The organism is Caballeronia sp. LjRoot29 (assembly GCF_964252755.1).
Taxonomy (GTDB): Bacteria; Pseudomonadota; Gammaproteobacteria; order Burkholderiales; family Burkholderiaceae; genus Caballeronia.
In genome coordinates this window covers 1-57,671 of the sequence record NZ_CAXUPU020000041.1, presented here as the reverse complement: position 1 = coordinate 57,671, position 57,671 = coordinate 1, and the positions used below count along the sequence as shown (strand labels likewise).

51 protein-coding genes and 2 pseudogenes (1 of these 53 running past the window's edge) are annotated in these 57,671 nt (G+C 56.6%); 33 read left to right on the top strand and 20 right to left on the bottom strand.

The window, feature by feature from the left end; all coding sequences use genetic code 11:
* Both ACSQ83_RS30965 and ACSQ83_RS30960 read left to right on the top strand, forming a co-directional pair.
* Positions 1–207, top strand: partial view of a ParB/RepB/Spo0J family partition protein gene (locus ACSQ83_RS30965; protein WP_436230750.1) — the final stretch only. 786 nt of this gene lie to the left of the window's left edge; only the last 207 of its 993 coding nucleotides appear in the window; its start codon lies beyond the left edge, outside the window; the stop codon is at positions 205–207.
* 252 nt (positions 208–459) lie between these two features.
* Complete coding sequence (locus ACSQ83_RS30960; protein ID WP_436230749.1) at positions 460–1,734, top strand: replication protein O; 1,275 nt, start codon at positions 460–462, stop codon at positions 1,732–1,734.
* 1,035 nt (positions 1,735–2,769) lie between these two features.
* Here the strand turns inward: ACSQ83_RS30960 and ACSQ83_RS30955 are convergent.
* The gene (locus tag ACSQ83_RS30955) at positions 2,770–3,543 is read right to left on the bottom strand and encodes an alpha/beta fold hydrolase (protein WP_436230748.1); all 774 of its coding nucleotides are present in this window, start codon (positions 3,541–3,543) and stop codon (positions 2,770–2,772) included.
* A gap of 73 nt (positions 3,544–3,616) precedes the next feature.
* Between ACSQ83_RS30955 and ACSQ83_RS30950 the strand changes: the two are divergent.
* The 16 genes and pseudogenes from ACSQ83_RS30950 to brxL form a co-directional block, all read left to right on the top strand.
* A pseudogene (locus ACSQ83_RS30950) lies at positions 3,617–3,848 on the top strand (transposase domain-containing protein); the annotation flags it as partial.
* Between the two features lie 174 nt (positions 3,849–4,022).
* Positions 4,023–5,150, top strand: a complete 1,128-nt coding sequence (locus ACSQ83_RS30945; RefSeq protein ID WP_436230747.1) for a molecular chaperone DnaJ — start codon at positions 4,023–4,025, stop codon at positions 5,148–5,150.
* Positions 5,151–5,564: 414 nt separating this feature from the next.
* Positions 5,565–6,296, top strand: coding sequence for a DUF3800 domain-containing protein (locus tag ACSQ83_RS30940; protein WP_436230746.1), 732 nt, complete (start codon positions 5,565–5,567; stop codon positions 6,294–6,296).
* Positions 6,297–6,753: 457 nt separating this feature from the next.
* Entirely contained in the window at positions 6,754–8,685 is a 1,932-nt protein-coding gene (locus ACSQ83_RS30935) for a phage integrase family protein (protein ID WP_436230745.1), read from the top strand.
* Positions 8,686–8,795: 110 nt separating this feature from the next.
* A complete protein-coding gene (locus ACSQ83_RS30930) occupies positions 8,796–9,107 on the top strand; it encodes an HU family DNA-binding protein (protein ID WP_436230744.1) in 312 nt (103 codons plus the stop codon).
* A 1,080-nt stretch (positions 9,108–10,187) separates the two neighbouring features.
* Positions 10,188–10,382, top strand: coding sequence for a helix-turn-helix domain-containing protein (locus ACSQ83_RS30925; protein ID WP_436230761.1), 195 nt, complete (start codon positions 10,188–10,190; stop codon positions 10,380–10,382).
* Between the two features lie 6 nt (positions 10,383–10,388).
* A complete protein-coding gene (locus tag ACSQ83_RS30920; RefSeq protein WP_436230743.1) occupies positions 10,389–11,003 on the top strand; it encodes a DUF1819 family protein in 615 nt (204 codons plus the stop codon).
* Entirely contained in the window at positions 11,000–11,611 is a 612-nt protein-coding gene (locus ACSQ83_RS30915) for a DUF1788 domain-containing protein (protein ID WP_436230742.1), read from the top strand. The genes ACSQ83_RS30920 and ACSQ83_RS30915 overlap by 4 nt, the downstream gene beginning before the upstream one ends.
* Positions 11,612–11,625: 14 nt before the next feature.
* Entirely contained in the window at positions 11,626–15,174 is a 3,549-nt protein-coding gene (gene brxC / locus ACSQ83_RS30910; RefSeq protein ID WP_436230741.1) for a BREX system P-loop protein BrxC, read from the top strand.
* A complete protein-coding gene (gene pglX, locus ACSQ83_RS30905; protein ID WP_436230740.1) occupies positions 15,174–17,039 on the top strand; it encodes a BREX-1 system adenine-specific DNA-methyltransferase PglX in 1,866 nt (621 codons plus the stop codon). The genes brxC and pglX (ACSQ83_RS30905) overlap by 1 nt, the downstream gene beginning before the upstream one ends.
* Entirely contained in the window at positions 17,036–18,178 is a 1,143-nt protein-coding gene (locus ACSQ83_RS30900) for an AAA family ATPase (protein ID WP_436230739.1), read from the top strand. Before pglX (ACSQ83_RS30905) ends, ACSQ83_RS30900 begins: the two co-directional genes overlap by 4 nt.
* Positions 18,175–18,699 (top strand): hypothetical protein, encoded by a 525-nt coding sequence (locus ACSQ83_RS30895; RefSeq protein WP_436230738.1) that lies wholly within the window; start codon positions 18,175–18,177, stop codon positions 18,697–18,699. Before ACSQ83_RS30900 ends, ACSQ83_RS30895 begins: the two co-directional genes overlap by 4 nt.
* A gap of 19 nt (positions 18,700–18,718) precedes the next feature.
* A complete protein-coding gene (locus tag ACSQ83_RS30890; protein ID WP_436230737.1) occupies positions 18,719–18,967 on the top strand; it encodes a hypothetical protein in 249 nt (82 codons plus the stop codon).
* A complete protein-coding gene (gene pglX, locus ACSQ83_RS30885) occupies positions 18,960–20,729 on the top strand; it encodes a BREX-1 system adenine-specific DNA-methyltransferase PglX (RefSeq protein ID WP_436230736.1) in 1,770 nt (589 codons plus the stop codon). Before ACSQ83_RS30890 ends, pglX (ACSQ83_RS30885) begins: the two co-directional genes overlap by 8 nt.
* Positions 20,730–20,741: 12 nt before the next feature.
* Positions 20,742–23,240, top strand: coding sequence for a BREX-1 system phosphatase PglZ type A (pglZ, locus tag ACSQ83_RS30880; protein ID WP_436230735.1), 2,499 nt, complete (start codon positions 20,742–20,744; stop codon positions 23,238–23,240).
* A 14-nt stretch (positions 23,241–23,254) separates the two neighbouring features.
* Complete coding sequence (gene brxL / locus ACSQ83_RS30875) at positions 23,255–25,324, top strand: BREX system Lon protease-like protein BrxL (RefSeq protein WP_436230734.1); 2,070 nt, start codon at positions 23,255–23,257, stop codon at positions 25,322–25,324.
* A gap of 203 nt (positions 25,325–25,527) precedes the next feature.
* On the opposite strand, the pseudogene ACSQ83_RS30870 reads toward brxL, so the two are convergent.
* The 6 genes and pseudogenes from ACSQ83_RS30870 to ACSQ83_RS30845 form a co-directional block, all read right to left on the bottom strand.
* Positions 25,528–25,839 (bottom strand): annotated as a pseudogene (locus ACSQ83_RS30870) (IS3 family transposase); the annotation flags it as partial.
* 189 nt (positions 25,840–26,028) lie between these two features.
* Positions 26,029–27,300: a hypothetical protein gene (locus tag ACSQ83_RS30865; RefSeq protein ID WP_436230733.1), complete on the bottom strand. Its 1,272-nt coding sequence runs from the start codon at positions 27,298–27,300 to the stop codon at positions 26,029–26,031.
* Positions 27,301–27,527: 227 nt separating this feature from the next.
* On the bottom strand, positions 27,528–28,733 hold the full coding sequence (locus tag ACSQ83_RS30860) for a hypothetical protein (RefSeq protein WP_436230732.1): 1,206 nt from the start codon (positions 28,731–28,733) through the stop codon (positions 27,528–27,530).
* 36 nt (positions 28,734–28,769) lie between these two features.
* Positions 28,770–29,732, bottom strand: coding sequence for a tyrosine-type recombinase/integrase (locus ACSQ83_RS30855; RefSeq protein WP_436230731.1), 963 nt, complete (start codon positions 29,730–29,732; stop codon positions 28,770–28,772).
* Positions 29,725–30,117: a hypothetical protein gene (locus ACSQ83_RS30850; RefSeq protein WP_436230730.1), complete on the bottom strand. Its 393-nt coding sequence runs from the start codon at positions 30,115–30,117 to the stop codon at positions 29,725–29,727. Before ACSQ83_RS30850 ends, ACSQ83_RS30855 begins: the two co-directional genes overlap by 8 nt.
* 32 nt (positions 30,118–30,149) lie before the next feature.
* Positions 30,150–30,437, bottom strand: a complete 288-nt coding sequence (locus ACSQ83_RS30845; protein ID WP_436230729.1) for a hypothetical protein — start codon at positions 30,435–30,437, stop codon at positions 30,150–30,152.
* A 92-nt stretch (positions 30,438–30,529) separates the two neighbouring features.
* Between ACSQ83_RS30845 and ACSQ83_RS30840 the strand changes: the two genes are divergently transcribed.
* Positions 30,530–31,468: a hypothetical protein gene (locus tag ACSQ83_RS30840; protein WP_436230728.1), complete on the top strand. Its 939-nt coding sequence runs from the start codon at positions 30,530–30,532 to the stop codon at positions 31,466–31,468.
* 151 nt (positions 31,469–31,619) lie between these two features.
* Here ACSQ83_RS30840 and ACSQ83_RS30835 read toward each other — a convergent pair whose 3' ends face one another.
* From ACSQ83_RS30835 to ACSQ83_RS30820, 4 genes are all read right to left on the bottom strand, one after another.
* On the bottom strand, positions 31,620–33,362 hold the full coding sequence (locus tag ACSQ83_RS30835; protein WP_436230727.1) for an FG-GAP-like repeat-containing protein: 1,743 nt from the start codon (positions 33,360–33,362) through the stop codon (positions 31,620–31,622).
* 844 nt (positions 33,363–34,206) lie between these two features.
* Positions 34,207–34,668, bottom strand: a complete 462-nt coding sequence (locus ACSQ83_RS30830) for a hypothetical protein (protein ID WP_436230726.1) — start codon at positions 34,666–34,668, stop codon at positions 34,207–34,209.
* Positions 34,669–34,835: 167 nt separating this feature from the next.
* Positions 34,836–35,675 (bottom strand): tetratricopeptide repeat protein, encoded by an 840-nt coding sequence (locus ACSQ83_RS30825; RefSeq protein WP_436230760.1) that lies wholly within the window; start codon positions 35,673–35,675, stop codon positions 34,836–34,838.
* The gene (locus ACSQ83_RS30820; protein ID WP_436230725.1) at positions 35,675–36,604 is read right to left on the bottom strand and encodes a Ku protein; all 930 of its coding nucleotides are present in this window, start codon (positions 36,602–36,604) and stop codon (positions 35,675–35,677) included. Before ACSQ83_RS30820 ends, ACSQ83_RS30825 begins: the two co-directional genes overlap by 1 nt.
* Before the next feature lie 266 nt (positions 36,605–36,870).
* On the opposite strand from ACSQ83_RS30820, the gene ligD reads away from it, so the two are divergent.
* Positions 36,871–38,775 carry a DNA ligase D gene (ligD, locus tag ACSQ83_RS30815; protein ID WP_436230724.1) on the top strand — a complete coding sequence of 635 codons (1,905 nt, stop codon included), beginning with the start codon at positions 36,871–36,873 and terminating at the stop codon, positions 38,773–38,775.
* 39 nt (positions 38,776–38,814) lie between these two features.
* Here ligD and ACSQ83_RS30810 read toward each other — a convergent pair whose 3' ends face one another.
* Positions 38,815–39,156 (bottom strand): hypothetical protein, encoded by a 342-nt coding sequence (locus ACSQ83_RS30810; protein WP_436230723.1) that lies wholly within the window; start codon positions 39,154–39,156, stop codon positions 38,815–38,817.
* A gap of 12 nt (positions 39,157–39,168) precedes the next feature.
* Positions 39,169–39,450 carry a hypothetical protein gene (locus ACSQ83_RS30805; protein ID WP_436230759.1) on the bottom strand — a complete coding sequence of 94 codons (282 nt, stop codon included), beginning with the start codon at positions 39,448–39,450 and terminating at the stop codon, positions 39,169–39,171.
* A 119-nt stretch (positions 39,451–39,569) separates the two neighbouring features.
* Here ACSQ83_RS30805 and ACSQ83_RS30800 point away from each other — a divergent pair, with 119 nt between their 5' ends.
* The 3 genes from ACSQ83_RS30800 to ACSQ83_RS30790 all read left to right on the top strand — a co-directional run bounded on the left by ACSQ83_RS30800 (position 39,570) and on the right by ACSQ83_RS30790 (position 42,332).
* Positions 39,570–40,013 carry a LexA family protein gene (locus ACSQ83_RS30800; protein ID WP_056361248.1) on the top strand — a complete coding sequence of 148 codons (444 nt, stop codon included), beginning with the start codon at positions 39,570–39,572 and terminating at the stop codon, positions 40,011–40,013.
* Positions 40,010–41,281: a Y-family DNA polymerase gene (locus ACSQ83_RS30795; RefSeq protein WP_436230722.1), complete on the top strand. Its 1,272-nt coding sequence runs from the start codon at positions 40,010–40,012 to the stop codon at positions 41,279–41,281. Before ACSQ83_RS30800 ends, ACSQ83_RS30795 begins: the two co-directional genes overlap by 4 nt.
* Before the next feature lie 91 nt (positions 41,282–41,372).
* The gene (locus ACSQ83_RS30790; RefSeq protein WP_436230721.1) at positions 41,373–42,332 is read left to right on the top strand and encodes an SOS response-associated peptidase family protein; all 960 of its coding nucleotides are present in this window, start codon (positions 41,373–41,375) and stop codon (positions 42,330–42,332) included.
* 122 nt (positions 42,333–42,454) lie between these two features.
* Here ACSQ83_RS30790 and ACSQ83_RS30785 read toward each other — a convergent pair whose 3' ends face one another.
* Positions 42,455–42,856: a hypothetical protein gene (locus ACSQ83_RS30785; RefSeq protein ID WP_436230720.1), complete on the bottom strand. Its 402-nt coding sequence runs from the start codon at positions 42,854–42,856 to the stop codon at positions 42,455–42,457.
* A gap of 191 nt (positions 42,857–43,047) precedes the next feature.
* Between ACSQ83_RS30785 and ACSQ83_RS30780 the strand changes: the two genes are divergently transcribed.
* Entirely contained in the window at positions 43,048–43,347 is a 300-nt protein-coding gene (locus ACSQ83_RS30780) for an H-NS histone family protein (protein WP_436230719.1), read from the top strand.
* 138 nt (positions 43,348–43,485) lie between these two features.
* Here the strand turns inward: ACSQ83_RS30780 and ACSQ83_RS30775 are convergent, their stop codons facing one another.
* Complete coding sequence (locus tag ACSQ83_RS30775) at positions 43,486–43,815, bottom strand: hypothetical protein (RefSeq protein WP_436230718.1); 330 nt, start codon at positions 43,813–43,815, stop codon at positions 43,486–43,488.
* Between the two features lie 20 nt (positions 43,816–43,835).
* On the bottom strand, positions 43,836–44,546 hold the full coding sequence (gene imuA / locus ACSQ83_RS30770) for a translesion DNA synthesis-associated protein ImuA (protein ID WP_436230717.1): 711 nt from the start codon (positions 44,544–44,546) through the stop codon (positions 43,836–43,838).
* Between the two features lie 281 nt (positions 44,547–44,827).
* Here imuA and ACSQ83_RS30765 point away from each other — a divergent pair, with 281 nt between their 5' ends.
* Positions 44,828–45,226 carry a response regulator gene (locus ACSQ83_RS30765; RefSeq protein WP_436230716.1) on the top strand — a complete coding sequence of 133 codons (399 nt, stop codon included), beginning with the start codon at positions 44,828–44,830 and terminating at the stop codon, positions 45,224–45,226.
* A gap of 532 nt (positions 45,227–45,758) precedes the next feature.
* Here ACSQ83_RS30765 and ACSQ83_RS30760 read toward each other — a convergent pair.
* Positions 45,759–45,989: a DUF3717 domain-containing protein gene (locus tag ACSQ83_RS30760; RefSeq protein WP_436230715.1), complete on the bottom strand. Its 231-nt coding sequence runs from the start codon at positions 45,987–45,989 to the stop codon at positions 45,759–45,761.
* Between the two features lie 192 nt (positions 45,990–46,181).
* Here ACSQ83_RS30760 and ACSQ83_RS30755 point away from each other — a divergent pair, with 192 nt between their 5' ends.
* From ACSQ83_RS30755 to ACSQ83_RS30745, 3 genes are all read left to right on the top strand, one after another.
* Positions 46,182–46,400 (top strand): hypothetical protein, encoded by a 219-nt coding sequence (locus ACSQ83_RS30755; protein ID WP_436230714.1) that lies wholly within the window; start codon positions 46,182–46,184, stop codon positions 46,398–46,400.
* Between the two features lie 62 nt (positions 46,401–46,462).
* Entirely contained in the window at positions 46,463–46,759 is a 297-nt protein-coding gene (locus ACSQ83_RS30750; protein ID WP_062173683.1) for a type II toxin-antitoxin system MqsR family toxin, read from the top strand.
* A gap of 2 nt (positions 46,760–46,761) precedes the next feature.
* Positions 46,762–47,163 carry a type II toxin-antitoxin system MqsA family antitoxin gene (locus ACSQ83_RS30745; protein ID WP_436230758.1) on the top strand — a complete coding sequence of 134 codons (402 nt, stop codon included), beginning with the start codon at positions 46,762–46,764 and terminating at the stop codon, positions 47,161–47,163.
* 27 nt (positions 47,164–47,190) lie between these two features.
* On the opposite strand, the gene ACSQ83_RS30740 is transcribed toward ACSQ83_RS30745, so the two are convergent.
* Positions 47,191–47,682 (bottom strand): hypothetical protein, encoded by a 492-nt coding sequence (locus ACSQ83_RS30740; protein ID WP_436230713.1) that lies wholly within the window; start codon positions 47,680–47,682, stop codon positions 47,191–47,193.
* A 1,458-nt stretch (positions 47,683–49,140) separates the two neighbouring features.
* On the opposite strand from ACSQ83_RS30740, the gene ACSQ83_RS30735 reads away from it, so the two are divergent.
* The 5 genes from ACSQ83_RS30735 (at position 49,141) to ACSQ83_RS30715 (ending at position 55,841) form a co-directional block, all read left to right on the top strand.
* Complete coding sequence (locus ACSQ83_RS30735) at positions 49,141–49,470, top strand: trypco2 family protein (protein WP_436230712.1); 330 nt, start codon at positions 49,141–49,143, stop codon at positions 49,468–49,470.
* On the top strand, positions 49,470–51,023 hold the full coding sequence (locus ACSQ83_RS30730; RefSeq protein WP_436230711.1) for a S1 family peptidase: 1,554 nt from the start codon (positions 49,470–49,472) through the stop codon (positions 51,021–51,023). The genes ACSQ83_RS30735 and ACSQ83_RS30730 overlap by 1 nt, the downstream gene beginning before the upstream one ends.
* Positions 51,016–52,074 carry an AAA family ATPase gene (locus tag ACSQ83_RS30725; protein WP_436230710.1) on the top strand — a complete coding sequence of 353 codons (1,059 nt, stop codon included), beginning with the start codon at positions 51,016–51,018 and terminating at the stop codon, positions 52,072–52,074. The genes ACSQ83_RS30730 and ACSQ83_RS30725 overlap by 8 nt, the downstream gene beginning before the upstream one ends.
* Before the next feature lie 16 nt (positions 52,075–52,090).
* Complete coding sequence (locus ACSQ83_RS30720) at positions 52,091–54,202, top strand: hypothetical protein (protein WP_436230709.1); 2,112 nt, start codon at positions 52,091–52,093, stop codon at positions 54,200–54,202.
* Positions 54,203–55,031: 829 nt separating this feature from the next.
* Positions 55,032–55,841 (top strand): LysR substrate-binding domain-containing protein, encoded by an 810-nt coding sequence (locus ACSQ83_RS30715; protein WP_436230708.1) that lies wholly within the window; start codon positions 55,032–55,034, stop codon positions 55,839–55,841.
* 1,374 nt (positions 55,842–57,215) lie between these two features.
* Here ACSQ83_RS30715 and ACSQ83_RS30710 read toward each other — a convergent pair.
* Entirely contained in the window at positions 57,216–57,422 is a 207-nt protein-coding gene (locus tag ACSQ83_RS30710) for a winged helix-turn-helix domain-containing protein (RefSeq protein ID WP_436230707.1), read from the bottom strand.
* On the bottom strand, positions 57,419–57,565 hold the full coding sequence (locus ACSQ83_RS30705) for a helix-turn-helix domain-containing protein (RefSeq protein ID WP_436230757.1): 147 nt from the start codon (positions 57,563–57,565) through the stop codon (positions 57,419–57,421). Before ACSQ83_RS30705 ends, ACSQ83_RS30710 begins: the two co-directional genes overlap by 4 nt.
* Positions 57,566–57,671 lie beyond the last annotated feature (106 nt).

Sequence of the window (57,671 nt, the reverse complement as noted above, 5' to 3'; positions counted from 1 at the left end):
GTTCGACTTGCCAAAGAAAACAAGACCACGCCAGCTAAGCCGGTTCGAGCAGCGCCAGTGACCTTTCGTCAAGGCGCAAAAGTTTATTGCAAAGTAATCGGGGCAAAGGAGACGATTCGAATCGACTTTCATTCCGAAGAGGCGCGAGTTGCAGCAGAAGAGGCAATTCACGCTGTGCTGGCGAATTTCTCAGGGTCGAAGCGATAGTCTCACGGTGAGACTTATTTAAATTCAAACACTTACGGTTTAAAACAAGAGATCGAAATGATTTAACCAGACCTAGAAAAACAGAAGCCTTCGGTTGGCGCCGAAGGCTTCTGAATATGGGCTTGCTGTTGCTCACCCTGCTGCTTCACTTCCCCGACGGTAAATCGGGTAAGGACTCACATCTCGAAGTGTAGCGGATAGCGATCGGCAGTCAAGCGTTTGCCCTCCATTTTTTCAAATGGATGCATGACTATGCTTATCGCGCAACGCTTCGTTGCTGGCGAGGGTGGTGATCGCCCTTCCCCGCTCGAAATAGATTCTCTTAACCTCGACAATGAAGCACGCGGGGACTTTGCCTGTGATCGCTCCAACTTGCCCTGGATAGTCTTCCGGGCAGCGCACCGTGCTAATCACATTGCAGCCATCCCTTCACGGTCGCGCGCCCTCCTCGCAGCACTCGCCCGCACCGTTGACGCTCAAAAGCCGTACGCCGCCATTTTTGCCCGTCGAGAGCTACTCACCGGTCGCGCATTGCAGTCCATGCGCACGTTTTATCGCAGTCTTGATGATCTCGCCGAAGTCGGCCTCATCGTGCGAGCCCCTCAGAGACGTCATGGTGAGGCCGGACTCTTCGGACGTGCCTATATCCATCTCACGGAAAAAGCAGCCGAACTGCTCGGATTCGTGGAACAAAAAATCCCACCGGCTTTGGCAGAGATATCGCAATCCGCAAGTGCAAGGCCAACGAAACCAGAGGCTAACGCCCAACATTATCCTTTGCTCATACCTCCGTCTGCCACGGTGGCAGACGGAGGTATATATAAGGATCTATTCCCTAAGAATCAAAAGAGACAACCAGGAACGCTCCCGCTGGACCTTCAACGTTTGCTGAGTTTGGGTTTTCATAAATTTTTGGTTTTTAAACTCATGCGAGAAGCAAAGCAGCACGGCAAGCTTTTGACGGACGTGGTCGAGGTAACTTGGGAACACCTGAGGGCGGCAAAACGCCCCATCAGCTATCTCCGGTCTTTGCTCCGCTCTCCGGTCGATTTTGGACACCAACTTCGCTGTCAACACGCGAAGATTCACGAACGGCGCACACAATTGAATGAGATCAAAGCTATCGACCATCTGGCAGCACATCACGCCGGAAAAATCTTTTTCGACGAAGCCATCAACCGCCGCTTTGAAATTTCTGCCGACGGCAGCGAGATCTCTATTCGCGATTACCGTGAGCCCTGCGCTCGCGTGTCCACGGCTGGTTGGAAACTGGATTTTGCTTCGGCCGTTAGAGCCGGTCGCCTCTTAAGCGCTTTGCCGTCTCACGATGCTGCGTTTGCCGAGAAATGCAAGTCTGTACCTTCGGTCGCCAGCGCCACTACTCGCGCGGGAAGCGATCCGAAGGAAGGCGCAAGGGCATTCATCGAACAGGCCCCCGTTGCAGCTATTTCTGCTCGTCTCGCGGATATGAAACGGCTCCTCCGGGCCACATGCGCTGGGGTTCGAAAAGATGTGGCCGCAATCTAATTCCATGAACTGATGGCCGAATCATAGCTTCGAGGAGTTACGCTGAAACTGCTTGCTGCGCGTGTTCGCCATTTAGGCAGTCTTCAAAATCGGGCTACCTTTGTATGCAGCCTTGGGAGATGGCAGAGAAGGCGGGGTGTGAGCAAGCACCAACACGAACACTTCGCACCTGCAGTTGACACATAATCGTAGCTTCTGGCAATAGTCGTGAAGGTCGGACGAAAGAGACGTGGCGTGCGCTTCGCTAGTTAAGGCTGCAGATCTTTAATCCCTAGGCTGGACCATTGACATGCAACCCAAAACTGTAGGTTCTTGATACTCGTAATGAAAATAATTGGTCGATATCATACGATCATGAGCCTCGCTCGGGAGGAAGTACGCAGAGGCGACGGTCCCGGCGGCCTTGTTCGAAGTCAACGCCCGACACTAAACGCATTCCCTCACGGAATGCGTACCAACGACAACAGAAAACAGACCCTGCTCTATGTGCCGTTACCGCAATCAGCAGCAAGTCATTAGCCGATTCGAATAGCTAGGGTCAAAGGCAATAAATTAGTACCACTAACGATATACGGAGCAACTCCGTCTTAAACAGGATGGAGCTCTCGGCAGGGTATGCCCCTTCAAGACGGCGGAGTTGATAGATTCACGGCGCCTTGCCCGCATTAAAGCGCGACCTGTTCAGAGAGGTCCCCAACGATGAAATGATCAGAATGAGCCGCCGTTCGAGGTCATGGTCCGGCTACCCGCCTTGGCTTCAAACGATTGTCGCCGGAGTCTCAACTCGAAGGTTGTGCCTCCAATGTTTGGTAGGACTGCTTCTTTTACGCGTTGAGCGTTTAAGGTTGATTAAATAAATTGGGCTTTGCGTCCCAACGCAAACTTATACAGCTGCCGCTTCCGGGTTTCCTGCAAAGGCAAACTGTTAGACCGGTTTGCGAAGCTATGCGAGTGCGTAGCGATAGGGGAGGGCACTCATTCACCTGGATCTGTAGTGCCTCGCGCACATATTCGCTAACTTCAAAAGAGCAACTGTTAGTCTGGTCTTTTGGTGCGGGCTCCTAAGCCTTCCTCAACGACGGCGTGTATTATTTTGGCGAAGTCGTCGGGTGCTTCGACGCACGACGTATGGCCCGTATCGAGCACCACTAGTCTCGAGCCCAGAATGCCATTGCATAGGCTTTGCGCATGGGACAAGGTGCGAGCGGGGTCACGGTTTCCATGGACCACCGCGGTGGGAATAGCTGATAGTTCGTTGAGCATGCTTGTAAGATCCGTTTGTTGCAAACTGCGCAGGCTCTGGACGGTCGCTTCAGCGGTAATGCGGCGTGGATACGTCATAAATGAGTCTACATGCTCGGCGGGACAGACTCTTCCAAGCGAGCGTTCGGCCATGGCTTTCCACAGCGGTGGACCCCATGTCTGACAGACACGCTCAATGACTGATTCGACGTCGCCATGTCCCTTTGTATTCGCTCCGCTATTGCTTAGCACAAGACCAACCACGTTGGGTTTCGTCGAACGTAAATCAATCGAAGCGGCGAGCGCCGCGATTGGCGTACCGACCGAATGCCCTATCAACACGGTTGGTCCAAGCTCCCCTAGTAGATTGGCTACACGCGCTGCAACTGAGTGAAGGTCGTGTGGGCCCGCACCCTCGAGCCAGCCCACGCCAATCGCGCGAAGTTTCACGATTCTTGTGACGGGCGCGATAGCGTTTGGCGGAATGAGGGCGCCCGGCAAGAAGACGAGGGTCGGTCGGTTTTTGGGTCCATGACTAAGATGGAACGTGGATACTGCCTGAGTCATTTATCTACGTCTGTTTTGATATTCGATCGGAGCGGCAACATTTTGACAATGCACGATCCCGCGGTTCAGCCCATTTGTAACAGCGAGAAATTCATGGCTCTTCGCTGACACAGTCGCGGGCGCGAAGGCGAGCGCCATGGTCTACAGTCTCGTGCTGACCTGCCGGGCCTGCCAGGTCGAGCCCTATTGCCTATCTACATCATGTGCTGACCGAGATGCCACAACGGGCACCGGGCGCTGACATCAGTGACCTGCTGCCGTTTAACTTTGCGAAACGCGTGCAGCTTGCTACAACCGCTGTCTGAAGAGACTACCTTCTGGGGTCCTATTCCCGTTCGACGCGATGCGGCATAGGTCGATCATCGATCGCGACGTGCGCGTGCTCGTATAGCCGCGTGCGGGACCAACGCGCGGCGACCGCGACTTCGCTAAAATGGTGGGATGCTCGCTCTCTCGCATCGACCAGCGGAAATCATCCTATGACCAGGACAAATCTCAGGGCCATCAGCATTGCTCCCGACCACAATAAGGCTCATCTCTCGAAGGGGCAAAAGGCATTCAACACGCTGATCAAGCAGATCGAAAAGCGGCGTGCCCGGCTGAGCGCCTGGGATACTGCAATGCCTGCCTTCCATCGGAAATACCTCAATGAGTTCGCGCCCCTTGAGCAAACTTCCATCGACTTGCGAACTAAGCTCGTTTATCGCCTGGACCAAACATACGATATGAAGGGGCTGACCAAATCCGAGCGGCGCACGATTGCCGACCTGATCAGCGACTTGGCGGGGAAGTTGGTCGCCGAGAGCGATGATCCGGAGCTTAAAACGATTTACAACCGGTACAGCGAATCTGACTTTGACAGTGAAGCTGCCGCCGAGTTTGATGATATGAAATTGGCGCTCGAGGCCATGCTCGGCGTTGAGTTAGGCGACGACGTTGACATGAGTTCGCCCGAGGATGTGCTGCAGCGCGCGCAGGCGCAAATGGAGCAGCTCCGAAAACAAGACGCCGTCGAAAACCAAGCTCGTGAAGAACGCCGCGCGAAACGAAAAAAGACCCCTAAACAACTCGCTGCAGAGGCACGAGAACAAGCGGAGCAGGCAGAGCTCAGCTTATCGATTCGCGAGGTCTACCGAAAACTAGCCAGCGCTCTGCATCCTGATCGAGAAACTGATCCGCAGGAACGTGAGCGGAAGACCGCTCTCATGCAAAGGGCCAATCAGGCGTATAGCAAAAACAGCCTGTTGCAATTACTTGAGTTGCAGTTGGAGCTGGAACATATCGACCAAAGCGCCATCAACAACATCGGCGAAGACCGGTTGAAACACTACAACAAGATATTGAAGGAACAGGTCGGTGAGCTCGACCATGAAATTCTGCATGTCGAGAACGGATTCAAGCATAGCTACGGAATTCCGCCCTTCATCGATGTGTCACCAAGCACTATCGTGCGCAATCTTGCAGCTGATATCTTCTCGCTGCAGGAAAGCCTCCACGCCCTCGAACATGACCTGCTCGTATTCGACGACATTAAGCAACTGAAGGACTGGCTAAAGATTGTGAAGCGGTCATTGGCCATGCCGCGTTTCGACGATATGCCGTTTTAGCGGACCGCTGATCCTCACGCTTCCTTCGAAGTGTGGAGAAAACACCGCTTACGATTCGACTAGCCGGCACCCGCATAAATGAGTCTGCACGACGTAATTTCGCCGCACATCCTGCAGAAGGGCGCAACGCCTATGACATAGACGTATTCCCTTTGTTAGCGCTTTCGCAACTAACGATCTCTCCGCAAACCCTCCACCGGACGGGGGCTAATTCAGTGCGCCAACAGTTTGTACGCGACCTGAACGAAGCTCATGCGGCAGGTAGTGATGTCCTTTCCCGAAGTAGAAAAGACCATATGGCCGATATGGACCAGATCTGCGTTTCCGTCAGTGTCTAACACGCGCATATTTGCGACTGCGAAAAACGTCGGCTCAGGTAAGGTAGCATCTTGATCAACACGCCGGGAACCAGTAGTGCACAGTGACTACCTAGTTTTTGTGGATGAGAGCGGAGACCACAGTCTCACCTCGATTGACGACGCTTATCCGTTATTCGTCCTGTGCTTTTGCATCATCAAGAAAAGTGACTACGTAAATACGCTCGTTCCGCGGATCAAAACTCTCAAAATCGAGACCTTCGGTCACGACTGCGTGGTACTCCACGAGGCGGACATTCGCAGAAAGCGTGGCGCCTTCTCAATGCTAAGCAGGGAGCCGCGAGAGGCTTTCCTGGAAACCTTGACCACAATCATCGAGGACCTTCCGATGACGGTCGTTGCCGTCGTGATCGATAAGCGCAAGCTTAATGAGAAATACAGCACCCCGTCTAACCCTTACCATCTTGGAACCCAATACGGCCTCGAACGGGTATGGGAATTTTTCAAAATGAACGGGCAGCACGAAACGAAGACCCATGTAGTTTGCGAAGCGCGCGGAGCTAAGGAAGATGACGATCTTGAATTGGCTTTCCGGCGGGTTTGCGACGGTGATAACCGGACCCGCAAGCCATATCCGTTTGAAATCGTGATTAACGACAAGAAGGCGAATACTGAGGGGTTGCAGATCTGCGATTTGATGGCCAGGCCAATCGGTCTTTCGGTGCTACGGCCCGAGCAAGGCAATAGGGCATTTGCCGTTCTTCGAGGAAAATTCTTCAGCGGAGCTAGCGGCCCGATCGAAGGAAACGGGTTGAAAATCGTGCCCTAGAAAAGCGAAAGGCCCCAGTAGTACCTGGAGCCTAGCGCCGGCCGCGTAGTCGCAACCCATTTAGTCAGTGCGTCAACAACCGCTGCTTTTATCATAGTCGACTGGGGTAGCTCACGCAAGATTTTTGAGGTTCCGTTAGCGTAAGCGGCTGCCCCTAGACGGTAAAAACCCGTCGATCATCGCAATTTCAACGAATGCGTGTCTCCGCCAAATGCTTTGAATTTTCGACCATCCGAAAGGTTCGATCTAAGCAAAACGCTGGCTGCCAAACGTGTGAAAATACGCACAATAAACAACGACTTAGAGTTGGAAGAGTCTGCTAATTGTTATTAGCAGACAAGGATTTAATGCGTAAAATTAAGGTAATCCCACTTTACGCGTGTCTCAGAGCTAAAGATCTGCTTTAAATTGCGGGTTTCCCCGAACTCGTCGGCCTATCAGCAGCCGGGGAGGGCGCGTGGCTAATCAGGCGCAGCAGCTCACGCTTCCCACGCCGCGGACCTATACGCGCACCGATTTCGCCGCACTGCGCGCGTTCGTGCAGCACATCGCACCCTCGGTCATCGCGCACAGGTACTACGATCCGGATGATCGAGACGTCTCGCCGCAAGCGGCCAGCGCTGATGCAATGGAACGGTTTCTGCGCGCCATGCTTGACGATCTCGTGCAGCTTGCGCTGCGCAACGGCTCAGCTGCGCTCGCCGCGCATTTGAAAGCGTCGATCAAGCAGCACGGCAGCGCAAAGCTCACCGTGGTCACGTTGCGGATGGTCGAGCAGGCCTCAGTACTCGCGGCCGCGGCTCCCGCGGCGGATCATCACGTTGGCCTCTGGTTGCGACCGCTGGTGACCAAACGACTGACGGCCGAGCGGATTACGACACTCGGCGAACTCGTTGCATATTGCAATTCGCACGGCGGCAGTTGGTGGCGCTCGGTGCCGCGCATCGGCGCCCACCGGGCGAGCGTCCTGGTTGCCTGGCTGCGTCGTCACGAGCAGGCGCTCGGAATGCGGGTTGATGACGATGTGGATGCGGGTCCGCTTGCGCCGGCGATGGGTCTCGGCAACGTCGTTGTGGTCGGCGGATCGATCGACGCGCCACTTCTGGCACCGTTCGAACGCCTCGCCATTCCGACCGTCTTGTCGGGTGAACACGGGACCAATCGCGCGCGTGAGTTCGCGTTCATCCGGGCGGATCACGACCTCGCCGCAGTCCATGCTTATTTGAATCGTTACCGCGATCGGCCACCGACGTTGCGAGCGTACACGCGTGAACTCGAACGCCTGGTCCTGTGGCTCGTGATTGTGCGCGGCGTCGCGCTTTCGTCGATGACGGTCGAAGACTGCGAGGCGTACAAAGATTTCCTGAAGGCGCCGAGTACCAGTTTTGTCGGTCCGAAACGCTCGCGCGCCAGCGGCCGGTGGCGGCCTTTTACGCCCGAGGGCGTGTCGCCCGAGAGTCAGGCTTACGCGGTGCGCGCGATCCGCGCGGCGTTCGCGTGGCTCACGACTGTCCGGTATCTGGCTGGCAACCCATGGAGCGCGGTCACCGATCCGACGACGACCAAGCACGAGCTCGAGGTGCAGGTCGAACGGGCGCTCCCCACTGATCTTTGGACGCGGGTGCGCGCGGAACTGGACGCCCGGTGCAATGGCGACGACTTGGGCGGCTTGACGCCGACCAAGGAAGAAGCGCGCCAGTGGCGCATCGCGCGCGCGGCAATTTTATTGATGGGAAACTCGGGCGTGCGCCGCGACGAAGCGGCCAACGCCCGTCGTGAAAATCTAAGTGTCGCTGTGGTCACGGCGACGGGCTCGTCGACCAACTTGTTAGCCAACCCGGCCAACGAGCAGCGCTCGGTGTGGGCGCTGAGCGTCATCGGCAAACGCCGCAAGCAACGCACGATACCCGTGAGCGCGACAACCGTCGCCGCGCTACGTGCACACTGGGCGGATCGGGAACTAGACTTTGATGCGGCGTGGGCGCAGGGTCCTTTGATTGCGCCCGTCGTAATCAACGGGACCGATGTGTCGCTGGCGAAGCATGGCGACGCATCGGATGGCAAGGGCGCGTCCGTCCACCAGAGCCATGCACCCTACGCGGCCGATGCACTGGCGAGACTCGTGCGCGAAGCCATCCGACGCATCGCGCAAGCGTTGTTGCGCGAAGGTGCACTGTCACACGATGCGCACGTCAAACTCCTGGCCACCTCGGCGCACGCGTTCCGGCATACCTTTGGTACCCAGACAGTCGCCCGTGGCATGCCGATCGATGTTGCTCAACGCATCTTGGGTCACGCGTCACTGCAGACAACGTCGATCTATGTGCGGGCCGAACGGCAGCGCATGCTTGATGAAGCGGCGAAATATTATTCGGAGGATGAGGGCTAGTCGGCTTCGGCGAATTCAGTGCAGGAGCAAATACGCCGCGGTCTCCTGAGAGGGGCACTGCTGCGCACAGGGTATCTGTCCGGGTAAGGTATTCTCAGGCTCGGCACGCGTTGCGGCTTTCACACAAATCAAAGGAGAAGACAGACATGAACAAGCAGGAACTGATCGACGCAGTGGCAAATCAAGCGGGCATCGCGAAGTCGGCAGCAGAAGAAACGATCAACGCATTCCTGGAGACCGTGACCGAAGCGGTGGTCAAGGGCGATGCGGTTCAGCTGATCGGCTTTGGGTCGTTCGGCACGGGCGCACGCTCTGCGCGAACAGGGCGCAACCCAAAGACGGGCGAGCCTCTGCAAATTGCGGCGTCAAAGACCGTCAAGTTCACCGCCGGCAAAGCATTCAAAGACGTGGTGAACAAGTAGGGCGATGGCTGGTTGTCCGCCTGCAGGAACGCAGGCGGTAGTTACTGAGCCCATCTTCAGACTGCTGTTTCACGATGAAATACTAGCTCGCCGAGTAACCTCGCGTTTTCCGCTTCGCCAGCATAATCGGCTTGTTCAGAGCAACTGAAGAAACCTGTTAGGGACTTTCGCCGCAGTCGGAACGATCCATTGCTGACCGCTCAAGCGCCAGAACGACGCATCGATTGCGATCGGCCTGCGTCTGATCGCGATCTATCGCCTGCCCGACCAGACGCGGGTTCTGGTCATAACGGAGTGGAATCGCGCGAATACCACGATCGAACGCCTCGATGACATCGTGCTCGGTAGCAATACTCTTCCGGCTCAGCCTTCTGTGATTGCTTTAAAGGACATTGGCCGAGCATTAGCTGTTGGCTTGGAAGGCGGCGATCTGATTGGCGGGGGGCGTCATGGCGACAGTTCCTGCCTTTCATCGTTGCGTACGTATTCGCCGGTCAGGCGAACGGGGTCGCGCGGTTGGGGCTCGCTGCGGGACGAGGTAGTCGTGCGCGCCGGCGCGGATACGCCTGGGGTCGGAGCGCAGCTAGGCCCAATTGAGGTAGCAGCGGTTAGGCTTTGGCGACGCGGTGCTGGCGGCCTGGTTCGCCAGATAGTTGGCGAGCCACTCGGCCAGCTCTTGCCAAGGCGTCGGGGGCATCGCCACTCCTGGGTAGCGAATGACGTTGATACTGCGGCGCACACCACCCGGGCGCAGCAGACAAAGAGAACTCCGATGCGATCGGATTGATGGCGCAACGCCGTTTCCCACCGAGACCGGGAGTTCATGACCTGACTGTTGGCCGCTACTGGATGCCGCGCGTCGACGCTGGAAGCCGGCTCGGACCAAGCGTCCGGTATCGACCCTGTTAGCGGATAATCGGCTTTAATCGGTAAAGATCGTTTGACATCGGATGACCATTCGTATATTTTCTGGCGGCTCAATTGGGGAACTCCGTCTGTTCTCCCTTACTTACCTACTTCGCCTCTGGCGAGCTGATGGCTTAACCCAATCGCCCACGAGGAACCTGAGAAATGGCCGAGATGGAAGACCGCTGGTTATCGATAAGTGAGATTTGCAAGTACCTCGGGGTCAGCAATGACACCGTGTACAAGTGGATTGATAAACATGAAATGCCAGCACATCGCATGGGTCGCCTCTGGAAGTTCAAGAAGGATGAGGTGAACGAATGGGTGAAGGCGGGTGGCGCTGCCGAACATTACAAAAAAGAATCCTGACCAAGAATGAGCAACGACAGATACAGCATGTCATTTACAACGGGCAGTCTCTTTCACCGCGAATCGGTGAAACTGGCCGCGCTGTATCTTGATCTTGGCGACTGGGGTTCTGTTCGAGACAAGGTCATCGGGGAGAATTTACTACAGACAAGAACACTGAATACGCTCAAGCGAGTCTGCCGGGAGGTCATTTCTCGGATTAGGACACTGAGCCCAAGTGAACTTGAATTCCTGATTGATGGAAGCTACCAGGAGCAAGCCTACCTGCTGTGGCTCGCCGTTTGCCGTCGGTATAGATTTATTGCTGATTTTGCCGTCGAAGTGCTTCGAGAGCGCTACATCACACTGAAAGGTGATCTCACCCACGAGGAATTCGATTCCTTCTTTAACCGCCAATCCGAGTGGCATTTGGAACTGGATGAGGTCACTCGGATAACACGAAAAAAATTGCGGCAGGTTCTGTTCAAGATGCTTCGCGAGGCCGATCTTTTGACGGCCAACAACATGATCCACGCTGCCATGCTCAGCCCAAGACTGTTGGAGCTGATCCTTCAAGGCAGCAGCAGGGATGTTTTGTACTTCCCTGCATTTGAATCCGATTTGACGGGGACAAGGCCGTGACAGCAGATATAGCCAGAATGCCGATGCAAGACAGATTTCAGCATCTCTTCGCAGTGATCTCGGGTCAGCGTTTTCTCTGCAAGCAAGGCCTCGGTAACGAAGTGCCGTTCTTCATCTGTCCTTTCAAGCCGGAAGAGTCCGTTGAAATGGAGCGGCTCCAGCGTCAGCTGGTCAATCGACTTGAGCAGGCAGGGGTTCGGGCTTTGGAAGTCAATTTATACGACCTTTCGATAGAAATCCTTAAGGAGCGCGACATCTGGGACCAGATTGTCGTGATGGAGGATTCTGTCTCCAAAGAGCAGCTTAAGGAGCTCCTGCAAGGTGTGCTCGACCCCGAGGCGCATCTGGTTCCTGCCATTGCAACCAAGTTAGCAAGCATTGATTTCGAGGTTCTTTTTCTGTCAGGCGTTGGTGAGGTCTTCCCCTACATCCGCTCGCACAACGTTTTGAACAATCTGCAGAGCACGGCGAAAGAAAAGCCGACCATCATGTTTTTCCCGGGAGCCTACACCCACTCCCTGGAGTCCGGGGCGTCGCTGGATCTCTTCGGAAGGCTTCATGATGACAAGTACTACCGGGCATTCAATATATTCCACTGCGAAGTATAAGAAAGAGAGGCGTGATGACTCTTAAGACCATTTTTAGCAAGCCAGTTAACCGCCCGATCGAAGGAGTCATCAAAGCTGACGATGAAGCCAGCCTTCGCCTCGAGATTGAAGAATACGTACTGACAAACGAAGTCGAGAAGCGGCTTGAATCCTTTCTGGATGCCTACAACAACTACGAAGGTGCCAATGGGGTTTGGGTTTCCGGTTTCTTCGGGTCCGGTAAATCCCATCTGTTGAAGATACTGGCGCTCTTGCTCGAAAATCGGCAGATCGACGGCGCCTCGGCTCTTGACCTGTTCCTGCCGAAGTGTGGCGACAACGAAATCCTGCGGGGCGATCTCAAGCGCGCGGTCTCCATCTCTTCGAAAAGCATTCTGTTCAACATCGACCAGAAAGCGGATGTCATCAGCAAGACCCAGACCGATGCGCTTCTCGCTGTCTTCGTTAAAGTTTTTGACGAGATGTGCGGTTACTACGGAAAACAGGGGCACATCGCTCAGTTCGAGCGCGACCTTGACAGCCGGGACCTCTATGAGCAGTTCAAGTCGGCCTATGAGTCCACAGCGGGCAGAACATGGCAAAAGGGGCGCGAGCAGGCCTTGCTCGAAGCGAACAACATTGCCAAAGCCTATGCCCAGGCAACTGGTGGTGATGAGACATCCGCCTTGGGGATACTCGACAAATACCGTAGTCAATACCGAGTCTCCATCGAAGATTTTGCCGAGCAAGTGCATGCGTATATTCAGCGGCAGACTCCAGATTTCCGTCTGAACTTCTTTGTCGATGAGGTTGGTCAGTACATCGCCGAAAACGTCAAGCTGATGACCAACCTCCAGACCATCGCCGAGAGCCTGGCCACCAAATGCCGGGGCCGCGCGTGGGTCATTGTGACCGCACAGGAAGACATGGCGACGGTTGTCGGCGAAATGGGCAAACAGCAGGGCAACGACTTCTCAAAAATCCAGGCCCGGTTCGCTAATCGCATGAAGTTGACCAGCGCCGATGTGGCGGAGGTTATCCAGAAGCGTCTGCTCACTAAAACCGAAGAAGGCGTTCGTCTTCTGTCAGACACATTTCACGCGCAGTCCAACAATTTTAAGACCCTGTTTGACTTTGCCGACGGCTCGCAAACCTACCGGAATTTTCAGGATCGAGATCACTTCATTCACTGTTATCCGTTCATTCCTTACCAGTTCGCGTTGTTCCAGTCGGCCATCCAGCATCTGTCGCAGCATAACGCCTTTGAAGGCAAGCATAGCTCGGTGGGCGAACGCTCCATGCTGGGTGTGTTCCAGCAAGTGGCGATCCAGATTGGAGATCACGAAATCGGTCAGCTGTCGACTTTCGATTTAATGTTCGAAGGCATTCGGACCGCGCTGAAATCCAATATTCAGCGCGCCGTCATTCAGGCAGAAAGCCATCTTGATGGTCGCTTCGCGATCCGGCTGTTGAAAACGCTCTTCCTGGTCAAATACGTCAAGGAGTTCAAACCGACCGTTCGCAACCTGTGCGTACTGATGCTCGACGGCTTCAATCAGGATCTGCCCGCACTTAAAAAGCGTGTTGAAGAAGCGCTCAGCCTCCTGGAACAGCAGACCTATTTGCAGCGTAATGGCGAGCTCTACGAATACCTGACCGACGAAGAAAAAGACGTCGAGCAGGAAATCAAAAACACCGAGGTGGAGTCATCAGATGTTGCGGTCGAGCTTGAGAAGATCGTTTTCGACCACGTCATCAAGCATAGGAAAATTCGTTACGACGAAAGCGGCCAAGACTACCCGTTCTCGAGAAAGCTCGATGATCGGCTGCACGGGCGGGAGTACGAGCTGGCCATCCATGTCATCAGCTCGTTCCATGAGAATGCCGAAAGCGAGTCCATCCTGCGGATGCAGAGTATGGGCAGGGACGAACTACTGGTCCTGATGCCCGCTGATGAACGCCTCGTTCGCGACATTCTCATGTACAAGCGGACGGAGAAATACATCCGTCAGAACATCTCGATCACGCAACAGGAGGCGGTCAAACGCATCCTGACCGACAAGGGTTTCCAGAACCGGGAGCGCTATGCCGAGCTGCAACAGCGCGTTCAAATCCTGATAGGCAAGGCCAAGTTATTCGTTGCAGGTTCCGACGTCGAAATCGGTTCCGAAGACGCACAAACCCGGGTGCTGCGCGGATTCCACGAGCTCGTTTCCCGTGTCTATCCGAATCTTCGCATGCTGCGAGGAGTTGCCTACACAGAGGAAATGATCAAGACAATAGTTAAAGATAAGAATGGAACTCTCTTTGGCACCGATACAACCGTACTTGCTGAATCCGAGCAGGAGCTGTTGGCGCTTATCCAGAGCAACAACCGGGGTGGCGTGCGTACCACGCTGAAAAGCCTGTTAGAGAGATTCGAACGCAAACCCTACGGCTGGTACTACGCCGCCGTGCTTTGCGTCTTGGCCAACTTGTGCACTCGCGGCAAAGTCGAGGTTCGCATTGACGGCAACCTGCTTGAAGAGGACGAGCTGGAACGGGCGCTGCGCAACACCCATGGCCACGGCAATGTGGTGCTAGAGCCCCAGGTCGAATTTACCGCATCGCAGGTCCGCGCCCTCAAGGGGTTCTTTGAGGACTTCTTCGACGCACCGCCACGCTCCAGCGAAGCAAAAGCGCTCGGCAAAGAAACCGGCACCGCGCTCCAGGAACTCATGCATCAGCTCGCCCCGCTGGCGGCACAGGCATCCCAATATCCGTTTCTGAGTGCGCTGACTCCGGTGCTTGAGAAGCTCAAGGATCTAACTGGCAAGCCTTATACCTGGTATCTGACCGAACTTACCCGCCAAGAGGACGCGTTGGTCGATATGAAGGAAAGCGTCATCGATCCTGTTCGGAAATTCATGATCGGCCCACAGAAAGGCATCTTCGATAACGCCCGTAAGTTCGTTCAAACCCAAGAGCCCAACTTCGCCTACATCGAAGGCAGCGAAACCGCACAGGTGGTCGCCAGCTTGACCGATCCGGAATGTTTTAAGGGCAACCGCATGCAGCAGGTTAAGACGCAAGTCGAAACCCTGCAGGAGAAGGTCACCGCGCAGATCGAGGCCGAGATCGCCAAGGCACAGGAGACGGTCGTTGCTCTTAAAGCCCGTCTCTGTGGCATGGCTGAATTCGGCGCACTGAACGGCGATCAGCAGGAGCAGATCACCGGTCCGTTTGACAAAGTAAAAGCCGACATCGAGCGTCAGAAGCTCATTGCCGTCATTCGCGACACCCTGCGCCGGTTTGAGGAAAGCGACTACCAGCGGCAGCTTTCGCAGATGACATCCTGGGCGCAACCTGCACCAGCACCCGAGCCTGTGCCGGAACCTGGAGGAGCCGTTACGCCTGATGAAGGTACGAAGCCCTCGCCATCTGCTAAGCCGGTACCGCGCATCGAGTATGTGCCCAGCCGCGCAGTGAAGGTCTCTTTCGATAAAGCCTGGCTGGCCGACGAGACCGACGTGGAACGCTACCTGGAATCTATGCGCGAGGCGCTGCTGAATGAAATCCGCAAAGGGAAAAGGATTCAGATCTAATGGAAACCGCAAAACTAAAAAAATTCGCCCAGTTCGCCCGACGCAGCCTGTTGGAGCAAGTCTCCACCAAGCTGAAACTGGTGCTCGCAGAAGACAGCGCCGCCCGGCGTGAACGAGCCGAGGCCATCAAGAAAGTCGAAGAGGCGATCAAGAACCACGGCAAGGAACAGGTCATCGAGCGGGTGGCCTACATCTGGTTCAACCGTTTCTGTGCCCTGCGCTTTATGGACGTGAATCGCTACACGCGCATCGGCGTGGTGTCGCCCGCCGAGGGGCAGTTCCAGCCCGAGATTCTGGCCGAAGCCAAGATGGGCCATATCGATGAAGCGATGGTGCACGATCAGGTCCGGCAGCAGATCTTCGCTCTGCTCGATGGCAAAGCGCCCAGCCGCGAACCGCAAGGTGAGGCTTACCGCCTGCTGGTGGTGGCCGCCTGCAACTTCTGGAACAAGGCGATGCCATTCCTGTTCCAGCGCATCGACGACTACACCGAACTGCTGATGCCCGACGACTTGCTCTCGGGCAACTCCATCCTCGCCTATACCCGCGAGGCGTTGACCCCGGATGCCTGCGAGGATGTCGAGGTGATCGGCTGGCTTTACCAGTTCTACATCTCCGAAAAGAAAGACGCGGTCTTCGAGGGGCTGAAGAAGAACCTGAAGATCACCCCGGAAAATATTCCGGCCGCCACCCAGCTCTTCACCCCTCACTGGATCGTCCGCTACCTGGTGGATAACTCCTTGGGCCGCCTGTGGCTCCTCAACCGGCCCGGCTCACGCCTGGCAGAGCAGATGGAGTACTACATCCGGCCAGAAAGGCCGGAAGCGGATTTTCTCCGGATCAAAGGTCCGGAAGACATCAAGGTGTGCGACCCCGCCTGCGGTTCCGGCCACATGCTCACCTATGCCTTCGACCTCCTCTACGCCATCTACGAGGAGGAAGGGTATGAGCCCGCAGAGATCCCCGAGAAGATCCTCACCCACAATCTCTATGGCATCGAAATCGACGAACGCGCCGGGGAACTGGCAGCCTTTGCACTGACCATGAAGGCTCGCGCAAAGCAGCGTCGGTTGTTCAATAAGGGGGTCAAGCCGAACGTTTGTGTGCTGGAGAACATCGCAATCGCGCCCGGAACACTCGACAAGTACGCAGAGGCTTTTGGCCGTGAGCTGTTCACGCCCGCGGTGCGCGAGACACTCCAACAATTCACCGAGGTCGAAAATTTTGGCTCGCTGATCATCCCGAAACTGCAAAACCCTACCCGGGTGCTCGCCCAGTTGCGCAGCTTGCAGGAGCGTGCCGGGGCGGCGATTGGCAGCCCAGATGGGCTTACTGGTGACCAACAAGCCCTGGCCAGCACACCCAACTTCCGCAATGCCATTCGCGCGTTGGAGCAGACCGAATACCTGAGCCCGCGCTACGCGGTTGTCGTGGCCAACCCGCCGTACATGGGCGGCAAGGGTATGAATGGGCGGTTGAGTTCCTGGGCCAAGGAAAACTACCCCAGCAGCAAAGCCGACCTTTTTGCTATGTTCATTGAGCGGGGGTTTGATCTCACTCCGAAATACGGTTACAGCGCCATGGTCACCATGCAGAGTTGGATGTTCCTTTCGTCTTACGAGGCGCTGCGTGAACGAATCCTGAGTGAGACATCCATCGAATGCATGGCACACATGGCTAACATGGTCATGGGCATCGCTTTTGGAACTGCAGCCACGGTATTTGAGAAAGGTGGTAGCCCGGAGAATCGGGGGGCCTACTGCTACATCGAATACGAAGACATTGGCGACGAGAACAAGCCGGTCGAATTTCCCCCGCGAAACGAGCGGAACTTGAAAGCAGCTCAACGGCAGAGGGCAGCATGATCAGCAGCCTTCAGCTTAAGAACTTTGTCGCTTTCACCGATCTGGCCATCGACTTCTCGCCGGGCGTCAACATTGTCATCGGTGAAAACGGCACGGGCAAAACCCAGCTGCTCAAGGCCATTCTCGCCTTGTGCGGGCGGGAAGCTCGCGCGGATCAGGCCGGAGAACAACTCGCCCACAAGCTCTGCCGACTCTACCACCCGCTCGGCGGGCAAGTCGGCGAGCTGCGCCGTGCCGGCACACGCGGGGATGCCGTATTCAGCGCCACCTTTGCGCTGGGGCAACAGATCACGGCCCGATTCAGCGGCACTGCAACCGAAGCTAAGGTCAGTGCTGGCAATGGAGGTGACGTTGCTGCAGCCATCTTCATTCCGACCAAGGAAGTGTTGTCGTTGGTGCGCGGTCTCACCGCCGAGCAGCCGGATCAGCCCACCATCGAGCGCATCTTCGACGATGGCTATCTAGACCTGGCTCGCCAGCTCATCAAGGAAGGGGCCGATGATTTGGATGCTAAGGTCCAGCTTGATCCGCGCTTTGGCAGCATCGTGCCCCGGCTCGCAAACCTGATCGGCGGGCGCTACGAACTGCACGAGGGGCGATTCTGCTTCCAGGCCGGCAAGTACGTCGAAAAACTAGGTAAAAGCAGCTCGGCAGATAAAGCCGCGCAAAGCTTTCAGGACTCCACGCTGCAGTTTGTGCCGACCAAGGCACGGCTGGTTTCCAGCACGATGACCGCCGAGGGCTTCCGCAAGATCGGTGTACTGCAACGCCTGCTGACCAACGGCAGCCTCAACCCCGGTACGGCTGGCCCGCTGTTGTGGGACGAGCCCGAATCCAACCTCAACCCCAAGCTGATGAGGGATCTCGTATTGGCCTTGCTGGAACTCGCCCGCAACGGCCAGCAGGTTATCCTCGCCACCCATGACTACGTGCTGCTCAAATGGTTCGATCTGCTGATGGACAAGGGCAAAGGTGATCAGGTACGTTTCCACGTGCTGTCTCGTGAAGAGGAAACCGGGCAGGTACGCCGAGACAGCATGGACGACTACCGGGCCATTGAGCCGAATGCCATCGCCGACACTTATAACGAACTGACCAGGGAGCAAGTCGCCCGCAAGATGGGAGGCTTGGGCAAATGAAGCTGCGCGAGCGTGATCTGGAGATCGACTTCACCGATGCGATCGACGCCATCGTCTTCGATCAGATGAAGTCAAACAAGCCGAACTACCACGGCGTCGCAGAAATGCACCGCGTCGATTTCGTGGTCGAACTGGAAAAGGCGATTCTCTTCGTCGAAGTCAAGGACCCAGGCAACCCCAGGGCGCAAGCCGAAGGGCTGGAAAAATTCTACGAAAAACTGCGGAATGGCACGCTGGGTGACACCTTTGCTGCCAAGTTCATCGACACCTTCCTGTACCGCTGGGCGGAGGATCTCTTGCGCAAGCCAGTACACTACATCAGCCTGGTCACCTTGGAAGACAGCGAGCTGCTGCCGAATTTCTCGGACGAGATCGCCAGAAAGCTGCCTCCGAAGGGGAAGGTCATGCCGCGTTGGAAACGTCAATTGGCAGAAAACTGCCAGGTTTTCAACATCGACCTGTGGAATCAAAGTTTCCCGAAATGGCCAGCGATGCGCATCGCGCAAGCGGAAATCGCCTAGCGCCAGGGGAGAGGACGCCATGACCATCAACACGCTCAAAATTCGGGACGACCGCATGCCGCTGCAGTTCGCGGCTGACGGCGACAAGTTCGAGCTGCAGGCCGGTTCGGAAGCCTCCTGGTTGAGCAGCGAAGCCTTTGGCCACAAGGAGCTGCGTAGCCGCATTAAGGCGGTCGTGCGCTCGGTGGATTGGCAGGCCATTGCGGATGACTGGCAGCAGGTCAATGGGCCAGTAGTGGAAGAAGATTTGGAGAATAACGATGAGTGATAGCCAAGCCAGCAAGGCCGTGCAGTGTATGGAAGAGTTTTTTTTTCGGGCTGCGGCAGACAATTTCAAAAAAATTCCAACGAACCCAATTGCCTATTGGGCTAGCGATGCAGTTTTCTCGAGCTTCGGGTTGAAAAAGCTACGAGACGTTGCTGACGCCAAGCAGGGCATGGCCACCTCTGACAACGGTCGATTTTTGCGCTTCTGGCATGAGGTTTGTCTAGATCAGCTGTGCTTTGATTGCAAAAGCACCGCCGAGTCGGAGCATAGAGTGGAAAAATGGTACGCCTACAACAAAGGCGGTGAGTTCCGTCGTTGGTTCGGAAACAACGAGTATGTAGTCAATTGGAAACACAATGGCGAAGAACTTAAAGAATTTGTCGAAGAGATAAATAAACTCAGGCCGGGCGGTCGCCTAAAGAATCAAGAATACTATTTTCTTGAAAACATAACCTACTCATCTTTGAGTTCCGGCTTATTCTCGGCGAGATATAACCAACCAGGATTCCTTTTTGACACAAAGGGATCTTGCATATTTCCAATTTCGGTCAGCAAGCACGGTCTTTTGTCTCTATTGAATAGCAATGTTGCCCAAGTTTTCCTGAATATTCTTTGTCCGACGCTTGACTACAGCTCAATCGGGATCAATGCAATTCCCATCAACTTACCAGAAGTCACATTTTTAGCGGAAGCTCTGGTTGAGTCGGCAAAAGGCGATTGGGACTCTAATGAGATATCCTGGGACTTCACGAGCCTCCCATTGCTGCACTGCGACCACCGTCAGCCCACGCTTAAAGACAGCTACCAGAAGCTGCGCACCCACTGGCGCGAGATCACGCTGGAAACGCAGCGGTTGGAACAAGAGAACAACCGCATCTTTATCGACGCCTACGGCCTGCAGGACGAGCTGACGCCCGAGGTGCCGCTGAATGAAATCACCCTCACCTGCAACCCGCACTACCGCTACGGCGGCGACAAGAGCGAGGACGAGCTGGAGGCGCAGCTGCTGGCCGACACCATGCGCGAGCTGGTGAGCTACGCCGTCGGCTGCATGTTCGGCCGCTACAGCCTGGATAAGCCAGGGCTGATTCTGGCCAACCAGGGCGAGACGGTGGCGGATTACCTTGCCCAAGTGCCGGAGCTCCGCGTCACACCCGATGAAGACAACGTGATCCCGCTGCTCGACGGCGACTGGTTCACCGATGACATCACCCAGTGTTTCCGCCAGTTCCTCCGCGTGGCATTTGGCGAGGAGCACTACGAGGAAAGCCTCCGGTTCGTCGAGCAGGCGCTGAACCTCAAGGGCAAGCGTAACTACAGCATCCGCGACTACTTCATGAGCGAGTTCTATGCCGACCATGTGAAACGCTACAAGAAGCGCCCCATCTACTGGCTGTTCAGCAGCCCCAAGGGCAGCTTCAACGCACTGATCTATATGCATCGCTACCGCCCGGATACGGTCAGCGTCGTGCTCAACGACTACCTGCGCGAGTTCCGCGCCAAGCTCACTTCGCACAAGAACCATCTGGAGGCGGTGAGTATCAGCGCCAGTGCCTCCCAGGGCGAAAAGACCAAAGCCCTGAAGGAGATCGAAAAGACCACCAAGGTGATCGCGGAGATGGAGGAGTACGAGCGCGAGGTGCTTTACCCGCTGGCCACCGAGCAGGTGGAGATCGACCTCGACGACGGTGTGAAGGTTAACTACCCCAAACTCGGCGCAGCCTTGAAAAAGATCGTCGGCCTGGATGCGGTAGAGGACTAAGGAGCACCATTGATGGAAAACCGCATAGCCCAGGCCCTCACCAAGCTCTTCGACCGGCACCGGATCGTGTTCTGGTACGACGCCAAGCAGGAGTTGCGCATCGACTTCGAGGCGCTTCAGCTTCCCGGCGTCGAGAAGCTGGAGCTGATCAACAACGAGTACGGCATCAAGTACAGGCTGCTACGCGAGCAACCGGAACAGAAATTTCTGCTCTACCGTGAAGGGCCTCAGCCCGCCGATCTGGAAAACTGGTTGCTGGATGTGCAACTAGCTCACGGGGAGTTCCGCACTGACCAGGTGGCCATCTGGCTTTCCGAACTGGAGTTCGGCTTGGAGTTCGCCGATGTGGTGCAGGCCCATGTGGAGTTTTTCCAAGCGATCAAGCGCAAGGACGCCCTCAAGAAGCTGATGAAAGCCGATGACACCGCCGGGCAGATTCGCCTGAAAATGCTGGCGGTATGCACCGGTGGCGAGCCGCGCATGGACGCGGTGGTAGAAAATCTGCTGCAGGAGCTGGCCGATGGCCGGGACGAGAAGATCAAACTGGTCGACCGGATCAGCCTGGACGGTTTCCTCTGGGAACAGATGTCCCGCTGCTACGGATACAAGTCCGACGAGCCGGGCATCCGCGACTTCGCCATCGAGCTGTTCAAGTCCTGCTACGCCATGAGCACCGATGGCCAGGTGAAACTGACCGGCGATGCCCTGGTGTTTCTCAAACGCTGGAAGGACAGCCGGCAGTTCGAAAACGGCTTCGAGACCCTCTCGGGAGAATGCGCCGAGGTCCTCGGGATTGAGCAGGATTTGGGCAAGCGTGATTTCCGCGAGTTGATCGAACTGGATTACTTCCGCCTGATTGACCAGAAGATCATCAGCGACCTAGTGCGGGCGGTGGCATCCCGCACCGCCGCGAGCGGTGACGTGGCGATCTGGGTTCGACAGCGGCGACAAGGCCACTGGTATCGCGAATATCGCCACCTGTATGAGGCGTTGGATTATTCCGCCCAGTTTATCCAAGCCCTGGGCGAGGCCGAGTTCGCCATGGAGAGCCTGGCTGAAGCAGTGCAGCGCTACAGCCGCGTCTGGTATCAGCTCGATCAGCTTTACCGTAAATTCACCTACCACGTGCGCATGTCGGGACAGGCGTCGCTGATGGGCACCCTGACCGATCAGGTTGAAAACCTCTATTCCAACAACTTCCTGCTGAAGCTGGGCGATCGCTTTCAGACCTTTGTGGATGCGGCATCGAAGTGGGAAGCCTTCCCCGTGTGCAAGCAGAGGGAATTTTTCGAGCACTGGGTCCAGCCGTTTCTGCGCAAGGACAACAAGGTCTGCGTGATAATCTCCGATGCCATGCGCTATGAGATCGGCGATGAGCTGCTGAGCCTGATTCGCCAGGAGGACCGATACAGCGCCGAACTGGAACCGGCACTTTCGATGCTGCCCAGCTATACCCAGCTCGGCATGGCGGCGCTATTGCCCAATAAGGAGCTGAAGATTGCCGACAACGAAACCGGTACCGTGCTGGTGGATGGGCAAAGTTCCCAAGGTACGGTTAATCGCACCAAGGTCCTGCAAGCGGCCCTGAATGGCCGTGGTGAAGCCATAACCGCCGAAGATTTCATGCAGCTGGATCGGGACGGTAGCCGCGAGCTACTGAAACGCAACGACGCGCTCTACATCTACCACAATCGCATTGACCATACTGGCGACAAGATGCATTCGGAGGGGCAAGCCTTTGAAGCCGCAGAGCAAACGCTGGGCGATATCGTCAGACTGGTGAAGAAACTGACTGCGGCGAATGCCAACAATATTCTAGTCACCGCGGATCACGGTTTCATCTACCAACATCGACCTCTGAACGAGAGTGACTTCGCCAGTGTCGAGGCCAAGGGCGAGTTTATTCTGTACCGTGACAGGCGTTTCGTGCTCGGCAAGGGGCTTGCTGAGACATCCAGCCTGCGCAAGTTCACCCCCGAGCAGCTAGGTCTTGCCGGAGCGGTGGAGGTGCAGATTCCCAAGTCGATCAACCGCCTGCGTCTGAAGGGTTCCGGCAGCCGCTTTGTGCATGGCGGCGCGTCCTTGCAGGAGGTGGTGATCCCGGTGCTTAAGATTAACAAGAAGCGCCAAAGCGATGTCACCGCCGTAGAGGTGGACATCCTGCGCGGAGCCAGCTCGGTGATTACCTCCGGACAACTGGCGGTGACTATGTACCAGGCCGGGCCGGTGACGGACAAGATCCAGCCGCGTGTGCTGCGGGCTGGCATCTACACCGAGACGGGTGACCTGATCTCTGACAGCCATGATTTGACCTTCGACCTGAGCTCGGACAACCCTCGGGAGCGGGAGTTGCAGGTGCGCTTCGTGCTGACCCGCAAGGCCGATGAGGCCAACGGCCAGGAAGTCATCCTACGGCTGGACGAAAAACACGCCGGGACTTCGCATTACAAGGAATACAAGTCGCTCCGGTACTTGATGCGGCGCTCATTTACCAGCGATTTTGACTTTTAGAGGGCGGGTGACCGATGAACGAACTCGACCAGAAAATCAACGAACACTTCCCGGGACTCGTTGTCCGCAAGGATCTCGTCAAGACGGTCAAGGGCAACGCCATCGTTCCCTCTTACGTGCTGGAATACCTGCTTGGGCAGTACTGTGCCACCAGCGATGAGCCGACCATCCAGACCGGTATCAAGACGGTCCAAGAGATCCTTGCGAAGCATTACGTGCATCGGAATGAAGCCGGGTTAGTCCGCTCGAACATCAAGGAAAAGGGGCGCTACAAGGTCATCGACAAAATCGGTGTCGATCTGAACGACAGGAAGGGTGTCTATGAGGCGCAGTTCTCCAACCTGGGTATCAAAGAGCTTCTTGTTGATTCCGGAACGGTGAAAAAGCACCCCAAGCTCTTGGTCGGCGGCGTGTGGTGCATTGCCGATCTGGAATATGAGTTTACCGAAGACAAAAGCACCAGCCCCTGGATCTTGTCGACCCTCAAGCCGATCCAGCTTTCTCATTTCGATTTTGACGGATATGTTGAAGCCCGCAAGCAATTCACCACCAAGGAGTGGATCGACCTGCTGGTGCAAAGCATCGGCTTCAATCCGGAGATGTTCGGCAAGCGCAGCAAGTTGACCCAACTGGTCCGTCTGATCCCTTTTTGCGAGCGCAACTACAACCTGATCGAACTTGGTCCCAAGGGGACCGGCAAATCTCACATCTATTCGGAATTCTCGCCTCACGGCATTCTGATCTCCGGCGGCGAGGTCACGGTTCCCAAGCTGTTCGTGAACAACAATTCCGGAAAGATTGGCCTGGTCGGCTACTGGGATTGCGTTGCCTTCGACGAGTTTGCTGGAAAGCAAAAACGCGTGGACAAGGCCCTGGTCGACATCATGAAGAACTACATGGCCAACAAGTCCTTTTCACGGGGTGTCGAAACGCTGGGCGCGGAGGCATCCGTGGTGTTCGTAGGCAATACCCAGCACACCGTGCCCTACATGCTCAAGCATTCTGATCTGTTTTGCGAGCTGCCCGACAAGTTCTACGACTCCGCGTTTTTGGACCGCATTCATTTCTATATCCCCGGCTGGGAGGTCGACATCATCCGGGGCGAAATGTTCTCCAACGGCTACGGTTTCGTGGTGGACTACTTGGCCGAGATCCTTCGCTCGTTGCGCAATCACGATTACTCGGACCGCTACAAGGAGCACTTCTCCCTCTCCCCCGATATCTCGACGCGGGATCGCGATGGCATCAACAAGACATTCTCCGGCTTGATGAAGATCATTTTCCCGCATGGGGGGGCGACCGAGGAAGAGGTCGAGGAACTGCTACGGTTTGCGATTGAAGGCCGCAAGCGCGTCAAAGACCAACTGATGCGTATTGATTCTACCTACGGTAATGTCCGTTTTACCTATCTGGGCGCTGATGGCCAGGCCAAGCCTGTCACCACGCTCGAAGAGGAGGAATACCCCAGCTACTATCACAAGACCATCACCGGGGGTGAAGACGGGGAAAGCTTAGAAGCCGCGCTACCGAGCTCACCCCAAGTTCCATCCGAACCCCTGGCACCAGCCCAGCCCGTCCTCAAGGAAAAGCACCTCACATTCCAGGAGAACCAGAAGGGCATATCCTTCGATACGCTGCTTGGTCCTTATCTCAAGGGGGCGACCGCGATCACGGTCACTGACCCTTACATCCGACTCTTTTATCAGATGCGCAACTTCATGGAATTTTTGGAGACCGTGGTCAAGCACAAGGCTTCGGATGAAGAAGTATCCGTGCATCTGGTGACGATAGAAGACGAGTTCAAAGGCGAACAGCAGAAGGAAAACTTCGGGAAGATGAAGGAGTCCGCCAGCGCGGTGGGCGTGAACTTCACCTGGGAATTCGACGGCACTCGCACCATCCATGCCCGCCACATCGTGACCGACCAAGGCTGGAAAATCTCCCTGGATCGCGGTCTCGACATCTTCCAGCACTACGAGATGAACGAAGCCTTCACCTTCACCAATCGGCTGCAGCAATACCGCCCATGCAAGGCGTTCGAGGTGACGTTCATCAAACACAAGCCGAAGCCGAAAGGAACATGATCAGAGAACTGACCACGTGGTTTTTCGAACGCCCCATTGGCTCCAGATTGCGGCTACTCGGTTACGTCAGCAGTCTGAGCTTACTGACAAAGACGTCTCTGAGCTTGCAACCCTGTGCCAGCGCTACGGCGCTGTCCGCCTACACTATCCACCCTCGTCACTCACGGTGTTTTTCAAGCTAGATGTCGCCTCAACGATTAAATTTAGGCGGCTTTTTGCTCCTGTCGGTGGTCGCGTTTGATGGGTTGGAAGTTGTCTGTCCGATCGGGATTCAGATGGACCGTGTGTACGCGCTTCCAGTTCCGAGTGGAGCCTTTCCACCGTAGCGGGTTGCGCTGCTTTGCCGCCTCGTAGAGCATCGCGCGGCGATCGAGGATCTGCTGGTCGAGGTTGGCGTGCCGTTGGGCGGGCGTGACGAAACGGATCGCGCTGTGACGATGTTCGTGGTTATACCAGCGCACCGACTCAGTGACCCAAGCGCGCGCGGCAAACAGCGTATCGAACGCCTGTAGAGGACTTAAAAACGGCATGGTCACAAACCCAGTTACGGAAGACTCGATCGGTACCAGAAACGGCGAAATCAGGCAGCATAAAACCAAAACCTTGCGCCGAAGAACGAGGGGAAGCTCATTTTAAACTTGGATCGGGAAGGATGGGTACCCGAGCCGCGTCTTTGATTTAAATATTGCCCCATCGACAGGTTGTTATTCTGATTTGGCATCCTCACGTTCCTTGATGACGCGCATCACACGCGCACCCAGTCTCTGGGTGGTGAGTGGCGCTGTTCCGTTGGGTACTGTCGAGACCCCCAACTCCTCCGCCAGCTTCCTCAGTTCTGGCATGACGATGGAAACGGGTTTACCGTTGCGCTCCATTGTGATCTTGGTTCCGCGGCGTAGGATGACATACTCCCCAAACGACACCTCGTCGTCGCTCTCCGTAGTCGGTGCGTAGGTGACCAGCGGATCGCCTTTAATAAGCTCAATGACTGCATCTACTGCTTCAATTGTTCCGATTCCCCATTGGTTCGAAAGCGCATAGGTTCGTCCGTACGCCCGGAATAGAAACTCTTCCTTGGCGAAGTAACGGGGCAGGGCAACGTCAACAAACTCAGCCCCGAAAGCTTGCTCGTTCAGATCACCCTCCGCCGATAGAAACATGCCCTTCCCTTTACTCGGCACCGCTTCGACGATGGCATCGATCGAGACCCCACGGCTCAGCGCTTCTGCGACGATCACGTACACCAGGCGGCGCTTGGGTAGGTTCGGGAACACCAGCTCGTCACCTCTGTACACGTCGTAGCGCGTCATGTCTTTTTGCGTGGCAATGGCGGCCGCCTGCTCCATCGATTTTTCGCGCACCGCGACCTGGTACTCTGCAGCCTCCGGAAGCGGGATGACTTGCTGAATGTCGACTATGATGCGGTCGTCCACCTTGTGTGGTCGCAGCTGGACACACCGAAGATCCAAGCCTTGTTTATTCAGCCACAACACTGCCGTGGTTAGCTCCGGAGAAAACTCAGCTGCTGCCAACACGATCCGTACGGTCTCCGACAACGCCACGGGTCCATCCTCCTTACCGAGGAAGGTCCGAATGGCCTGTTCCGGGTCGGCCGCCGAGCTGGTGTCCAGCAGGTACTCGCGATGCGCCTCCACCGCTTGGTCGAAACGCATCGTAGAAACCATCGCGGCATACCGTAGCGCCTGCAGTTCCATATGGATGCCTTTGTCGCGCTTGAGCTCAACGACTACCAATCGAGCCTCTGCGTCCAAGCAGAGTAGGTCGATCCTCCTGCTGGAGCCATCAAAGTCGCCATACTCCTCTGCCAACACCATGGTTCTTATGCCTGGTGTGATAGCGACGATATGCGTTTGCACGGCTTTCTGAATATGATCGCGTTCCAAAAGGTGCAATGCAGTGAAAGTGGTAGCGGGAATTGCGTTGAGGCGTTGTCCGGTCATCTCGTAAAGCGGCATGTGTTCTCCCAAGGTTATTTTAGGTTTTTGAGGACCCTCAGTTTTCTGCACGGCACGCGTAGCTGCAACGCCGAAGCAAGCCTGCCCTTTCCTGCAAAGAATATACTGTCGGCGGCGCTGGCGGGGTCGAGAACAGCCAGCGACGTCGATTTCCAGTGAACAAACTGCACATTGGAATATCCATTTCAAGCCTAAGAATCAGCCCATTCCACAATGCGCCTTGGTTTTCAGTGGTTCAAGCGCGGCTGCTGTTCGGGGTTGTGGGTCATTTCTGGGCTGTCAGCGGGCGTAAGTGGATCTAATCGAGCGGCGACCGCGAGGGCCCACGTTGCCCACGCATCGCGGTCGCCCTCGAACGCCCGTCCGGCAATCGCGCCGGGCGTCGCCGCGACTTCGTCGACGTAGTGGCGAATCTGCAGTGCTTGCTGCCGGGCTGACACTTGTGCGAAAAGCCGGCTGACTCGATCCGCTTCTACCTGTGCGATCCGTTCGCGCCGCTTGGCGTCTTCGTGCTGTTTGCGCACGGCCTCAAGCGCCTCCTCGTAAGAAGACAGGGCCCATTCATAGCTGTGTTGCCGTGACTTACGGTGTTGACGCTCGCCGGTCAATACGATCGCGACGGCGATCTCCCGTATCTTTGCTTCGAGCTTTCCAGCGTCATCATCGCCCCAAAACAGCACCTCGTCCGCCTCATTGTGTTTCCATCCGCCGCTCACTTTGACTTCGGTCGCGAGCGGCTCAGCGGGCCGCCCCGGCGCCTTGGACGGCTGCCGTCGCGGACGAAGTTCCGCGGTGGTATCGACCGTAAAGCGGACCCATTGGTTGCCGACGTGCGCGTGGGTCTCACGGACGTCATTGCCGCGAATGGAGGGCTGTGCATCCATCTGAAACAGCAACCCGAACAGATTGCTGATGAGCAGCAGGCGCCGTTGCTCCACGCGGCTTTCAAAACGGGGGACGGAGTAGGTCGAGCGGGGGGAGCGATCGCGTGCCGTTCGACGTTCCTGGTCCTCACTCAGCAGTCGGGCGATGGCAGGATACGGCGCGTCCAGCGAGCGGGCAGGGCGCCAGCCTTTGGGCACCATCTTGTCGATGCGCGCGGCGACCTGTGCTTCGGTTTCTTCGTAAGCAGGGGGCTCGGGCGCCGTTGTTGGTTTGGATTCGACATCGCGGTAGTGAGGGTAGCGTCCGCCGCCCACGGCGACCTGATCGCTTTCACCGGGCGCGCGAAGCGGTAAGGGCGTTTTGCCGACGACCTGACCGGCATATAACCTGGCCCAATAGCCCCGCGGTGGCAACGGGATGTTGCTTAAACGGCAGGTCTTGGCGAGCCAGACGTCGGACACCTGCAGCGTTTTAGCGAGTGCGCTGATTGGTTCCGCCCAGACCCGCTCGTAAAGTTCGCGACGTGTAAAGAGATGACCTGTACCCATATCCGCGCTCCGCATCGCAATATGAAACCCTGCAATTTACACGCGGATGCGCTCAACTTCGTCGAGGGTAATGTCCCCGCGGCGCCGGTCATAGAGCTGGGTCGTGCTCGTCGACGCGTGATTGGCCATCGCCGCCGCGTTCTCCAGCGTGCCGCCGTTTCTTAGATAGGCGGTGATGCCGGTCGCGCGAAACGTGTGGTTGCCGATCTTCGTGTCGAGGCGGGCCGCGAGCGCCCGGCGCGTCACCATCGCATAGGCATTGGCCTGGGGCAGGGAGGTGGTGCTTAAGCGCCCGGTGCCGCGCTGAATGGTGCGAAACAGCGGCCCCTTGCCCTCGGCGCCAATCCCGGTGCCGTCCAGGTAGGCGTGCAAGTACGCTTCAAGCGTGTGATGACAGGGCATCTCGTGCTGCTTGCCGCCTTTTTCGCGCAAGCGCACCCACAGCCGCCGGTGCTGCACATAGACGTCCTCAACGCGCATCGCGAGCGCCGCGCCCACCCGCGCGAACGAAAACACCATCAGCCCGATCAACGCCCGATCCCTGAGGCCAATGGGTGTGGTGACATCGATGCTGTCGAGCAGCTGCCGCGCTTCAGCCGCATCGAGCACGGGGGTCTTGCCCTTGCGAGCCGTATAACTCGGTCCGCGCACGGAGGCGGCTGGGTTGTGCGGCACGACCTGGCCGACCACGAGCCAATCGAACAGGTGGCGAATGGCGGCCAGGTGCTGCTTGACGGTCGGCGCCGACAGCGTCCGTGTTTGCACCTCGATCCAGGCCGCCACGTGCAGCGGCTGCACGGCGGTAATGGACGTCACTCCGGCCTGCGCGCACCAGGCGAGAAACTCGCCTACAGCATGCGCATACGCGCGCCGCGTGTTTGGGTTGCGAATCGCTGCTGCAAAGAATTCCAGAAAGCGCACGCGCGTGTGCTCGGGCGCCTCGGCGACGATCGCGGGCAACGCGCCGGCGGCTCGAGTAATCAATGCTTTTTCAGCCATGGGCGCTCGCGGGTGTCGAGTGTTGATCCCGCCGGGCGATCGCCTGATCCAACAACTGCTCGAGCTCCTGCATGGTCGTAGCTTCGACTTCAATGTCGCCCACCTTCAGGCGCAATTTGCGACCCGCTCGTCCCTGGAACCACGCCGCGACGGCTACGCCAATGGCGGGACCGGCGATCTGGGCGAAGGGGAGAACGAACTCTCCGACCAGGCAGCCGCTCGCGCCGGCGCAGTCCATCGTGAACGCCACCGGGTGCGCGATGACGCCGGTGTCGCGCAGCTGCTGAAAAAACCCCCGCACCGCAGCCTGGCACTCCGGTGCGAACAACTCGCCGTCGCCGGCGCTGGGCAGGAGCTTGATGCGAAACGATGGATTAGCTGCCACACGGTCTCCTCTTGATTAGGGCGCCGGCGCAGTCAATGCAGCGTGCGTGTGCCGCGTTTCGTACCGACGGCTTCAACTTGCGTGAGGATGTTGGCGCGGCATTCCGCTTTGATTTGATCGGCCGCTTCGCGCACGAGCGCGTTGCCGCGAAAGCGTGCGACCTTCGCATCGATCACGGTTTCGACATGCTCGATGGCGGCCTGGACGCTCGCTGGGTCGTCCGGATCAAAACCGGCCTCGATGACTTCGTCCTGCAAGGCTTTAAGGCCTTCGCCGGCTTCGGCGAGGGTGCGGGCCAGCTCATCGGGCAGCTTTGCCATGTGCTTTCTCTATATGCGATAAAGGACATTATCAACTATAGAGATTCAACCGGAAGGACTTTAGCCGCTCATCAGCTTGACTACTACATTCAGTGGATGTATATAAATTAATTCTTGAACATTCACTGAACATCAAGAATATGCTGATTAGCTTTCTGCGTACTCTTGCAGCGCAGTTTGACGACCAGAAGTATCCGACTGAGGTGTATTTCCATCTGCTCGAACAGACCCGCGTCGCCGCGACCCCCGCCGAGATTGGTGGGGCCTTGCTGCATCTGCTCGGATGGAAACTTGGGAAGATTCGGCGGGATCCGGACGGCCCCTTTATTGCCGAGCCATCGGGCACACGCTATGTAATCCATAATGCGAGTCCTAAAGTAATCAGCGAACGCCATGAGGAAATTCTGCTGTCGCGGGAATTCTTCAACTGGGCTCAGAAGGTGCGAGCCACCCACTACTTTGAAGCCAGCCTGATTCACGAACTGAACCGGTTTGAGTTGTGGTCGACAACCGTCATGCCGGTTTTTGTGTTGCACTGCTTGCAGCCACGCATCTACCCGATCGTGGATCGCTGGGTATTGCTCGCACACGATCTTCTGGACGGAGACCAAGAATCAGAATTCCGCGCAAGGCTGCGCTCGGATGTTGAGGCCTACGTGGCCTACCATGGCTGGTGGCTGCGGGTGTTGGCCGAGGCTGGCCTTGGTCCAATGTCTGCGCAACTGAACCAGCTCAAGGAAATCGACGCGGGCCTGTGGGCGGTAGGCAAGCGGGCTGCGCGATTGGTGGCGGAAATGCAAACCCGAGAAGACGATTCCATCGAATCGCCATCATATGGCGCCCATGTGCGCGCATTGGGAACGGATGCTGGGGAATTCAAGCGTCGCGCTATAGCGATCAGGAACAGTGGCAAAACGCAGCGCCAGGCGATCATTGACGCCGCAGCTGAGCTTTGCATCGAGTTGAAGCCATCTTATACGCAGTATCCAGGTAGCCATTTTGAACGCTGGCGCAAACAAGGCTTGGAATGATGCACGTAACCCGCCTATTTAACATAACACCTGTGAGCGCTCGTCCGTTGTCAGTGTTTTATAATAAAAAACCTCGCATTTTGCGAGGCTTTTGTTATTTACGCTTTTCACCCGAGTTTATAAAAAACGAGGACGGGTCGCCACGTGCAACTTATGGCGTTAAGCTACGAGTCGCATAAACTGTCGACTGGCCTACCCCGATCATGTCAAGAAGCCCGTTTCCGTCAATATCACCAAATACTACTGCGTTACGCTGTTTACTCCAGTTAACATCGTTTTTGTTGATGACGAATTGCGTCCAATTATTTTGGATTTCTGGCAAGCGATCCCCGAAAAACAGCCCCGTGGCGGAGTTGTTGGCGTTATTTCCCGGTTTCTGATTTAGGGTCGAATAGTTGGTCGTTCCCAAATATTCGAAACTGTGTCCCGTTGAAAGTGCAATTCTTAAAGCATAGTCTGCAACAACGACTAAGTCGGCCCGACCATTTCCTGTCATATCCAGCACTGTGCGAACGAATTTGCTGTTTGGAAAATTCGGACCGTAATAGGCAAAGCTGTCGCCCTCAGCGCCTGCGCTGGCTTCAATCCATTTTGTGAGCGCACCAAAATGGTTGCCCGTGGCATCCGGAGCCTTGGTTTGTAGCGCTACATAAATGCCGGTATCTCCGAACACAACTACGTCTGCCAATCCGTCCCCGTCTACATCTGCCATCACTCTCAGCGCATAACTGTTACTACCCAACGCGAGATCATCAGAAAACGTTCTCGTTGAACCGGGGTCAATGGTTGAATTTAAGCCAAAGCGTAGATCGATCTTCTGCAAAGGTCCGAATTTAACGCCGTCGGAATATGCGACATACGTGCCGTCATCTCCGAAGGCAAGCAAGTCGGCTTTGTTATCTCCATTAATATCGATCAACTGAAATTGGTGCTTCGTCGCATCCCATCCTTTCGTCGTCGAAAAATCGGTTGACCATAAAGCGTTTGGATTGAACTTACCATTCCCGGCGGTGGAAACAATTGCGCCTGTACCAGTGAGGCCAACCAAGTCCGCTTTTCCGTCTCCATCGACATCACCGAGGAGCTCGATCATCTGTGGTGTCCACGCACCCCCTTGCGGCAAGAAAGTATTTGTCCACGCGACCGGCGCGTTAAAGGTCTGGCCAGTCGAAGTCGCTACTTCAACTTCGCCGCCTCTAAACGCCACCAAATCAGCTTTTTTGTCACCGTTCACATCGGCAGTTTTAACGAATCCGTTCACGTTATCCCAACCACTGCTTACACTGACGTCGTGGGACCAGATTTCATCCGGTCCGAAAGCGCTAGAGCTAAAACTGTTCTTTTTTGTAAACGTGCCAGCTCCGAATACTGTGTTGTACGAAGTCATCGCTGACGCATCAGCTCCGGTAGTATTCGTTTGACGGTACACGTGGTACTGACTGGTCACTAACTGTTCGCTATTGACTGTCTTGCCCTGCTGCTTGAGCGCGTTCAAGATGATTAACGCTTGTTGGGCATTCTCGTTAGTTGTCGTAGAGTTTTGCTCTAAAATAATGCGGTTTTCCGGAATTTTGTAGTCCGTCATTAAAATTTTTGCAATCGTCGCAGCCTCGGTAGGTCCCCCTTTCGCGACACAGGTATTGACCGTCGTCGGATTTCCTTTGCCCTGTGCAAGGAAAATGGGATTCTTCAGTGTTTTCGAGACATCGACAGCTCGCTTGATCCGGTATCGCAGCAGGTCGCGAGGCGTGCAAGAAACATAATTCACTTGCAGGCCAGGCATGAAGATAACATCCATTGCAGAATCCTGCGGGTTCGCGTCGTGTCCCCCACCGCAAGCGGATAGAACAATCAATGCAGCGGTGGCAGTCAGCGATCCAAATTTAATGTTCAATTTCGTCTCCAAGAAAGAGAAAGCATCGATATTCGACAACAAGAAATCTCGCTTTTAATTCACGAAGGTTCGGCATCGGCATTACGTTTACCTGCTGCGCCTTGTCAGCTCGACCGGTAACGACGATGTCGCAATAGCTTTGTCTTTCCAATCAATCAACATTAGTTTTGAGTAATACCAAGAAAACCAATTAACAGATTTGGTTTCATCGCGTTAGCTACTGTCGAGTTGATTTAGCTTCAGCTGGATTTCGGGGTTTTTCTTTAATTAGTATACTAAGTAACAGCGAATCATTTTTGCTGCGCTCGACTTCAATACCTAATTTGATAGCCAGAGATTGCAAATCTAGCTCAGTCAAATTGCGTAACGATGACGAAATGACGAAATCAATTGTTCGTAAAAACAAGGCTAGCTTGGCCCACTCAAAAAACAGCACGCACAAAAGCGCTAACTCTGCGCCCTTAGGCCATCTGGACAGCTAACGCCGTCAGCTTGACATCGCCGTTTGATACCACATTTGAAATGGAAGCCATGAGGACTTGGAGACCATTATATAACCACAATAATACCAGTCAATCAGTTCTTTTTATGTGTCTGCGAGCTGTCGAAAGCTATGCGCAGTAAGCGTTTGGAGGATGGCCACGCGCTGTACGGGGGCTTTTCCGAGACCAAGGGCTTTCCCTGACGAACTTAGGAAAAGCGGAGGTCGCGAAACTGTTTTTTCGAAGAAAAGGTTCACCATTTCTTGACCCGAGTCTCGCCATGGGCAATGACGGCAGGAAGGCTAAACCCATCCAAGGGAGCGGGTTGGCGCATTAGCGACAATAATATTGGGCCCTGCGCTTCACCCTTGTTCAGTTGGCGACTCGACCGGATCGGTGTTCGACTGCGGTGGCCAACTTCGAAGGTTGGGCTCCACGTCAGGTTCGGGTACCGGGCCGATGTCCTCGCCGAACCAAGGCACATCTCGCCGCAAAACGCTTATGTATTCGTTCCAACCCGACTGATGGTTTGCAAACAAGTCATGTTGCACAACATGTGCGAGGACCTTACGATTTAGGTCTTCATCAAGCAACTCTTTGGGCCAAAGGAAAAAGGCGCTTGCTGCGCGCTTGGCAAAGTCATAGGGTGTCATTTCGGCATCGATCTGGCGGAGAAAAGTGAAGCTCGCGAGCGTTTCCTCTTGCGCAAAGGCCTCGCCAATGGTGTTGTACCGATGTCCACACTTCATTACGCACGAGATTGCTTCTACCATATCGCCCAGGTGCAATAGCAAAGCCCGGCGCTGTATTCCATCATCGGTCATCGTCATCTCCTGGATTGTGTCCTGCCGTGATTGGCTTGATAAGCCGAAATGTACAGTAAGACCTAAATCCAATACCTGGCGGCACCGCTAAGACTTTGCAAAGCCGGATCCCATTGGCCTTGGTTACCGAAAATCATTGAACGACCTGTCGAGTATTCAAGATGCAATCATCCGCCCAAGCGGCGATACGCGTTGAGGTGTCGTAGAAGCCCCTGCTTGTCCCCGCGTATTTCGCTCAAACGGGCAAGATTGAAATGTGCGTCAGCATGCGTCTCGTCCAGCGCGAGGCTTTTCTCATACGCAGCGGTCGCGGCGTCATACCGCTTCAGCTCCTCAAGTACAACGGCGCGATTGAAATGAAGCAGTGCGTCGTTGGGGAAATTTTGCAAAGCTTGATCGAACACGGAGAGCGCGTCCTCGCAACGAGTCTCGGCTTCGCACAGCAAGACACCCAGATTGATATACGCGAGGTAGTGCGGATCCGGAGACAGTGTTAATGCTTTGCGATATGCCTGCTCGGCGCCGAGGACGTCGGTGCTTGTCAATTGTTCCGCAAGCGCTACCCACTCGTCGGCCTGCTGTGTCCGGCTCTTTAAAGTTCGCGGCGTTGCGTCGAGAAACGCTACGTCGCCTTTGACAGGTGCAACCTCGAAATCAAGGAAATGTTGTCCCGATGTCGCATCCCATTGGTCATCGCCTGTTCTGACAGCGATAGCGTCACCGACTGCAGTAATGCGGATCCCCGATAGCGGGAGCTCGGCTGGCAACTCCGCCTTTAATTTGCCAAGCGCGCGCAGAATTTTGCGCGACGGAATCTTTGATGATTGCAGCTGAAAAGCCGTGCGCAACAACACTACGTCCTGAAACGTAAATCGCAGCTCGTTGCGCTTGCCGCGCATGGGCTGAACGAAGCCGGCGTCGATCAATCCCGACAACACGCGTCTCGAGACGCCAAGAATCGATTGCAGGCTGCGTAGCGTGTAGTCATGACCGGCGTTGCGTTTAATCACTTGCGAGCCCGCACCTTTGCTGGAGTCGCTTCTTCGACCTTCGGTGCTGCGCGCTTGACCGGCCGGCGAGGTTTAGCTGCTAACGATTCCACTTCGGCGGGAGGCGCTTTGCGCGCAGCGGAAGGTTTCGCCGGTGGAGTTTTTTTGGATTTGTTCGCAGTGAGACTCGCGCGAAGCGCTTCCATGAGGTCGATCACCTGGCCACCCGACTGTCCTGCAGGCGCCTCGGGCGACACAATCTGTTTGCCGGCAATCTTTTGATCGATGGCCTCGAGGATCCGCTTTTTCTCCTCGTCCTCGTAGGCGGTCGGATCGTACGCATCTTCCGAGACCTGATCGATGATTTGCAGGGCCAGCTGCAGCTCCTTGTCCGTCACGGCCTCGTCTTCGATATGCAAATCGCTCAGTGCGCGCACCTCGTCGGCAAACAGCAGCTGCTGAAAAACCATTCCATCTTCGGCGGGGCGGACTTGCACCACTCGGGTTTTCCCCTTATACGACCATTTGGCAAGCGCACACCGCTCGCTTTCGCGCATCGCCCGGCGCAGGAGGCTGTATGGTTTGCCGCCGCGTTTGTCCGGCGCGATGAAATAAGCCTTGTCGTAAAAAAGCGGGTCGACTGATTTTTCGGGAACGAAGGAGACAATTTCCACCACGTGAGTGGCGCCTTCCTCGAGCGCCTTCAGCTCTTCGGGCGCGAAGACCACGAAGTTGCCTTTTTCAAACTCGTAGCCTTTTTTCATGTCGGCACGGGCGATGACCTCGCCGGTCGCCTCGGAAATGTATTGCTGCTTGACCCTTCCGCCTTCCGGCGTCAGAAGGTTAAAGCCGACGCCGGAGGCGCTCTCAGTCGCTGAATACAGCTTGACCGGGATGGAAACCAGGCCGAAAGAAAGCGTCAACGAAGCAATCGAGCGCGCTGCCATGGTTTTCTCTCCTGGTCGCCGGCGACAGAGCGCGCAGCTGCAGCATACGAAGGACGGGCGAGCGGCCGAGCCCGTTGGCTGTTTAGTTTCGATTTTCTTGATTATTAGCCGCATCCTGAGAGCATGCAATATGCCCGGCACTGGTCCTGCGCCCTGACAGGCACGGACTGTGCACTTCCCCTGGACCGAGGAGAGCCGCCATGCCAGGACGATGGAGCACGACGCAAAAGCGCGAACGCCCGGTCGCAAACGATCCGCCCGGCGCGATGCCTTCAATCATCGAACCGGAGCTCGCGACACTGGCGAGTCGTCCGCCGGCATCCGGTGACTGGTCCTACGAAATTAAGTATGACGGATATCGGATGCTGATTCGCATCGAAGGCGGCTCCGTCAAACTCTTCACTCGGAACGGACACGACTGGACCGATCGGATGCCGAAGCTACGGGCGGCAGTCGAGTCGCTTCCGGTCGAAAACGCGTGGCTCGATGGTGAGGCGGTGGTTTTAAACGCGAGCGGAACGCCAGACTTCAATGCGCTGCAAAACGCGTTTGACCGGAGAAGCACGGCCAAAATCGTCATCTTCCTCTTCGACATCCTTTGGCTCAATGGGGAAGATGTCCGCAGCGAGCCCTTGCGCGCAAGGCGCCAGTTACTCCGCGACCTGCTCGAAGAGGTTCACGATCCGCTTATCAGATACTCTGCGGACTTCGCTGAGGACCCGCAGTCTTTGGTCGCCTCTGCTTGCAAAATGAATCTTGAGGGAATCATCGGCAAGCGCGGCGATGCGCCGTATCGCTCTGGACGTTCAACGAGCTGGGTAAAACTCAAATGCAATCTTCGCCAGGAGTTTGTCATCGCCGGCATCTCGCGCAACAAGGGTGCGAAATCCGGGGTCCGCTCCCTTTTGCTAGGTGTTTATGACGCTAGTGGCGTGCTTCATTACGCCGGCAATGTTGCGCCTTCAGTCAAAGCATCACGCAACGACGCAATCTCGAAGCGAGTCGAGCCGTTGAAACAGAAAAAGGCCGTGTTTGCCGTTGCGCCCGAGCCTGACCAAGACCGTGACTACATATGGTTGAAGCCCGAGCTCGTATGCGAAGTATCGTTCCTGGAATGGACACCGAGCGGCGAGATCCGGCACGCAGTTTTCTATGCAATGCGCGAGGACAAACCTGCTCGCGCAGTGGTGAAAGAGCAGGGCACCGTGATACCCGGCGAGGAAATAGTTCCTGACGACGCAAGATCGTCTCGAGAGCGTGCGGGGCTGCGAGGGTCTGTCTTCATCGCGAATATCAAAGTAACGAACCCCGCCCGAGTTGTCGACAGCGCTTCCGGTAAAACAAAGGTCGAGCTGGCGCGCTACTACGACGACATCTCGGAGTGGGCGCTACCCTATCTTCACGACCGGCCACTCACATTGGTACGGGCGCCCGACGGTATCAATGGCGAGCTGTTCTTCCAAAAGCATTCCGAGCGCGTGCGCATACCGGGAGTCGAAGAACTTCCAGTTGAGCTTCATCCACGCCATCCTCCGCTGCTCGTCGCAAACAATGCAGAATCGCTTGTGGGACTCGCTCAAATGAGCGTCGTCGAGCTGCATTCCTGGAACGCCGTCGCACCAGACTTAACCCATCCAGATCGCGTCATCTTCGATCTGGATCCTGACCCGTTGCTGCCCTGGTCGGCGATGCTCGATGCGGCCTCGCTCACCAAGCTTGTGCTCGACGAGATCGGACTCAAGTCGTTCGCCAAGACGAGCGGCGGCAAAGGGTTTCATATTGTCGTTCCGCTTACACGTAAGCAGAGCTGGGCGGAAGTTAAGGGGTTCTCGCAAGCGCTTGCGCAACACATGGCGAAGGTCTTGCCCGATCACTTCTCAGCAGTCTTGGGGCCCCGAAACCGGGTTGGCAAAATCTTCATCGACTATCTGCGAAACAGCCGCGGCGCAAGTACGGTTGCGCCGTTCTCTGTTCGCGCACGACCCGGTCTGGCGGTGTCGATGCCCATTACCTGGGACGAATTGAAAGACGTCACCGCTGGCGATCAATGGTCGATGAGCTCAGCACTTGCCCGGCAACGCTCGCTCAACAGCGATCCGTGGGAAGGCTATTGGAAAACCCGTCAGGGCATCACGGTAGCGATGCGCCGCGCCATCGGCATGCAGCGTTGATGTGGTTTGTCACACTCTTCGGTAAGCAGTGGCGTACGGCTACGGGCGCTGCGCAATAGTGTCGATGCAGATGGCCAAGACGCGCTGAACCATGGTGCTTGATAGATTCAACGCCATTTCTCCCGTGAATAGAGCTTGAACGTGCGCCTGCCGGATCACGACCTTGGCTTTGAACAGGTCGCGTCTCGCGAGTCGTAACGCGAGCTGCCCCAGGTTGACTCGCTCAAGCCACGGCATCTTTATGGCGTTGCGTCTGAGCCAGAGCCGGCAACTCTCGACGACGTGGTCAACCCGCCATTCACTGGTTAAGCTATGCGACGCTGCAGCGGTCACGACCAGGAAGCACAACAATTCGGCGCGCCGTTCATTCTCTACAAACATGCAACTCCTCGTCTAGCGTTTCTGTTGGGCTTGCATCGTTTGGGTCATGCGCTGACTGCACCTGAACGCGGTTCCGATGCAACTTCCGTCACACCCATCGCAATAGTGACGATCGCGAACGTCCTCGGACGCGCTCCATGCGTTGTGATGGTCGGCTGGCGGCGTACCGACCGTGCGCCCGTTTTCACGCGCGTAAAACGTCGGCTCGCCGCTCTTCCCGCGAGACACCGCTTCGTCCACCGAGTCGCCGAATGCCGCTCGCAGCTCCGCGACGAAGGCCGCCATCTCCGGCATGGGATGCTTTCGTCGAACAAGCATATCCACAACAGCCTCCGCAATCGACAAAAAAGGGGCAATTCAGCGTTTCAAAACCCGTTATAGAATACTGTACATTCATACAGTGTTGTCTGTCCATGAGCCGCCCGATCCCGATTACCGCCGACGCCGCAGGCTCATTTCTCATCGAAGTGCTGGCAAAGGTGCCGGCAGGGTTTCCCAGTCCGGCGCAGGATCACACGCAAAAGCGCATCGATCTTAATGACGTGCTGGTGCTCAACCCAATCGCGACGTTTCTGTTCCAGGTTGAAGGGGACTCGATGATCGATGCGAGGATCTTTGACGGCGACCGTCTGATCGTTGATCGCTCGATCGAGCCGGTCCATGGTCGTGTGGTCCTTGCCTGCGTCGACGACGAGTTCACGGTCAAGCGCTTGTACAAACGCTCGGGTGTCGTCCGTTTGCATGCGGCGAACCCCCTCTATCCCCCAATCACGTTTGTCGAAGGGCAGGAGATGAGCGTGTGGGGCGTGGTCACGTGGAATTTGCGTCAACTGCTGCATCCGCAGAAACGTCGATGACCACCTTTGCCCTTATCGACGGCAACAACTTCTACGTCTCGTGCGAACGGTGTTTCAGGCCGTCGCTCATCGGCAAACCTGTCGTCGTACTCAGCAACAATGATGGGTGTGCAGTCGCGAGATCGCAAGAAGCAAAAAATTTGAAAGTGGGAATGGGGCAGCCGTATTTCCAGATTCGCGACCTCGAGCGCACCAACGGCCTTATCGCACTCAGCTCTAACTACGCCCTGTATGCTGATCTCAGCGACCGCATGATGTCATTGATCGGCCAGTATTCGCCCGTCCAGGAGATCTACTCGATCGACGAATGCTTTCTCGACCTGGGCGGATTTCGCTGTGACCTGACAACCTATGGCCTTCAGATCCGCGCTCAGGTGCTGCAATGGATTGGCATTCCCACGTGCATCGGCATCGGTCCCACGAAGACGCTTGCCAAGATGGCGAACCACATTGCCAAGAAGAATGTCGGGCGCCTATGGCATGGGGTATGCGACATCGGAATACTGACAGCAGAAGAGCGCGACAGTATCTTTGCGAGCGTAGACGTTGGCGAGGTCTGGGGCGTCGGCCGCAAGATTGGCGCGCGTCTGCATGAGATGGGTGTCGAAACGGTGCTGCAATTCAAACGCGCGAGTCCCTCGTTCATCCGCAAGCATTTTTCTGTGGTTCTCGAGCGGACTTTGCTCGAGCTCAACGGCATCGCGTGCTACGGCTTTGAAGATGCGGGGCAACCGCAAAAGCAAGTGCTTTGCTCGCGCAGCTTCGGTCATGTCGTCTATACACTCGATGAGCTGACGCAGGCCGTCACGCAATTTGTCGCGACAGCAGCCGAGCGACTCCGCCGCCAAGCGTTGCACGCCAATCAGGTCCAGGTCTTCATCCGAACAAGCCCGTTTAAACGCGACGACCCGCAATACAGCCGTGCCATCAATGTTCCGCTCGTTTCACCGACGTCGGACACCCTGACGCTGGTCGACTCGGCGTTGTTCGGGCTGCGTCAGATCTATCGGGAGGGTTTCCGGTATGCGAAGGCAGGTGTGCTGCTTCACGAATTGCAATCGATCTCAATTGAGCAAGGCGAGCTCTTCGGTCGCGATGCCAGCCGGCAGGCGAAGATGATGGTTGCGCTCGATGCGATCAACGACAAGTACGGTCGGGGGACATTGAAGGTCGGCGCGGTTGAGCAGCGTAGAACATGGCACATGAATCAGGACAAGCGCAGTCCCGCCTACACGTCCGACTGGGCAGCACTTCCGATTGTGCGATAGGACTGGTCGGTGGAGAAGGGTGATCACCTCTCCGACCAGCGCTGGCACGCGGGTATCATGATTCACGGACAGGAGATGGAGAGCATTCGCCATGTGTTATTCGGCTCAGATCACGGCAGACTATCGAAAATACGTGCACGTCTATGGCGCGGACATCGACATCGATGAGTTTTTTCGACTCTTTTGGGACCGCCGCAGCGGCAGCAAATCGAAAATCCCGAAGGCCATGGAAGCGCCGTTCCTGCTGCCGCAAACGGATGCAGAGGCGCGTATCAAAGAAGCAATCGTCGAGTTTTCGGCCGGCCAAACGGCGAAGCTTGAAGAGGACCTGTTCAAACAGCGCACGCGGCTGGCCGACGCCGAGCGTACGCTATTGACGAAGACCACCAAGGCAGCGACCGAAAGCCAGCGGATTGCGACCGACAAGATCGCTTGGATCCGCAGCAAGCTGGAGGACTTCAACCGGACCGAGCTGAAGGACCGTGACTCACGGATATTTCCCGGGCAATACGCGCCGGTGATGGTGGTCGAAAATGGTCAGCTTGTGGTGAAGCCAATGCGATATCAATGTCGTCCCGCCGGCAAGCCGGCGTTCTACGACACCAAGTATCCCGGAACGTACAATGCGCGAAAAGACAGCCTTGAAGGGTTCTGGAAGGGGCTCTTCGGATACACGCACGGCGTGATGTTGGTCAGCGCGTTTTATGAAAACGTACCGCGTCATCGCGTTGAGGCTCGTGAGTTGGCTGAAGGCGAGAAAGAAGAAAACCTCGTGCTCGAGTTCAAGCCAAACCCGCCGCAGGACATGTTAATCGCGTGCCTGTGGTCGAAGTGGACAGGCAAAGGCGAGCCGGACTTGTTGTCGTTCGCCGCCGTCACAGACGATCCCCCTGCGGAAATCGCGCTCGCCGGTCACGACCGCTGTATTGTCCCGATCAAGCCCGAGAACATTAACGCGTGGCTCAATCCGGATCCGGCTAACCTGGCGGCTCAGTACGCCATTCTCGACGATCGTCATCAGCCGTATTACGAGTATCGTCTCGCCGCTTGAGCGGAGGAGAACCGCAAATACGTTCAGAGAGCGTAGACGCTTGGACCGCCACTAGAACCTCCATTCAGAAGGACGACTAGGTTCAGTGAGTGAAGTGAACAGCAGCGCGGCCGCGGGACCATTCAAGAGCGAGCGCGTCTGATTGCTTCCACTGCCGTCGCGCTTGCGAGGTCCGCGTAGAGTTCGGCCCACTTGCCAAGGAGCGATGAATCGTCGGTGAGGAACAGGGGGTGTTCCGCCCATACACTGACCATTGGTCCCTTCCAACCCAGTTCGAAAATACGAAGGTCTTCGTCGTCGCTCACGCCCAAATCGACCAGGTCGACGAAGGACGCGAGGTTGTACAGATAGACTTCGAGCGGCTCGATGTCAAAGAGCGCCGCAAGTACCGATGCCGCCCGCTTGGACGCAGCTTCTCGGCTGCCGGCCATCAGGAAAACGATGCGTTCGTCGTTACTGTTGGGCTTACCGAATATCACACGGTATAGGGATGTCCTGCACCGATTGCTTAGTTGCGTGCTCATTTTAATTTTTGTCCTGACCTAATGTCGAATCGTCCAAGGTCGATTGCGCTTCGCCGTCACACGGCCTGGTCAACGTACAATCGGCACAGAGCGGCGCACGTACCTGCTTTGCCGTATCTTCGTTTTTGGAACGGCCGGAGCCATGATCGGTCGAACTCACATCACTAATCATAGAAGAAAACACGACCCACATGACGAACACTGGATACCGCGCCCTGCTGGCGCAACGTGAAGCACTGGAAAAGCAGATTGAAGAGTTGAGAAACGCCGAGCGCGGCGACGCGATCGAATGGATCCGTGAGCAAATGGCCCTATACGAAGTCAAGCCCGAAGACCTCGAGCCACGCAGTAGCCGCGGCCCGCGGAAGCAATCGGCGCCTGTCGCTGCGAAATACCGTGATCCCACATCGGGCGCGACCTGGAGCGGTCGCGGCAAGCCCCCTCGCTGGATCGCGGACCAGGATCGCGACAAGTTCGCTATCACTGACTGATCCTCGCCACGATACCGAGCCTACGATGTTGTCCACACAATTTGTGGACAGCGTTGTGGACAACATCACTTGAAAGCCCATAAGTCGTTGTTGTTCCGACGATTATCGGGCCCGCCTCGATGTGCGCCATGGGCCCCGTCAATCGATCAACGCAGGTTCGGGCTCAGGTGGCTCAGATGGCTTCGTTCCCTTGGGCGCCGGCTTGATCTCGGCGAGGACGGTCTGCCGCAGGTGCTGCTTGACCAACAAAAGCCGCAATTTTTCGATCGCGATCAATTCACCTAGATTCTCTTGCCGCCATGCCTGATGAATTGATTTGAAATAACTGTCGACTTCGTTGATCACACCCCGGCTGAACTGAACTTCCAACACGAGCCGCTCGATATCTTCGTTGCCTCGGTATTTTTTCCAGAGCGAACGGAGTTCTTTTAGGCTCAATGGTGCAAACTCAGGGAGGGCTTTGGCCATCGCATCGATCTCGGTACGAACTATTCGGTGATCGCGGCGTGCTCGAGCGCAGGCGCGGGCAGTTCGACGGTGCGCCGCTGAACGCGACGATGCTCGCTGATCAAGTTGGGCGACGGAAAAAGTTTGACCATAATCGGCGCCGGTGCAGCGGGACCTTTGCGCTTGATCAGTTCGACGGCGACGCCCTCAGCCACCGCCCGAACGGCAAGTCTAAGGGGCGCCGGCGACGAGTCCTGGGCACGCGCCAGCGGCCGCATGACGACAAACAACATCTCGGAACTCAGTGCGGCCAGCAGCAGGCGCCTGAGCGACTCGGCGCGGATATGTTGCTGCCAGAGCACGAGTGCACCGCAGCTGCCTGCTCTCAGGATCTGCTCCGCGCTCCACAGCGCATCGGATGACTTAGCAGTCTTTAACCACATGAGCTTGCTCGGATTTATGCCCATAAAGGCGTAGCCGTGTGCATTGGGAATCTGCTGCGGCGCGATCAGTGCAATCGAGCGCTTATTCGACACCGCCGCCATGGCAGGACCCAACAGGCGCATTTCGCCGACGCCGGCTTGCTGTAAAAGCAACTCGGTCATGGTCCCCAACGGCCAGCCGCCGCCAGGCAGCTCGGCTGATAGTGCGGGGTAACCCGTGTCTACGGTGCGCCCATGGGCGCGCGCCAATTGCGTCCCTCGCCAAAGGCTTGGGTGGATCGATTCGATATGGTTCGGTAAAGCGCTCATGCAAAGTACTGTACATATATACAGCTTTTATAGCCACGAGCAAAAATTAGGTCCAAATGAGATTATGGCTAAAGGCGCCTTTCTCCTATTCCACACCGATATTTGCTTGCAAGTTTCAGGGAGATCTGCCTCTAGTTGGGCCAAGGTGATCAGGGAACGCCACGGGCGTCATGCTGAGCTTAATCCATTGATTATGCAGAAGAATCCGGTAAGGTCTGCTGCACGATTGGCATTTTTTTTGCGTAAAGATGCATCTGCTGCCAAACAACCAAGGACACCACATGCAAATTCTCATACTTGATGATGACCGCGATCTCGCCGTGAGTCTTGCAGCGCTTGCTGAAAAGCTCGGACATGCTGTCACGGTCGCGCACGATTGTGAGACAGCGCGCGCTCTCGCTTACTCACGTCCGTTTGATTTCATCTTGGCGGATGTCGAGCTGCCCGATGGTGACGGCAGAGTGGCGTGTGAGAGCCTCCGTAGCGAAGGAGCTTCGCAAGACGCATATATGATTGCCATTACAGGCCGGGCCGATCTAGGGGACGACGATTTCGCCGCATTCGACGGGTATCTTCATAAGCCCATTACCTTCAATTTGCTGGCGCGGGTTCTGCAAGAGTGGCAAACAGCAGCAGGTTTGTCTCCTACAGCGCCCGGGGCAGCAGAGGGTTTGATTTAGCCGCAGCCTTGCGCTGCAACCTTCTGAAGATGGGGATCAAGGAGATTACCGAGGCGGAGCCACTGAAAGTGGCCTGCTATCTTGGTTTGGTGGCGGGCCGAACCGATGCGTGGCAGATGCATGGCGCGCCGTGCTTGGTTGGAAGACCTTCCTCGAAACAAAACGAAATCGACCGACGCGCCGTGTGGCTATGGAACAGAGTGGTTGAACTTGTCTGTCGACGCTTCGCTCGTGAATGATAATACCCGACAGCATCTCCAGATACTCATCCAACTGAACTCTCATTCGCTGGCAAATTCTTGTCCTACCAAGCGATGAAAATCGTGGGCGGCGGTCCCTAGGATCGCCTTACACATGGCCTGAAATGATCCGACCGAATGCTTTTGTGAGACCGTTCGGACAGTCGCTATGTCAATTGTGTCGTACAGAACCACACCGTTCGAATCGACGAGGGAGAAATCAAATTGCCAGTGGTCAACATCACTGTCGTTGCCGACGCTTGGATAGGCACGATTGAGTACTGCCCGCATCTTTAGTGCCCTGACGATTGTGCTGCCTGCGTAAGACCCACCTCGACGGCATGAAGTTGTTCTGCGGTGAACGTACCTGCGGAAACCGATGACGCATGGTGGTAGATCATTAGTCCGTAGACATCGGCTAAGACTCGCGCACTTGCGCAGAGCGCGGCATCTTCCCCGGTCGCATCGTGAACACGCCAATAGTTTATCGCTGCTTCGACCTGCTCAATCGTATAAACAGTCATAAGACACACCGTCGATCTTCATAAATACTGTATGGATGTACAGTACATTATCGAAAAATTCGGGAGCTGCATAGGTCGCGGTGAAAAAATGATGGCGGGTGCATCGGGCGCGCCTGAGGAACCAAGTGCCGGTGTATTGAAGGCACGCATTGCAGAAGTTGTATCAGCAGCGGTTTCCCCCGAAGCCACCGTTTGGCTCGCCGCGATAAGGAAGAACAAGGCCGCAGCGAACCACCGGCTTTGCTTTGCCGGTATCAGCTGGCTTCCGAAGGGCTGACAAAGCTTGAAGCATGGGAAAGAACTGTAAATGAGAACCAGATCAAGGAACGGGCATATATGAAGGATGACGAATTCCGTATTGATCCCGTAAGTAGCGTAGTCAACAAGAAAGCATTGGACGCGATTCAGTAGCGTATTACCTTAACGCCGACTAACCTACTTGCCAAAATTAGCCTATTAGGTTAATGTACTGCATGGACAAGAACACGCCCCATTGCAAGCTATCCATCGTCAAACAACTCGTAGAGGCGGATCAGGTTCGTACCACGCGGTCGGCGCGTGAAGGCGCAGCAGCATTAGGTTTTGATTTTGATGAAATGCGGGCCGTGGTTATCGCACTGACGACCAAAGATTTTTTTAAGAGCATGACAACATATGATGATCACAAGGTGTGGCAGGACGTGTATCGGCCCGTGACGAGCGCCGGGCCGGTGTACCTCAAGTTGACCGTCATCGACGATGTGCTGATCGTATCGTTCAAGGAGTTATGAGCATGAAATGCCCGTCTTGTGGTGCGGCAAAGCTGGTGCATGAGACTCGCGACCTACCGTATGTGTACAAGGGTCAAACGTTATCCCTTGAGCAGGTGACCGGTGACTTTTGTCCGGCGTGCGACGAGGCAGTTCTCGACGCTGCGGAGTCGCGGCGCACGATGGCGCTGATGAAGGAATTCAACGTGAAGGTGAATTCTGAGCTTGCCGATCCTGCGTTTATCTTGAGCGTGCGAAAAAAGCTGAATCTTGACCAGCGCGAAGCAGGAGAGATTTTCGGCGGTGGCACGAATGCATTTTCTCGCTATGAGACCGGAAAAACAAAACCACCTGTTGCATTGGTGAAGCTGTTCAAGGTGCTGTATCACCACCCCGAGTTATTGCAAGAGGTAAGGGCCGCGTAGGTTGGTAAGTCAGTTTGGCCGCTCAAGTTACTTAGCATCGAGTTTGTCGTAAGGCGTCGGATGAAAAAGCCTGTCACGCGCTTTCCGGCGCTGTTGTTTTTGTTCTGCCGATAGTGAGCGCGATTGAGCCGGTGTCAATTCGGCAGTAAGCCAATCGTTCGGCAAGTGTATCGACTCCCCACGCTTCACCAACTCCCCCCGTTGCAAAACTGATTTTTCTAAGGACTGATCGCGCAACGGCGCATTTTCTAACACTGCCGTGGCAGTTAGGCCGTCATTGGACGGTCTAACTTTTTCTTCGGCTCGTTCTTTACGAACTCGCAGAAGCAACACATTAAAGGTGTTCTGCTTAATGTCCAGGCCCAATCTCGCCAATTCGTCCCGCGCCTGAGCGCGGGTCACGCCTGCCTCTAGAGCAATCTCGATTCCCTCGAATGCGTCTCGAAATCGAGAGGCAGTCGACCGCTCCGTTTTGGCAGCGAAGGCTGCGAAGTGATCGCGAAAAGCAGCATCATTCATGGTCGAGTGCGAGATTAAGTCTGAGCTGTACTCTACCTGACTCTGACTTGTACCGGAAACGAAACTATCTGTATTTGATTTGTATTCGATCTGTATTTGATCTGAATCTGATATGTACCTCTAGAGTGAATTTTGAGGTAGCTGGAGGCACGATGCATGTGTAAACAAAAAATGCTCCGCACTTTTTCTTTACACATGGTGCCCAAAGGGAGAACCCTTTGGAAACCCCGACAGCTACGCCGTCAGGAGCGCGCCCACTGGTCGCTTCGGTGGACCCATTGGTGTTCTGCAGAACGGCAGTAGACGGCGAGACGGCTACACGAATGCGATCTCAAATGATCACATCTAAGGCATTTGATTCAAGGAGAATGGGCAATATTCCCCGACCGCATCAGGCTCTGTTCGGCCTAAACGGACGTCTACGGACGCTCCGCACGGAAGTTTGAACGTCAGCTTTTCACCCAGCTAGCGGCTCCCATCTGTTTGCAGATCATTTCCCGCGCGGCATCAGCGAACCAAGCCATGCAATCCGCAGATCGCCGGTTCAAGACAGGCGCAGTGTGTTGGGTCGGTGTGTCCCCCAACGCATGCCGGATACCTGTGTGGGCGTGCATAAGAAGGAGGCGCACTGGAACGACGTCCGATTGAATGTCGCTCAGTGAAACCGGCTAGCAATTCGATTGATGTTTTCCCGCCGGGACCACACGGGTCAAGGGCTCTGCGCTCCCCGATCCGGCCGAAAGCAAGTGCATGCGTTCATTAGTACTTCGTCAGGCGTATTTGAGCACCATGCAATGATCTACACAGTACAGAAATGGAATCTTTCTCACTGGCGGATACGAGCCGGACAAGGCATTCTCACGGGGCCTGGCGGACGATTCCAGAAGGTTTCTCGCCGACGTCCGGAACTCGTCGCCACCTTCTATAGCAAGATGGACGCGTACCTGTTTGCACTCGCGCTACGCGGCATGCAAGTCTGGGCGGACGTCCAGCGCCGTCGGCCCCTCGGATGGCTATCGCTCAACGACCACGACGAGGGCTGGCCGGCCATGGCGTGTGAGGATCTTGTACTGACCGCCCCCTTCTTGCGGATCAGTGAACCGAGCATGTATAGCGCAATTCAGGCGAGACTCGCTGTACTAGGCCCTCTCGGGCGAAGCCTGCAGCAGACTGGCCTGACTACAGCCGATCGCTCACACCGGCAACGGCGGCAGCCGTACGGCGGTCGATGGCACACCGCGATGTACCGTGGTGCCAGCTTCCGAGTGCAACGGACAATCGCCTCGCCGATTTTGGCCGGCAAGCTACGAGACCTCCGTGCCCGCTCTTTAATTTGCGCATGCAATGAAGCTGCAACTGTGTGCGATGGAGTACATACAATAGTTGTATACCGATGGACGCTCAGTTCGGTAGTAGTCTTCCTCAAGTGACAAGCGTCGACAAAAGCAGGAGGCCATCATGCCACCAGAAGAGTCGTCTATACCGTTGGCCAGAGTAATCGCGGACCTGCGGACGGAACTCCTCGCCGCACTCAAAGATGGAGTGGGCCGGGAGCTGCAGTTCAGGCTTCAACCAATAGAACTCGAGTTGAAGTTGGGCGTGACCAAGTCTGTGGACGGCAACGGCGGCGTGAAGTTCTGGGTCATGGAACTAGGGGCCAAGGGAAGCTACGAAAGCGCTGCCACGCACACGCTCAAACTCGTACTTGAGCCAGTCGGGCCTAATGGTCAATCGCCGAAGATTAGCGCGAAGTTCGAAGACCCGTCACCACCCGCCGGAAACGGTTAATGATCAGCCTCATCAACAAGGGGGTGGCCGAAGTCCGCTGCCATACGTACTCGAATTACGGCAGCGGCTTTCTGCTTGGCAATGGCCTGGTCCTCACTGCGCGGCACGTCCTCGCGCCCGACAACGGCGACACCATTCCGGATGACCTCTCGATTGAGGTGCGGCTTGCCGCGACGAAGGGCAGGAGCCAGCCATGGTCGGTCGCGAGACTAGCGTGGCCGCTGTTGCCCAACGAACTGACGGAGGAGCCAGACATCGCCCTGTTGCAGATCACGGAAGGTCCACTGGCACAAACCGTCGCCCCGCTGATCCATCTGATGGGCGCGGATGCGGCCGCGGATATGATTCTCCAGCCGACTCACAAGGCAGTGGCGATTGGGCTTCCAAATCTCGCAATGGAGGACGACATCAGAGAAACGGAGCAGATTACGGCCGTCATCGAGCTGGGCCGCGGCCTCGTGCTGAACAAGTTCAACTTCAACAAGCTCCAGTTTGGCGGCGCGGGGGCGAATACGTTCAACGTCAAGGACGATTGGCACGGATTTTCCGGCGCCGCGCTGTTCATTACTGATGCCAAAGGCAGAGATTCGCTTCCCTGGCTCGCCGGCGTAATCGTCACGTACGAGCGAAACGATAGTTACGAATTCGGCGCCGTGCGCATTGGCGCCTTACTCGATGATGAAAACGCTACCCGCCTGCTTGAGCCGTTGTTCAAGCCTGGCGAACAGGCGCCTGAGCGGCCATCCTTCGCAAAACTGGTTTGTCTCCTCGATCGGAAAGATCAGGAACAGCAATTCGTCGCGAGCTATCGGCGCGCATCACGCTCGGACGGAGCAAGCGCGTCTATGAGCAGGGCTTCGAGGCCGACCATAATACTTCTGCCGGGAAGTGGCGAGGCGCGGCACGAGCCGCTCGATTTTGGCATGCGCCTGAACGGTCACACGCTGGTCGAGCATTTGCAATGGCCGGCGCCGCAGCCAAGCATGCGCCTCCTTCACTGGCCGACTCGCGTCACTGATCCGGAGGAAGCAATCGCGCGCCTGCGCGATGAACTGTGGAACGAGTTGAGCGGCAAGGGCGACCCACCCAAAGATGCTGCCGCTTACGCGCAGATCATGCACGACACGACGCAGCCACGCTTTTTTGTATCAGACAATCTGGCGGGCCTCGATTATCCGCTCAATGATGCATCGGCGAGCGTATTGCGCACGTGGTCCTCGTTTTGGGCGGGGTTTGTCGGACATGGGATCAGAGCACCGATCCATCTCGTCTGCCTTAACTCAGACTACGAAGTCGCGCGACGCTGGATGGTATTGGCGAACTGCCATCCCGACGTCCATTTAGATGTGTTACCCGAGTTAAGCAAATGCCAGTCCAGCGATCTGGCAGGATGGCTGTCGGTCGAATTGCGGAAACGGGTCTCGCGCACGTATGAGTCCCACATCGACCGGCTGGAGAGCAAGCTCGAAGATCTCAGGTTCAAAGGCAACTTCTTTCTTCGTGAGCTAAAGAGCAGTGTCGCCAAATTCATGAACGAGGATAACCGTGGCTGAAATCAACCCACCGCGCCGAGAAGACCGCATGCTTTTCCACGGTAGCGCGACGCCACGCAAGGAACCCGAACTTCCCTGCCCGCTGGAGGCCTCGCTGCGCTCATCCGGGCATTACGTGCCGGGAAGGCCTCTTCAATACGCCGTGCAGGTCGCGCTCGTCCTCGGACAACCGCTTTTGCTAACAGGCGAGCCTGGCACTGGCAAGACCACGCTTGCTGCCGCGCTCGCCCACGAGCTCTTCGACGACCGCCTGCTTGAGATGCAGACCAAGTCGAACTTTGGCCGGGAGGATTTGCTGTACCGGATCGACGAGATGGGCATATTCCGCGACGCTCACACTGGCGGGCCCCGTCGCCGTCTGCTCGACTATCTCTCCATTAGACCTCTCGGCGAAGCCATCGTACGCGCATGCGCTAGCAATACGCCGCTGCTGGACCGCGCGGGACGCCCCCTTAGCGGAGACGAGCCAGCCATCCTCGACGTGTTCGGCTCGGACTGGAGCGGACGCGTCCCGACCGTAGCCGACTTGCTGCCCGGCCGGCACTGGACAAGACCAGAGAGGATTGTCTTATTGATTGATGAAATCGACAAGGCGCCGCGCGACGTGCCGAACGATCTGCTCGAGGAATTCGATCGCATGTCCTTCTCGATTCCTGAATTCGATCTCCGCGTGCACTCGCCCAAGGGCGCACCGCATCCGGTCGTCATCGTGACGAGCAACAGCGAGAAAAGTCTGCCCGATGCATTCCTGCGCCGCTGCGCGTATCACCACATCGAATTTCCTAAGGGCGACGCGCTGCGAGAAATCATCGCGCAGCGGCTAGGCCCCGAGGTCTTTGATTCGACTACGCGCGACGAATTGCTCGTGTTTTTCGAGACGCTTCGCTTGAGCATGCAACGCCCCCCGGCACGGCCGAACTCTTGCAGTGGCTCAGGCTCGTCAGTGAGGACCCGGACATTAAGAGAGACGCGCCGCTTTCCGCGCGACGCCAGGTGCTCCGCGAGAACATATCCTCTCTGGCGAAGAATGAGCCTGATATCAGGTTCGTGAGTTCGCAAATCGACTCATGGGCACCGAAACCATAACGAACTCTTGCGGGGACGAACCGTTGACGGTCGGCAACCCGCCACCGTGGCCCCCTGATCTGCAAGCGCTTTTCGTCTTTCTGCGCGACGCCGGCTTCAAGATAGGCGCCGCCGAGGCGTTGCGCGCAATCGGTTTGCTGGAACGACTCTCCGAGGGCGAGCGTCCGCGCGACGCACAGGAAACGGCGCTGTGGCTTGGGCCCATCCTATGCACCACTCCGCGTCAGCAGGCGACCTTTCCGGGCTATCTCGAAGCATTCGCAGCACTCGTCGCTCGGCACGACAAACGCATGGAGGCACCCGATTCGCAAAGGGGTCGATCGGCCGTCTCCGACGAGCCAACCGCGCCCGCAAGCGTGTCCCGCCTGATGCGCTGGATCATCCTGTACGCGGCCGCCGTCGTTTTTCTGAGCGTAAGCCCCAGCAGGATTGACGGTCTTGGCTGGTTCTCGGCGAACCGACATCAGAGCACGGAAGAATCGCAGCCCCGCACGACGAATGGCCTCGACGTGATCGTCTACGAAAGCATGCCGGTTATCGCATTGCCGCTGCTCGTCTGGCTATTCATCGTGCGCCTCAAGCGAAGCAGGCGCGCTGCGCTTGCACGCGGATTGGCTGGCGGCAGCCCGGCGACGACTCTCTTACCGAAGAAAGCGGCCTTCGACGTGTTCTCAGCATGCGAGCAGTCGGCGCAACAGACCCCGGCCGCACAGGAGCAGGCGCATCGCCTGCGCGTCGCGCTGCAGGGCATTCGTGCCCATCGTTACATGGCGCATGCATCGTTCGATCCGCGCGCCAGCGTGAAAGCGACTGTCGCAGCCGCCGGCGCTCTGCGTCTGATTCCGGGCCGACGCCCAAGGCTGCCTGAGTATCCGGTACTCGTCGAGCAGCGTGCCTCCCGCGACCACCTGCCGGAGCTGGGTCGCGCGTTGTCGACATGTCTCGAAGGCATACACCATGGCGTTTACTTCTTTGACACTGATCCGCGTCATGTGAGGACAGGCGTTTCGAGTGACCCGACGACGTCACTGTCCGATGTCGCCTCGCGATACAACGAAGACACACTCATTTTGCTGAGTGACGGCGAATGCCTTCTCGATCCGCTGTTGGGGCAATTACCGCCCTGGACCATGGAGATGCTGAACTGGAGCGTCGTCGTGCTGCTCACGCCGGTCCCGAGGCACCGCTGGAGTTGGCGCGAGAGACGCCTGTGCAGCGCGGGCATCGTCGTGTTGCCGGCAACACACGAGGGACTCACGCTGTTCGGCGATTTTCTGCGCGCACAGTCCAAGCCGCCCCGGTTGCCCTTTGAGCAGCCCGCCGCCAGGCTGAGCCTTTTTGTGCAGGAAGGGCTTCGATCGCTGCGCTGGCACACGGATACGCCGCCCAGCGATGACGAATGCGATCGAATCCTTGAGGCCATCGCCATGGAACTCTCGCCGGGGGCCCTCGAGCTGATGAGCATACTCGCGCTGTTTCCCGAGCTACGACCCGGCTTGACGCTGCACGTGGCCGCCGTGCTGCGAGACGAAGACGGCGGCCTGCTAGTCTCGGGGGAGGATTATGCCGCCCTGTGCGCGCTTCCGTGGTTTCGCGCCGGCAGGATTCCCGACTGGCTGAGGCTCGCGCTCGCGCTCACGTTGACGGATTGGCGCAAGGACGAAGCCCGCGTGATGTACAGCCGCTGGCTCGTCAAGCGCGGCGGCGATGCGCGCGCGAGCGACGCCGTGATCATCCATCGCGCCCAGCAAACCATCATGGAATCCGCCGCGCGCAACCCCGGCAGTGCGCTGTACGACGCGATCTTCCTTCGCTTTATGCGCAAGAACGACTTGAGCACGCTGGACCTGCAAGTACCGGAGTCCGTAGTCGCTGAATTGCACGTAAAGCGTGCGTGGTTAGGCGTGCTGCTGCCGGGCTCGCTGCTTTTGATTGCCGCGCTGATGGCCGTGCTGGTCTGGGTCGTGACGACTGTGCCGGCAGTCGACCGCCTAGTCGGCGATGCAGGCTATCGGTTAAGAAATCAAGTGGAATGCTTCTTTGCAGCCTCGGAGGCAGGCGCCCTGGGAAAGGTGTGTTTTAGTTCCAGGTGATCGGGCTTAGCTAAATAGTATTCGTAAATTGTTCAATTCGTCGAAAACCATAAGCATCCCGCATGGTCGAATGTATGGGGCGCTTTTTGCACGACGCCTCAAATGCCACGCCTATGCCCCACTTCCAATTGGCTTCCTAGCGGCACACCATCACTTTGCCGCGTGCATCTTCCTCGACGAAGACTAGGTACTCGCCATTGCTGCGAGCACCGAGCGTCCCAGCAGCGCCTAGAGGCAACGACATTGAATGAAGACGAAAGAGCCGATGGAGGCACGCGTCGCGCGAATCTGTGCCTATGCGGAAGTATTCACCGGCAAACCGCCGGGCGGAGCGGGAGATGCAGCGGTTTTTGCACGTCGTGCTCCCGCGGCCGTTTAGCGGGATGGTCGGGTCAGGAATGCCTCATAGCTCGGATGCCCCGCCCTATATGAAAGTGGCGGCGTTAGCGACCATGGCACCACTCCGTCTTTAATGCATTGCGCGGCTGACACCTCCCGTATGGATGCAACACCCGCCGCCCGTTAGTCAGTTCGCGGTCCGACTTCTGCCGGATGCAGAACGATCAAAGGCGGCGACCTCGGCGGTTCGGCGTCGGACCGAGTTCGGCCAACAGCGGTCTTTCGAAGTCGGGTCTCAGATGGTCGACAATCGTAGCCGTCAATTCTCGTTCGATAGACCGCGCCAGCGTGGCGATCGCTCGGGACGCACACTGCCGCTAAAGATGATCAAACAAATGGTGTTGCTACAGCAGCGGTAGCGTATGGCCGTGCTTGAAGGGCTGCATGCATCCGCCATTCGAAGGCGGTCAGAAAGTGCGCGCTCGCCTTCATGAATGAGGCGTTGCCGGAGGTCACGTCGAGGCAGCGGGTGTTCGCGGCGAACGTGATCATGACGAAGCTCGCGACCATCGACGAAAAGGTTCGGTCCGAAATCGGTCGGCGTTTCCTGCAGGAAGCGCAGCCGGGGCTGGACGCGCTGGCGGGGGCTATCGAAGGCGTGAATGAGTGGCGCGACAAACCGGCGGGCCTGCTGCGCCTGAACCTGTCGCGCACTGCCGCCGATATTCTCGTGATGCCGCATCTGGTCGCGTTCCTTGAGACATTCCCCGATATCACTGTTGAACTGCACTGCGATAATGCGCTGCTCGAACTAGTGGGTGGGGGTTTCGATGCCGGCATCCGGCTAGGCGAAAATCTGGCGCAGGACGTTGTGGCGGTGCCTCTTGGCGGCCATCACACCATCATGACGGTCGCGGCGCCGCGCTATCTCGAGGGTCGCCCGCTGCCGCGCAAGCCCGAGGATCTGCGCGCGCACCGGTGCATCAACGTCCGTCTGGCGGGCGGTATATATCGGTGGGAATTCATGCACAAAGGGCGCGCTGTCGATATCGAAGTACCGGGTCCGATCGTGACCAATGATGGCGATATTCTGCTTGCCGCAGTGCGCGCCGGCGCTGGCATTGCGTGTGCGTTCGAGATACAGGTTCGCGACGACATTGAGGGCGGCCTCCTCGTTCCGCTGCTGAAACCCTGGTGGCCGACGTTTCCGGGGTTTTACCTCTACTATCCGAGCCGCGTGCATGTGCCGCGCAAGCTGCGCGTCTTCATCGAGTTCTTTCGGGGTCGGCTCAATGGCTGACTGGCCGGCGGGGCCGAAGCGGCTTAAATTCCTTTTCAACCAACTTGCATGCCTATCAAACGCTATCAAAGTACTGCGTATGTCGAATTCATGCGAAGTATGTTTGCAAGCGCATGTTGGAACATAGGTTCCCTTTTCTTCAAAAAAACAGGATTTCGGTTATGCCGTACCTACGTAGCACGAGATACGAGCCGACCTATTATTACGACGCGTTCACTCCAAAGGAGATGCTCAGTTGGTCAGAGATTGTTGCCACTCTTGGAGACATGCGTCGAGGCTTGAAAGCGTTGCATCAAGAGAGGGGGTCGGGGAAACATTGTTTTGATCTTGAGCCTGGATGCGTGGACTTACGAAAACCAGGCCAAAAAACGACTGCGTCATGATCTTCGGCGTATGAGCGAAAGACGCCTCGGACATCATGCGGTGCGGATTCCCCTATGACAACTGCGTCATATGCCGCTTGCGGGCATAGGCTACTGAACTTAGTCCTTGCTCAACGGGCGGGAAATCCTGCTTTGCACGAGTCGCGCACTAGCGGCACAATCCGTTGCTCATTCACCAACGCCGGCGATCGTTACAGTCGTGCCAACGGCAATCTTCGCGGTGCCGCTCTTCCCATTCGCGACGGCGCCACTCCCTCTCACGCCAATCGTGCTCGTAATAGGCGCCTGGGGGACCGTAAGTCGGAGCTCCCGGTGGGACGCCGTAAATAACGGGTGGCGCACCGTAGATCACTGGAGGCGCACCGTACACGACAGGCGGCGCTTCATAAACCACGGGCGGTGGTCCATACACGACCGGGGGTGGCGCATACCGCGGTGCCTGCGAGTAGATTCCCACACCGACGTCGATATGGGCTGATGCAGGCACCGATACGGATAACGAGGCGATCAACATCATCGCCCATGACGCTAGCTTCAACTTTGTAATCACTGATAATCCTCGGACACGACGAAGCTTTCTTAGAGCGATTGCTGCAGCGAAAGGCAGGCCAGGTGTGCTAAACCCGGCTCACGCCCACCATTGGTTAACGGCACGACACCGCGAGCGTGGACAGGCAATCTGATAGAAATGTAAGTAAATGTCCGAGCGTTGCCTCTCTCCAGGTACGGGATCGGAGAAATTACTGTAATACATCGGCAAAGAGCGGTCAGTCGCGGGCCTTAGGCTCAGGCGAATGATCGTTGAGGGGGCTGGAAGTTAAGGACAGGATTTTCGATCTTGACGGCGCATCGACCCTGCAGCACCTGTCGGCCCGATCGAAGCGTTGTTACGACTTTTGTTGAGCGGATCGCTAGAAGTGCGGGTTCGGCCAATTGCGGACCTTCGGCTTAAAGGCGAAGATCGTTGACAACTCGCAACTCCGCCTCGGCTTCACTCTCTTAAGCGGCGGCCGAGCCGCGGGCCGAGGCCAAGATTAAGGGCGATCTGTCGGACATATACGCGAGAATATTTCACGCCAAACTTGCGCTCGATCAATTGCCCGAGTGTGCGGGAGGTCCATCGGGCGCCGGGAAAGCCGTACGCTTGTGGTTCGCCTTGCAGGGCAGCCGCGATCCAATTGAACGCTTCTGGACTCAACGCCGAGGGTCGCCCCCGACTGACATGTTCTCAAGTGCGGCGAGGCCGCCAGCCGCGAATAGTTCCTGATACCGGTTGGCTGTTTTAACCGATATGCCGACCTCTTGACAGACAGTTGCGATTGACTCCCCGCACAGGAGCATTTGGCCGGCGGCCATGCGGATCTGAACACTGGGCAACTTAGATTTATGCGTCGGCATTCTGGTTGGCAGCTGAGATGGGTCTATTTATCTTAGCAGATCGCTGAAA

Excerpts from the sequence above, each read along its gene's own strand:
- ACSQ83_RS30960 (WP_436230749.1), top strand. The coding sequence starts at position 460 with ATGCTTATCGCGCAACGCTTCGTTGCTGGCGAGGGTGGTGATCGCCCT.
- ACSQ83_RS30955 (WP_436230748.1), bottom strand. The coding sequence starts at position 3,543 with ATGACTCAGGCAGTATCCACGTTCCATCTTAGTCATGGACCCAAAAAC.
- ACSQ83_RS30945 (WP_436230747.1), top strand. The coding sequence starts at position 4,023 with ATGACCAGGACAAATCTCAGGGCCATCAGCATTGCTCCCGACCACAAT.
- ACSQ83_RS30925 (WP_436230761.1), top strand. The coding sequence starts at position 10,188 with ATGGAAGACCGCTGGTTATCGATAAGTGAGATTTGCAAGTACCTCGGG.
- ACSQ83_RS30920 (WP_436230743.1), top strand. The coding sequence starts at position 10,389 with ATGAGCAACGACAGATACAGCATGTCATTTACAACGGGCAGTCTCTTT.
- brxC (WP_436230741.1), top strand. The coding sequence starts at position 11,626 with ATGACTCTTAAGACCATTTTTAGCAAGCCAGTTAACCGCCCGATCGAA.
- pglX (WP_436230740.1), top strand. The coding sequence starts at position 15,174 with ATGGAAACCGCAAAACTAAAAAAATTCGCCCAGTTCGCCCGACGCAGC.
- ACSQ83_RS30900 (WP_436230739.1), top strand. The coding sequence starts at position 17,036 with ATGATCAGCAGCCTTCAGCTTAAGAACTTTGTCGCTTTCACCGATCTG.
- ACSQ83_RS30895 (WP_436230738.1), top strand. The coding sequence starts at position 18,175 with ATGAAGCTGCGCGAGCGTGATCTGGAGATCGACTTCACCGATGCGATC.
- ACSQ83_RS30890 (WP_436230737.1), top strand. The coding sequence starts at position 18,719 with ATGACCATCAACACGCTCAAAATTCGGGACGACCGCATGCCGCTGCAG.
- pglX (WP_436230736.1), top strand. The coding sequence starts at position 18,960 with ATGAGTGATAGCCAAGCCAGCAAGGCCGTGCAGTGTATGGAAGAGTTT.
- pglZ (WP_436230735.1), top strand. The coding sequence starts at position 20,742 with ATGGAAAACCGCATAGCCCAGGCCCTCACCAAGCTCTTCGACCGGCAC.
- brxL (WP_436230734.1), top strand. The coding sequence starts at position 23,255 with ATGAACGAACTCGACCAGAAAATCAACGAACACTTCCCGGGACTCGTT.
- ACSQ83_RS30865 (WP_436230733.1), bottom strand. The coding sequence starts at position 27,300 with ATGCCGCTTTACGAGATGACCGGACAACGCCTCAACGCAATTCCCGCT.
- ACSQ83_RS30860 (WP_436230732.1), bottom strand. The coding sequence starts at position 28,733 with ATGGGTACAGGTCATCTCTTTACACGTCGCGAACTTTACGAGCGGGTC.
- ACSQ83_RS30855 (WP_436230731.1), bottom strand. The coding sequence starts at position 29,732 with ATGGCTGAAAAAGCATTGATTACTCGAGCCGCCGGCGCGTTGCCCGCG.
- ACSQ83_RS30845 (WP_436230729.1), bottom strand. The coding sequence starts at position 30,437 with ATGGCAAAGCTGCCCGATGAGCTGGCCCGCACCCTCGCCGAAGCCGGC.
- ACSQ83_RS30830 (WP_436230726.1), bottom strand. The coding sequence starts at position 34,668 with ATGACCGATGATGGAATACAGCGCCGGGCTTTGCTATTGCACCTGGGC.
- ACSQ83_RS30820 (WP_436230725.1), bottom strand. The coding sequence starts at position 36,604 with ATGGCAGCGCGCTCGATTGCTTCGTTGACGCTTTCTTTCGGCCTGGTT.
- ligD (WP_436230724.1), top strand. The coding sequence starts at position 36,871 with ATGCCTTCAATCATCGAACCGGAGCTCGCGACACTGGCGAGTCGTCCG.
- ACSQ83_RS30810 (WP_436230723.1), bottom strand. The coding sequence starts at position 39,156 with ATGTTTGTAGAGAATGAACGGCGCGCCGAATTGTTGTGCTTCCTGGTC.
- ACSQ83_RS30805 (WP_436230759.1), bottom strand. The coding sequence starts at position 39,450 with ATGCCGGAGATGGCGGCCTTCGTCGCGGAGCTGCGAGCGGCATTCGGC.
- ACSQ83_RS30800 (WP_056361248.1), top strand. The coding sequence starts at position 39,570 with ATGAGCCGCCCGATCCCGATTACCGCCGACGCCGCAGGCTCATTTCTC.
- ACSQ83_RS30795 (WP_436230722.1), top strand. The coding sequence starts at position 40,010 with ATGACCACCTTTGCCCTTATCGACGGCAACAACTTCTACGTCTCGTGC.
- ACSQ83_RS30790 (WP_436230721.1), top strand. The coding sequence starts at position 41,373 with ATGTGTTATTCGGCTCAGATCACGGCAGACTATCGAAAATACGTGCAC.
- ACSQ83_RS30785 (WP_436230720.1), bottom strand. The coding sequence starts at position 42,856 with ATGAGCACGCAACTAAGCAATCGGTGCAGGACATCCCTATACCGTGTG.
- ACSQ83_RS30780 (WP_436230719.1), top strand. The coding sequence starts at position 43,048 with ATGACGAACACTGGATACCGCGCCCTGCTGGCGCAACGTGAAGCACTG.
- ACSQ83_RS30775 (WP_436230718.1), bottom strand. The coding sequence starts at position 43,815 with ATGGCCAAAGCCCTCCCTGAGTTTGCACCATTGAGCCTAAAAGAACTC.
- imuA (WP_436230717.1), bottom strand. The coding sequence starts at position 44,546 with ATGAGCGCTTTACCGAACCATATCGAATCGATCCACCCAAGCCTTTGG.
- ACSQ83_RS30765 (WP_436230716.1), top strand. The coding sequence starts at position 44,828 with ATGCAAATTCTCATACTTGATGATGACCGCGATCTCGCCGTGAGTCTT.
- ACSQ83_RS30760 (WP_436230715.1), bottom strand. The coding sequence starts at position 45,989 with ATGACTGTTTATACGATTGAGCAGGTCGAAGCAGCGATAAACTATTGG.
- ACSQ83_RS30750 (WP_062173683.1), top strand. The coding sequence starts at position 46,463 with ATGGACAAGAACACGCCCCATTGCAAGCTATCCATCGTCAAACAACTC.
- ACSQ83_RS30745 (WP_436230758.1), top strand. The coding sequence starts at position 46,762 with ATGAAATGCCCGTCTTGTGGTGCGGCAAAGCTGGTGCATGAGACTCGC.
- ACSQ83_RS30740 (WP_436230713.1), bottom strand. The coding sequence starts at position 47,682 with ATGAATGATGCTGCTTTTCGCGATCACTTCGCAGCCTTCGCTGCCAAA.
- ACSQ83_RS30735 (WP_436230712.1), top strand. The coding sequence starts at position 49,141 with ATGCCACCAGAAGAGTCGTCTATACCGTTGGCCAGAGTAATCGCGGAC.
- ACSQ83_RS30730 (WP_436230711.1), top strand. The coding sequence starts at position 49,470 with ATGATCAGCCTCATCAACAAGGGGGTGGCCGAAGTCCGCTGCCATACG.
- ACSQ83_RS30720 (WP_436230709.1), top strand. The coding sequence starts at position 52,091 with ATGGGCACCGAAACCATAACGAACTCTTGCGGGGACGAACCGTTGACG.
- ACSQ83_RS30715 (WP_436230708.1), top strand. The coding sequence starts at position 55,032 with ATGAATGAGGCGTTGCCGGAGGTCACGTCGAGGCAGCGGGTGTTCGCG.
- ACSQ83_RS30705 (WP_436230757.1), bottom strand. The coding sequence starts at position 57,565 with ATGCTCCTGTGCGGGGAGTCAATCGCAACTGTCTGTCAAGAGGTCGGC.